At 71.8% G+C, this 54,794-nt stretch carries 59 protein-coding genes and 1 pseudogene (1 of these 60 only partly in view); 27 read left to right on the forward strand and 33 right to left on the reverse strand.

The annotated features are described in order from the left end of the window. Nucleotides 1–52 precede the first annotated feature (52 nt). Entirely contained in the window at nt 53–997 is a 945-nt protein-coding gene (locus tag E9998_RS22370; RefSeq protein ID WP_136531920.1) for an aldo/keto reductase, read from the reverse strand. Between the two features lie 223 nt (nt 998–1,220). Then, nucleotides 1,221–1,709, reverse strand: a complete 489-nt coding sequence (locus E9998_RS22375) for a hypothetical protein (RefSeq protein WP_136531921.1) — start codon at nt 1,707–1,709, stop codon at nt 1,221–1,223. 219 nt (nt 1,710–1,928) lie between these two features. Between E9998_RS22375 and E9998_RS22380 the strand changes: the two genes are divergently transcribed. Further along, complete coding sequence (locus E9998_RS22380; RefSeq protein WP_136531922.1) at nt 1,929–2,555, forward strand: hypothetical protein; 627 nt, start codon at nt 1,929–1,931, stop codon at nt 2,553–2,555. 32 nt (nt 2,556–2,587) lie between these two features. On the opposite strand, the gene E9998_RS22385 is transcribed toward E9998_RS22380, so the two are convergent. Beyond that, the gene (locus tag E9998_RS22385) at nt 2,588–4,540 is read right to left on the reverse strand and encodes a caspase, EACC1-associated type (RefSeq protein ID WP_136531923.1); all 1,953 of its coding nucleotides are present in this window, start codon (nt 4,538–4,540) and stop codon (nt 2,588–2,590) included. 221 nt (nt 4,541–4,761) lie between these two features. Beyond that, the gene (locus E9998_RS22390) at nt 4,762–5,436 is read right to left on the reverse strand and encodes a TetR/AcrR family transcriptional regulator C-terminal domain-containing protein (protein WP_136531924.1); all 675 of its coding nucleotides are present in this window, start codon (nt 5,434–5,436) and stop codon (nt 4,762–4,764) included. 114 nt (nt 5,437–5,550) lie between these two features. On the opposite strand from E9998_RS22390, the gene E9998_RS22395 reads away from it, so the two are divergent. Further along, nucleotides 5,551–6,276 carry an NAD(P)-dependent oxidoreductase gene (locus tag E9998_RS22395; protein ID WP_136531925.1) on the forward strand — a complete coding sequence of 242 codons (726 nt, stop codon included), beginning with the start codon at nt 5,551–5,553 and terminating at the stop codon, nt 6,274–6,276. A gap of 34 nt (nt 6,277–6,310) precedes the next feature. Here the strand turns inward: E9998_RS22395 and E9998_RS22400 are convergent, their stop codons facing one another. Together E9998_RS22400 and E9998_RS22405 are read right to left on the reverse strand one after the other, a co-directional pair. Continuing rightward, nucleotides 6,311–6,721 (reverse strand): Imm1 family immunity protein, encoded by a 411-nt coding sequence (locus E9998_RS22400; RefSeq protein WP_136531926.1) that lies wholly within the window; start codon nt 6,719–6,721, stop codon nt 6,311–6,313. 10 nt (nt 6,722–6,731) lie between these two features. Continuing rightward, nucleotides 6,732–7,466: a DddA-like double-stranded DNA deaminase toxin gene (locus E9998_RS22405; protein ID WP_136531927.1), complete on the reverse strand. Its 735-nt coding sequence runs from the start codon at nt 7,464–7,466 to the stop codon at nt 6,732–6,734. Nucleotides 7,467–7,619: 153 nt separating this feature from the next. Between E9998_RS22405 and E9998_RS22410 the strand changes: the two genes are divergently transcribed. Together E9998_RS22410 and E9998_RS25750 are read left to right on the forward strand one after the other, a co-directional pair. Beyond that, on the forward strand, nt 7,620–8,261 hold the full coding sequence (locus E9998_RS22410) for a class I SAM-dependent DNA methyltransferase (RefSeq protein WP_136531928.1): 642 nt from the start codon (nt 7,620–7,622) through the stop codon (nt 8,259–8,261). Between the two features lie 99 nt (nt 8,262–8,360). Beyond that, a complete protein-coding gene (locus tag E9998_RS25750) occupies nt 8,361–8,519 on the forward strand; it encodes a hypothetical protein (RefSeq protein ID WP_192907135.1) in 159 nt (52 codons plus the stop codon). A 51-nt stretch (nt 8,520–8,570) separates the two neighbouring features. On the opposite strand, the gene E9998_RS22415 is transcribed toward E9998_RS25750, so the two are convergent. The 3 genes from E9998_RS22415 to E9998_RS22425 form a co-directional block, all read right to left on the reverse strand. Then, nucleotides 8,571–9,011 carry a hypothetical protein gene (locus tag E9998_RS22415; RefSeq protein WP_136531929.1) on the reverse strand — a complete coding sequence of 147 codons (441 nt, stop codon included), beginning with the start codon at nt 9,009–9,011 and terminating at the stop codon, nt 8,571–8,573. A gap of 132 nt (nt 9,012–9,143) precedes the next feature. Next, nucleotides 9,144–9,548 carry a protease inhibitor I42 family protein gene (locus tag E9998_RS22420; RefSeq protein WP_136531930.1) on the reverse strand — a complete coding sequence of 135 codons (405 nt, stop codon included), beginning with the start codon at nt 9,546–9,548 and terminating at the stop codon, nt 9,144–9,146. A 48-nt stretch (nt 9,549–9,596) separates the two neighbouring features. Beyond that, entirely contained in the window at nt 9,597–10,223 is a 627-nt protein-coding gene (locus tag E9998_RS22425; RefSeq protein ID WP_192907136.1) for a DUF4333 domain-containing protein, read from the reverse strand. Nucleotides 10,224–10,723: 500 nt separating this feature from the next. On the opposite strand from E9998_RS22425, the gene E9998_RS22430 reads away from it, so the two are divergent. From E9998_RS22430 to E9998_RS22445, 4 genes are all read left to right on the forward strand, one after another. Then, the gene (locus tag E9998_RS22430; protein WP_204745602.1) at nt 10,724–11,455 is read left to right on the forward strand and encodes a phosphotransferase; all 732 of its coding nucleotides are present in this window, start codon (nt 10,724–10,726) and stop codon (nt 11,453–11,455) included. Nucleotides 11,456–11,691: 236 nt separating this feature from the next. Beyond that, on the forward strand, nt 11,692–12,243 hold the full coding sequence (locus tag E9998_RS22435; protein ID WP_204745603.1) for a GNAT family N-acetyltransferase: 552 nt from the start codon (nt 11,692–11,694) through the stop codon (nt 12,241–12,243). Nucleotides 12,244–12,415: 172 nt separating this feature from the next. Beyond that, complete coding sequence (locus E9998_RS22440) at nt 12,416–13,303, forward strand: purine-cytosine permease family protein (protein ID WP_136531931.1); 888 nt, start codon at nt 12,416–12,418, stop codon at nt 13,301–13,303. A 113-nt stretch (nt 13,304–13,416) separates the two neighbouring features. Further along, entirely contained in the window at nt 13,417–13,974 is a 558-nt protein-coding gene (locus E9998_RS22445; protein WP_136531932.1) for an NUDIX domain-containing protein, read from the forward strand. Nucleotides 13,975–13,997: 23 nt separating this feature from the next. Here the strand turns inward: E9998_RS22445 and E9998_RS22450 are convergent, their stop codons facing one another. From E9998_RS22450 to E9998_RS22465, 4 genes are read right to left on the reverse strand one after another with little or no spacing between them, the layout of a single operon-like run. Further along, the gene (locus E9998_RS22450; RefSeq protein ID WP_136531933.1) at nt 13,998–14,306 is read right to left on the reverse strand and encodes a hypothetical protein; all 309 of its coding nucleotides are present in this window, start codon (nt 14,304–14,306) and stop codon (nt 13,998–14,000) included. Between the two features lie 54 nt (nt 14,307–14,360). Next, complete coding sequence (locus E9998_RS22455) at nt 14,361–15,956, reverse strand: ATP-binding cassette domain-containing protein (protein WP_136531934.1); 1,596 nt, start codon at nt 15,954–15,956, stop codon at nt 14,361–14,363. 40 nt (nt 15,957–15,996) lie between these two features. Then, nucleotides 15,997–16,539, reverse strand: coding sequence for a hypothetical protein (locus E9998_RS22460; RefSeq protein WP_136531935.1), 543 nt, complete (start codon nt 16,537–16,539; stop codon nt 15,997–15,999). A gap of 36 nt (nt 16,540–16,575) precedes the next feature. Then, nucleotides 16,576–17,013 (reverse strand): hypothetical protein, encoded by a 438-nt coding sequence (locus E9998_RS22465; protein WP_136531936.1) that lies wholly within the window; start codon nt 17,011–17,013, stop codon nt 16,576–16,578. 90 nt (nt 17,014–17,103) lie between these two features. Between E9998_RS22465 and E9998_RS22470 the strand changes: the two genes are divergently transcribed. Continuing rightward, complete coding sequence (locus E9998_RS22470; RefSeq protein WP_136531937.1) at nt 17,104–17,517, forward strand: MerR family transcriptional regulator; 414 nt, start codon at nt 17,104–17,106, stop codon at nt 17,515–17,517. Nucleotides 17,518–17,526: 9 nt separating this feature from the next. Here E9998_RS22470 and E9998_RS22475 read toward each other — a convergent pair whose 3' ends face one another. After that, nucleotides 17,527–18,474 (reverse strand): NADP-dependent oxidoreductase, encoded by a 948-nt coding sequence (locus E9998_RS22475; protein WP_136531938.1) that lies wholly within the window; start codon nt 18,472–18,474, stop codon nt 17,527–17,529. Between the two features lie 1,250 nt (nt 18,475–19,724). On the opposite strand from E9998_RS22475, the gene E9998_RS22480 reads away from it, so the two are divergent. Together E9998_RS22480 and E9998_RS22485 are read left to right on the forward strand one after the other, a co-directional pair. Next, nucleotides 19,725–20,726 carry a hypothetical protein gene (locus E9998_RS22480; RefSeq protein WP_136531939.1) on the forward strand — a complete coding sequence of 334 codons (1,002 nt, stop codon included), beginning with the start codon at nt 19,725–19,727 and terminating at the stop codon, nt 20,724–20,726. 376 nt (nt 20,727–21,102) lie between these two features. After that, nucleotides 21,103–21,720 (forward strand): cellulose binding domain-containing protein, encoded by a 618-nt coding sequence (locus tag E9998_RS22485; protein WP_136531940.1) that lies wholly within the window; start codon nt 21,103–21,105, stop codon nt 21,718–21,720. Nucleotides 21,721–21,731: 11 nt separating this feature from the next. Here E9998_RS22485 and E9998_RS22490 read toward each other — a convergent pair whose 3' ends face one another. The 9 genes from E9998_RS22490 to E9998_RS22530 form a co-directional block, all read right to left on the reverse strand. Next, nucleotides 21,732–22,208: an OsmC family protein gene (locus tag E9998_RS22490; RefSeq protein ID WP_136531941.1), complete on the reverse strand. Its 477-nt coding sequence runs from the start codon at nt 22,206–22,208 to the stop codon at nt 21,732–21,734. Nucleotides 22,209–22,431: 223 nt separating this feature from the next. Next, on the reverse strand, nt 22,432–23,517 hold the full coding sequence (locus E9998_RS22495; protein ID WP_136531942.1) for an IS110 family RNA-guided transposase: 1,086 nt from the start codon (nt 23,515–23,517) through the stop codon (nt 22,432–22,434). Between the two features lie 266 nt (nt 23,518–23,783). Beyond that, a complete protein-coding gene (locus E9998_RS22500; RefSeq protein WP_136531943.1) occupies nt 23,784–24,929 on the reverse strand; it encodes a winged helix DNA-binding domain-containing protein in 1,146 nt (381 codons plus the stop codon). Nucleotides 24,930–24,997: 68 nt separating this feature from the next. Next, the gene (locus tag E9998_RS22505) at nt 24,998–25,855 is read right to left on the reverse strand and encodes an NAD(P)H-binding protein (RefSeq protein ID WP_136531944.1); all 858 of its coding nucleotides are present in this window, start codon (nt 25,853–25,855) and stop codon (nt 24,998–25,000) included. Nucleotides 25,856–26,005: 150 nt separating this feature from the next. Then, nucleotides 26,006–26,440 carry an SRPBCC family protein gene (locus E9998_RS22510; RefSeq protein ID WP_136531945.1) on the reverse strand — a complete coding sequence of 145 codons (435 nt, stop codon included), beginning with the start codon at nt 26,438–26,440 and terminating at the stop codon, nt 26,006–26,008. 99 nt (nt 26,441–26,539) lie between these two features. Next, nucleotides 26,540–27,145, reverse strand: coding sequence for a response regulator transcription factor (locus E9998_RS22515; RefSeq protein WP_136531946.1), 606 nt, complete (start codon nt 27,143–27,145; stop codon nt 26,540–26,542). Nucleotides 27,146–27,173: 28 nt separating this feature from the next. After that, a complete protein-coding gene (locus E9998_RS22520) occupies nt 27,174–28,310 on the reverse strand; it encodes a sensor histidine kinase (RefSeq protein WP_136531947.1) in 1,137 nt (378 codons plus the stop codon). Nucleotides 28,311–28,333: 23 nt separating this feature from the next. After that, nucleotides 28,334–29,074, reverse strand: coding sequence for an ABC transporter permease (locus E9998_RS22525; RefSeq protein WP_136531948.1), 741 nt, complete (start codon nt 29,072–29,074; stop codon nt 28,334–28,336). After that, on the reverse strand, nt 29,071–30,000 hold the full coding sequence (locus E9998_RS22530) for an ABC transporter ATP-binding protein (RefSeq protein ID WP_136531949.1): 930 nt from the start codon (nt 29,998–30,000) through the stop codon (nt 29,071–29,073). The genes E9998_RS22525 and E9998_RS22530 overlap by 4 nt, the downstream gene beginning before the upstream one ends. Before the next feature lie 131 nt (nt 30,001–30,131). Between E9998_RS22530 and E9998_RS22535 the strand changes: the two genes are divergently transcribed. Continuing rightward, nucleotides 30,132–30,572 carry a hypothetical protein gene (locus E9998_RS22535; RefSeq protein ID WP_136531950.1) on the forward strand — a complete coding sequence of 147 codons (441 nt, stop codon included), beginning with the start codon at nt 30,132–30,134 and terminating at the stop codon, nt 30,570–30,572. 58 nt (nt 30,573–30,630) lie between these two features. Beyond that, nucleotides 30,631–30,963 (forward strand): effector-associated constant component EACC1, encoded by a 333-nt coding sequence (locus E9998_RS22540; protein ID WP_136531951.1) that lies wholly within the window; start codon nt 30,631–30,633, stop codon nt 30,961–30,963. Nucleotides 30,964–31,181: 218 nt separating this feature from the next. On the opposite strand, the gene E9998_RS22545 is transcribed toward E9998_RS22540, so the two are convergent. Next, nucleotides 31,182–31,754, reverse strand: coding sequence for a TetR/AcrR family transcriptional regulator (locus E9998_RS22545; RefSeq protein WP_136531952.1), 573 nt, complete (start codon nt 31,752–31,754; stop codon nt 31,182–31,184). 95 nt (nt 31,755–31,849) lie between these two features. Here E9998_RS22545 and E9998_RS22550 point away from each other — a divergent pair, with 95 nt between their 5' ends. Next, nucleotides 31,850–32,689 (forward strand): SDR family NAD(P)-dependent oxidoreductase, encoded by an 840-nt coding sequence (locus E9998_RS22550; protein ID WP_158299944.1) that lies wholly within the window; start codon nt 31,850–31,852, stop codon nt 32,687–32,689. 42 nt (nt 32,690–32,731) lie between these two features. On the opposite strand, the gene E9998_RS22555 is transcribed toward E9998_RS22550, so the two are convergent. Then, on the reverse strand, nt 32,732–33,349 hold the full coding sequence (locus tag E9998_RS22555) for a DUF4279 domain-containing protein (protein ID WP_158299945.1): 618 nt from the start codon (nt 33,347–33,349) through the stop codon (nt 32,732–32,734). A 156-nt stretch (nt 33,350–33,505) separates the two neighbouring features. On the opposite strand from E9998_RS22555, the pseudogene E9998_RS22560 reads away from it, so the two are divergent. Next, nucleotides 33,506–34,081: pseudogene (locus E9998_RS22560) on the forward strand (pyridoxamine 5'-phosphate oxidase family protein); the annotation flags it as partial. 76 nt (nt 34,082–34,157) lie between these two features. Here the strand turns inward: E9998_RS22560 and E9998_RS22565 are convergent. Continuing rightward, on the reverse strand, nt 34,158–35,279 hold the full coding sequence (locus E9998_RS22565) for an FAD-dependent monooxygenase (RefSeq protein ID WP_136531956.1): 1,122 nt from the start codon (nt 35,277–35,279) through the stop codon (nt 34,158–34,160). A 173-nt stretch (nt 35,280–35,452) separates the two neighbouring features. On the opposite strand from E9998_RS22565, the gene E9998_RS22570 reads away from it, so the two are divergent. From E9998_RS22570 to E9998_RS22590, 5 genes are all read left to right on the forward strand, one after another. After that, complete coding sequence (locus E9998_RS22570; protein WP_136531957.1) at nt 35,453–36,406, forward strand: GntR family transcriptional regulator; 954 nt, start codon at nt 35,453–35,455, stop codon at nt 36,404–36,406. A gap of 45 nt (nt 36,407–36,451) precedes the next feature. Next, complete coding sequence (locus E9998_RS22575; RefSeq protein ID WP_136531958.1) at nt 36,452–36,643, forward strand: hypothetical protein; 192 nt, start codon at nt 36,452–36,454, stop codon at nt 36,641–36,643. An 85-nt stretch (nt 36,644–36,728) separates the two neighbouring features. After that, nucleotides 36,729–37,034: a DUF4190 domain-containing protein gene (locus E9998_RS22580; RefSeq protein WP_136531959.1), complete on the forward strand. Its 306-nt coding sequence runs from the start codon at nt 36,729–36,731 to the stop codon at nt 37,032–37,034. A 105-nt stretch (nt 37,035–37,139) separates the two neighbouring features. After that, nucleotides 37,140–38,366, forward strand: coding sequence for a trypsin-like serine peptidase (locus tag E9998_RS22585; RefSeq protein WP_158299946.1), 1,227 nt, complete (start codon nt 37,140–37,142; stop codon nt 38,364–38,366). A 112-nt stretch (nt 38,367–38,478) separates the two neighbouring features. Further along, nucleotides 38,479–39,480: a hypothetical protein gene (locus tag E9998_RS22590; protein WP_136531961.1), complete on the forward strand. Its 1,002-nt coding sequence runs from the start codon at nt 38,479–38,481 to the stop codon at nt 39,478–39,480. A gap of 11 nt (nt 39,481–39,491) precedes the next feature. Here the strand turns inward: E9998_RS22590 and E9998_RS22595 are convergent, their stop codons facing one another. Then, complete coding sequence (locus E9998_RS22595; RefSeq protein ID WP_136532004.1) at nt 39,492–39,998, reverse strand: MarR family winged helix-turn-helix transcriptional regulator; 507 nt, start codon at nt 39,996–39,998, stop codon at nt 39,492–39,494. Between the two features lie 151 nt (nt 39,999–40,149). On the opposite strand from E9998_RS22595, the gene E9998_RS22600 reads away from it, so the two are divergent. After that, complete coding sequence (locus tag E9998_RS22600; RefSeq protein WP_136531962.1) at nt 40,150–41,082, forward strand: NADP-dependent oxidoreductase; 933 nt, start codon at nt 40,150–40,152, stop codon at nt 41,080–41,082. A 386-nt stretch (nt 41,083–41,468) separates the two neighbouring features. Here the strand turns inward: E9998_RS22600 and proC are convergent, their stop codons facing one another. From proC to E9998_RS22615, 3 genes are all read right to left on the reverse strand, one after another. Next, on the reverse strand, nt 41,469–42,467 hold the full coding sequence (gene proC, locus E9998_RS22605; protein WP_158299947.1) for a pyrroline-5-carboxylate reductase: 999 nt from the start codon (nt 42,465–42,467) through the stop codon (nt 41,469–41,471). Between the two features lie 183 nt (nt 42,468–42,650). Then, nucleotides 42,651–43,145: a DUF1990 domain-containing protein gene (locus tag E9998_RS22610; RefSeq protein ID WP_136531964.1), complete on the reverse strand. Its 495-nt coding sequence runs from the start codon at nt 43,143–43,145 to the stop codon at nt 42,651–42,653. A 2-nt stretch (nt 43,146–43,147) separates the two neighbouring features. Beyond that, entirely contained in the window at nt 43,148–43,681 is a 534-nt protein-coding gene (locus tag E9998_RS22615) for a GNAT family N-acetyltransferase (protein ID WP_136531965.1), read from the reverse strand. Nucleotides 43,682–43,830: 149 nt separating this feature from the next. Here E9998_RS22615 and E9998_RS22620 point away from each other — a divergent pair, with 149 nt between their 5' ends. The 3 genes from E9998_RS22620 (at nt 43,831) to E9998_RS22630 (ending at nt 47,696) form a co-directional block, all read left to right on the forward strand. Then, the gene (locus E9998_RS22620) at nt 43,831–45,885 is read left to right on the forward strand and encodes a VWA domain-containing protein (protein WP_136531966.1); all 2,055 of its coding nucleotides are present in this window, start codon (nt 43,831–43,833) and stop codon (nt 45,883–45,885) included. Further along, complete coding sequence (locus E9998_RS22625) at nt 45,878–47,257, forward strand: extracellular solute-binding protein (protein ID WP_136531967.1); 1,380 nt, start codon at nt 45,878–45,880, stop codon at nt 47,255–47,257. The genes E9998_RS22620 and E9998_RS22625 overlap by 8 nt, the downstream gene beginning before the upstream one ends. A gap of 88 nt (nt 47,258–47,345) precedes the next feature. After that, nucleotides 47,346–47,696 (forward strand): DUF7878 domain-containing protein, encoded by a 351-nt coding sequence (locus E9998_RS22630; protein ID WP_136531968.1) that lies wholly within the window; start codon nt 47,346–47,348, stop codon nt 47,694–47,696. Nucleotides 47,697–47,893: 197 nt separating this feature from the next. Here E9998_RS22630 and E9998_RS22635 read toward each other — a convergent pair whose 3' ends face one another. Both E9998_RS22635 and E9998_RS22640 read right to left on the reverse strand, forming a co-directional pair. Then, entirely contained in the window at nt 47,894–48,409 is a 516-nt protein-coding gene (locus tag E9998_RS22635; protein ID WP_136531969.1) for a GNAT family N-acetyltransferase, read from the reverse strand. Between the two features lie 41 nt (nt 48,410–48,450). Next, on the reverse strand, nt 48,451–49,437 hold the full coding sequence (locus E9998_RS22640; RefSeq protein ID WP_136531970.1) for a hypothetical protein: 987 nt from the start codon (nt 49,435–49,437) through the stop codon (nt 48,451–48,453). 217 nt (nt 49,438–49,654) lie between these two features. Here E9998_RS22640 and E9998_RS22645 point away from each other — a divergent pair, with 217 nt between their 5' ends. The 3 genes from E9998_RS22645 to E9998_RS22655 all read left to right on the forward strand — a co-directional run bounded on the left by E9998_RS22645 (nt 49,655) and on the right by E9998_RS22655 (nt 54,309). Next, entirely contained in the window at nt 49,655–50,719 is a 1,065-nt protein-coding gene (locus E9998_RS22645; RefSeq protein WP_204745604.1) for a sensor histidine kinase, read from the forward strand. Continuing rightward, nucleotides 50,716–51,378, forward strand: coding sequence for a response regulator transcription factor (locus E9998_RS22650; RefSeq protein ID WP_136531971.1), 663 nt, complete (start codon nt 50,716–50,718; stop codon nt 51,376–51,378). Before E9998_RS22645 ends, E9998_RS22650 begins: the two co-directional genes overlap by 4 nt. 81 nt (nt 51,379–51,459) lie before the next feature. Beyond that, nucleotides 51,460–54,309 carry a hypothetical protein gene (locus tag E9998_RS22655; protein WP_136531972.1) on the forward strand — a complete coding sequence of 950 codons (2,850 nt, stop codon included), beginning with the start codon at nt 51,460–51,462 and terminating at the stop codon, nt 54,307–54,309. Nucleotides 54,310–54,414: 105 nt separating this feature from the next. Here E9998_RS22655 and E9998_RS22660 read toward each other — a convergent pair whose 3' ends face one another. After that, nucleotides 54,415–54,794, reverse strand: the 3' portion of a protein-coding gene (locus E9998_RS22660) for a glycoside hydrolase family 43 protein (RefSeq protein WP_136531973.1). The gene runs 1,045 nt beyond the window's last position; 380 of the gene's 1,425 nt are visible here — the last part of the coding sequence; its start codon lies off the right edge, out of view; it ends in the stop codon at nt 54,415–54,417.

Raw genomic sequence — 54,794 nt, forward strand, 5'->3', positions numbered from 1 at the left:
CACAAGCTAAGGGCCCGCGATCCGGGCGGATCGCGGGCCCCTCGGTGGTCCGTCAGGCGCCGATGAAGTCCGACAGCGCCGTGAGCTCGTCGGCCTCGTCGGCGGTGAGTTCGATGTCGGCCGAGGCCAGGAGCGGGGCGAGCTGGTCGGCCACGCGGGCGCCGGCGATCGGCGCGGCGATGCCGGGCCGGCTGCGGGCCCAGGCCAGCGCGATCGAGGCGGGCGCGACGCCGCGGCCGCGCGCGATCTGGTCGAGCTTCTCCACGATGGCGAGCCCGGAGGGGTTCAGGTGCCGGGAGGCCGAGCCGCCGCGCACGCTCTGCGCGAGGTCGGCCTCGGTGCGGTACTTGCCGGTGAGGAAGCCGCTGGCCAGCACGTGGTAGGGGAACCCGCTGAGGCCTTCGGCGACGGCGATGTCGCGCAGGCCCGGCTCGAAGGAGCCGCGGCTGACGAGACTGTACTTCGGTTGGAGCGCGACGGGACGCGCGGCGCCGGTGCGCTCGGTGATGTCGAGCCATTCGCGCAGCCGCTCGGGGCTGTAGTTCGAGACGCCGATGTGGCGGATCTTGCCTTCGGTGACCAGGTCGTTGAAGGCGCCGACGGTCTCTTCGAGCGGGGTCTCGGCGTCGTCGAAGTGCGCGTAGTACAGGTCGATGGCCTCGACCCCGAGCCGCTTGAGCGAGGCGTCGGCGGCCGCGCGCACGTTCGGGCCCGACAGGCCCTTGAACTCGGGGTGCTGGGAGACCTTCGTGGCGACGAGCACGCCCGCACTGCGGTTCTTGGCGAGCCAGGTGCCGATGACGGTCTCGGACTCCCCGCCGGAGTTGCCCTCGGCCCAGGCCGAGTACGAGTCGGCGGTGTCGACCAGGTTCCCGCCCGCCGCGGCGAACGCGTCGAGCACGGCGTGCGCCTCGTTCTCGGGGGTGTTCCAGCCGAACGTGTTGGTGCCCAAGACGAGCGGATAGATCTCGATGCCTGTTCCGCCGAGCGCTGCCATGTGGTCCTCCGTGTGGTCGAAATCGTCCCGGAACGCCGTACCCACGGTCGTCCGACGGCAATCCTGCCACGCGCCCCCGATCACCGCTCGTATTCGTGAACGATCGTCCCACTTGCGGCCATACGTGCCCACCTGCGAGGACGGCCCGATCCGTCGACCGGCGGGCCGGGCCACCGCCCGGCTCCGATTCCGACTCCGATTCCGACTCCGGCGTCGGTTCCGGTCAGGAGTAGCCGAAGAACCGCTCGTACCAGTCCGGGCGCTCGGCGCGCAACACGCTCGGACCGTCGTAGTCGGTGTTCAGGAGCTCTTCGGGCACGGCCGTGTAGCCCAGGTCGTCCAAGGCGCGCACCACGCGGGCGAAGTCCCCGAGGTCGAGCACGCCTTCGGCGTGTGCGTCCTCGGCGCCGAAGTACGCGGCGGGGTTGTCGGCGGAGACCAGCGCCACGGGCCAGAACGCGCTCACGCTGACCACGAGTCTGGTGCCGCGGGCGGTGGCCGCCGCAGGCACTTGGACGCGGCCGAACTCGCTCGTTTCCACCATGTCGGTCATGGTCTCGCAAGTGGTCGCGAAGTCCGCTTCGAGTCGCGCCGTCAGCAGGCGGTGGCGCGCTTCGGCTGCGGCCAGGTCGAAACCGAGGGGCCGTTCGAAGCGGTCGGGGTCGTCGAGGGCTCGGAGGGTCACGAGCAGCTCGGGGTCGCTGCGGAACACGTCGCTATCGTAGACGCGGCCGTGCGAGCTGAATCGGGGGCGGCCCGCGGCCGTATCCTGGGGCGACCCGACCCCACCCGCCGCCACCGCCGCCGCCACCGTTCCCACTCCCGCCCCGTCCCGCCACCGCCACCGCCACCGCCACCGCCACCGCCACCGCCACCGACGTCAATCCCACTCCCGCCCCGCCCCGCCCCGCCCCGCCCTGAGGAGAATCACGTGCCCCCTCTGCCCTGGCTCATCGAAGGGCCGCGCTCGCAGCGGCTGTTCATCGTCTGCCCTGACGCGCCGGTCGCCCAGCGGGCGGCGCTGGCCGCGCGGCTCGATGACGCGCTCGCGGGGTTCGCGGAGGCGCCCGCGGGCTGGTTCCTGTCCGTCGAGCGGCTGGGCCACTGGCGGCTCGTGATCTGGATGGCGGTCGCGATGGTCGCCATGCCGTTCGCGACCGGAAACGTCGTCAACGGCGTGGCGGCGGGCGCGATCCTCGGGCTCATCGCGGGCGGCGTGTTCACCGGCCTGTCGACGTACGCGGCGAAGGCGCAAGCGCGGCGTCGCGCCGGGCGGGACGCGGAGGCCACGATCGAGGCGCTCAAGCCCTCGGTCCGCCCGATCCCGGGCGGCCTGGAGTGGGGCGAGGCGGTCATCGCCGACGACCCGTCCGCCGAGTACGAGGTCCACGGTCTCCTGTGGAGGATGACCTTCTACGGCACCCCCGAGGGCGAGGAGGCCGCGAACGCGATGTTCCAGCGCTGGAAGCAGGTCGACCCGAAGGCCGCCGCCGAGATGGAGGCCGAAGAGGCCGCCGAGGAGGCGGAGCTGCGCCGCCTGGAGCGCGGCGACTCCTGAGCGGACTCCGGCCGCGCTAAGCCGTCCCCGCCTCAGCGCTCGCGGCGTCCCCGGTCGGGGTCCAGGCGGCCCGCCGCGAGTTCCTTTGCGACCGAGGCGAGTGCGAGGGCGCGGGCGCGGAGGTCGGGGATCGATCGGGCGAGGCGGATGGCGCCTTCGAGGTCGGTGCCGGTCATGCCGCCCGCGATGCTGGCGAGCGCCGTCTGGTACACGGACATGGCCCTGGCGCGCGCGTCCGGGTCGCGGATCTCGGCGACGGTCCCCATATAGGTGCGGTAGAGCTTCCGGGCGCTGTCGGACTGGTAGCGGGCGAACGCCGGGATGACCTCGGCGGCGGCGCGCACCTTCGCCTCGGGGTCGGCGATGCCGTCGACGGCCGCCTGGGCGTCCTTGAACAGGTTGTAGACGCGCGGGTAGACCACTTCGAGCCGCTCCCCGGGCCGGAGCGGGCGGTCGGCCTCGGGCAGGGCCCCGGCGACGCGGGCGAGCGCGGCGGGTTTGAAGGGGCTGGGGTCGCCGTGCTGGGCGACGGTCATGGCCTCGGAGGGGAAGCGCCTGGCGACGATGGCGAGCTGGTCGGCGCCGGCCACGATCGAGGAGAAGTCGAGGAAGATCGCGTCGGCGAGGCCCGCCGCCTGACCGGGCCGGGTGAACGCGATCGCTTGCAGCACTTGAGTCTGGGTGTCGAGCGGCAGGTAGGGGTCGGCGAGGTAGAGCGCTTCGGCCTCCTTGGCGAGCGCGCCGGACTTGTCGAGGTCGACGGCGGCGAAGACGCGGGAGGCGGCGGCGAGGGCTTCGGCGCGGCGGCGGGTCGGCTCGCCGTCGGCGTCGCGGCCGATGCGCACGAGGTGGTCGACCAGGCGCATGGCCCTTTCGCCGTCGTGCGCGAGGAGGACGCCGGCGACGGCCGCCATCGCGACGCTGGAAGGGCGCCCGTGTCCGTCGTGGAAGTGCCGTTCGACGTCGGCCGCGAGCGCTTCGGCCAGGTCGTCGTCATTGCCCGCGAGGGCGGCGGACATGGCGGCCAGGGGCAGCGCGTTGGCGTCGGGGCTGCCGCACCGGGCGAGGCCGTCGCGCACGGTCTGGGTCTGCTCGGGGTCGGCGGCCACGACGAGCGGGGCGACCGGCCCGTAGGCGCCGAGGTCGGAGGCGATCTTGAGGGTCTGGTCGAGCAGGCGGGCGATGTGGGCGGCGCGGGCGCCGTCGCGGTCGTCGGGCTCCTCGGCGGTGTCGACGGCGGGCGGCCGCGCGGGGGCGACGGAGCGGTTGAGGGTGAGCGGGAAGTCCGCGGCGGTGGCGGTGTTGCACTGGTTGGGGAGCGGCAGGCCCTTCTCGCGCAGGCGCGCCTCCAGCAGCGGGTACAGGTCGGCGAAGGTGAGTTCGGTTCTGCCGCTTGGGATGCCCTCGTGCAGGAGGTCCCGGAGGGTGCCGGTGAAGGAGGTGCAGGCGCCGTTGTCCGCGGGGGTGTGCGCGGTCCGGTTCGCCGAGGTCGCGGTGAGGGTGTAGACGCCTTTGACTTCGAGGGGGCCGACCTGGTTGCCCGAGAGCGACTCGATGGCGCGCCCGGCGAAGCAGCAGTCGAGGATCGCGATCTTGACGCGGGCGGGGCTGGCGGTGAAGGCCTCGGCAACGTGCTCCCAAGCGAGGCCGGTGATCCGGGGCTCGTCCGGCCGCGTGCCGCGCACGGTCAGGCACAGCGACCCGTTGTGAGCGATGACGCCGTGGCCGACGTAGTAGAGCAGCAGCACCCCGGTGGTGCGCCTGGCGGTCTCCTTGAACCGCAACGCCAGGTCGATCCACAGGGGAGGGTCCTGGACGGTCTCGACGCGGTTGCGCGGCCAGCGCCCCAGCCCGGGGTCGGTGAGCAGGGCGTCCATGGCCTTGAGGCTGTTGAGGGCGGGCTGGATCGGAGGGAGGTCGACATGGTCGTAGCTGGAGACGCCGACGAGGAACGCCTGGGAGTGCGGCGGGAGCGGGGAGGTCATCGCGGGCCCGCGGTCGGCCGACCGGCGCGGGGGCGCGCGGGTGCGGGGCGGCCTGCGCCGCCGGGTCGTCGGTTGGTCGCTGCCAAGACCGGGCTCCTGGGGTGGTGCGAACGGCCGCCGCCCGACTGGGGCGCTGCGGCGCGGTTCGAGGTCCTCCAGGATATGCCAGCGGGCCAACCGGGTCGGGGCCTCGCGTGCGGGGTTCACGCGGACGGAGGCGGTCAGCGCCAGTCGGTGCGGCGGCGGGCGAGGCCGTCGAGGATGAGGTCGAGGCCGACCTCGAACTCCTCGCCGTAGTCGTAGCCGGGTTTGAGGGCGAGTTCGGTGAACATCTCGGCGAGGTGCGGCAGGTGGGCGTCGGCCATGGACTGCATGATGCCTTCGGCGACGCCTTCGAGGTCGTCGACGGTCTCGAAGGGGAGGCTGCGTTCTTGGAGGGCGAAGCCGTAGACGTAGGCGTCGATGAGGGCGAAGGCGTGGGCGGCGCCGGCGACGGTGAAGCCGCCGCCGCGCAGGCATCCGATGACGGCGTCGTGGTGGCGGAGGGTGGCGGGCCCGGGTTGAGCGCGGGAGTCCATGAGGGCGCTGGCCCAGGGGTGGCGGCGCAGGGCCTCGCGCAGGGAGCGGGCGCGGTCGCGCATGGCGGGGTGCCAGTCGGCGCCGTCGGCGGGGAGTTCGATCTCGGCAAAGACGAGGTCGGTCATGCCGTCGGTGAGGGCTTCCTTGTTGCGGAAGTGGTGGTAGAGGGCCATGGCCTTGACGCCGAGGCGGTCGGCGAGGTTGCGCATGGAGGGGACGCCGGCGCCGGACCGGTCGGCCATGTCGACGGCCGCGCCGAGCACCGCGGCCTTGGTCAGGGGGGTGCGGCGGGGTGTCGGGTCGGGCTCGGTGGTCACGCGGTCCTCCGGATCTGTCGTTCTGGACCTGTGTACCGTACACTGTAAAGAACTACCGTACAGTGTAAAGGTAGCGGCGGCGCTCAGCCGCCCGATCGAGCAGAGGAGCTGGTCATGGAACCGACAGCGAACGAGCGGCCCGGAGCGGGCAGGAGGGTGTGCGTCGTCGGCGCCTCCGGCAAGCTCGGCAGGTACATGGTCGGGCACCTGCTCGACCGCGGCTTCGAGGTCGTGGGCGTCTGCCGCGAGCAGAGCGTCCACAAACTCGACGACTACGCCGACCGGATCACGGTGATCGGCGCCCAGACCGACGACCGCGCCGCCGTCGAACGGGCCGTCGAGGGCTGCGACGCCGTCCTCACCGTGCTCGTGCCCTGGAGCATGGGCCACTACGCCTCCGGCACCGCCCAGGCCGTGCTCGACTACGCGCGCCCCGGCGCGCGCCTGGTCTTCTCCTGCGGCTGGCACATCACCCGCGACGGGAAGGACGTCTACTCCTGGCACCTGCGGCTGCTCGTCGCGACCCTCGCGCGCCTGGCGAAAGTCATCCGCGTGGTCGACCTCAACGACCAGATCGAGGCGTGCCGCCGCATCTTCGCCTCCGACACCAGCTGGACCGTCGTGCGCGGCAGCGACCTCGAAGAGGGCCCCAGCGAGGGCCTGCCGGTGTGGAGCCGCCGCGTCGGCGACCCGGTCCTGGCGAGCAACCGCACCCGCCGCATCGACTACGCGCTCTTCATGGTCGCCGCGATCGACGACGAGGAGCTGGTCCGCGAGGCCCCCGCGATCAACGGCCGCCTCACCGAATCCGCGCTCGCCCACGCCGCCGCGAAGGCCTGACCCCTGCGCCCGGACCGCCTCGGGCGGTCCGGCCTCAGGCCTCCTGCCAGTCCACCGAGGACGGACGCTCGCCGTCCGTCTCCAGGAACTGCGCCACCGCCGACCGCACCGCGTCCACGGTGACCTCCGAATCCCTCGGGTAGGCGCACCCGCTCCCGTAGTAGCAGTACACGACCTCGTCGTAGGTGCTGGTGCGCCCCTTGGAGAACCACCGCCCCTCCCCCGAGAGGAACTGGAGGCTCCCCACTCCCCGTTCGGGATCGAGCCCCACCGACAGCTCCACCACCGGGTCCTCGGACTCGCGCTCGGCTATGTACAGGTTGGCCATGCTGAACTCGTACGGCTGGACCAGGAGGTCGTCGATGATCCCGCCCAGCTCGGCGGCGGTCGCGGCCAGCAGCGGGGTCTCCGCGTGCCCCGGCCGGAAATAGGCTCGGACGCTCACAGCCGCCTCCTCATCGTCTCGTCCCGGTGTAGCGCTTCGACCGCGTCGAACCGTCCCCGCCGGGCCAGTGGACCGTCAGGACCGAACCCGGTTGCAGGTACCGCGCCAGCAGCCCGTCGCAGCCGATGCGACCCTCGCACGGCCCGCCCGGGTTGTTGATGACGATATCGGCGCGTTTCACTCTGTGGTCGCTCATCGCCAGCGCGGCCTTGAGTTCGGCGTGTGATTCCGACCAGAACCCCTGCGGGGATCGAACGGGGCCCGTGTGCTCCCACATGTGTTCGCGTATCCGCGGCGTCGTCGCGTCCTCCCCGCTCGCGAACCGCGTGCGGGTCCCGTCGGGGTAGCGCATCTCGCCGTGCGTGCGCGGCGTCGAGCCCCGCTTACGCTCGAAGACCGGCAGCGAGGCGAGGACGGGGCGGGCGTCGAACGGCGGAGGCGTGTTCCGCGCCGCCAGCAGCGAACCGCCGCCCGAGACACGAGTTAAGGCCTCGCCGACGCCCTGCGCCTGCTGGCGGAGTTCGTCCAGGAGGTCCTTGAGCCGCAACGCCATCGCGGCGGCCTCGGATTCGAGCCGCCCGCCCACGGCCCGCACGCGCGCGGCCGCGGCGTCGGCGTCGAGGCTGTCGATGGCGCTCGCCAGCTCGTCGCCGTTGGACTTCGCGGCGCCGATCGCGGTGATGACCGACTCCGCGGAGGCGGCGGCGCTCCCGACGGCGGCGCTGAACTCGTCGACCGAGGACATGGGCACTCCCTCATGGATGCGGCTCTCCCGAGTATCACGGCGGGGCCAGGTCCGGTCCGTCGGGATGCCGACACTTCCCGGTCTCAACTGCACGATTGACCTGCGATTCTGCGTACAGGAGTGGCAATTGGACCGGGTGTAGGGTCAAGGGTCATGGGTGAACACGAGCACATGAGCGCGACTCGCGACGGCTACGATGCGGCGGCCGAGGAGTACGCCGAACTGTTCCGCCACTCGCTGCGCGACTACCCCTTGGACCGCGCCGCCATCGCGGTCTTCGCCGAGCTGGCCGCCGGACCGCTCCCGGTCCTCGACGCGGGCTGCGGCCCCGGCTACGTCACCGCCCACCTGCGCGACCTGGGCCTGGACGCCCGCGGCGTCGACCTCTCGGCCGAGATGGTCGCTCTGGCGCGGCGCTTCCACGCGGACATGGATTTCCGGATCGGGGACCTCGCGGCGCTCGACGCCGCGGACGCGAGCCTCGGCGGCGTCCTCTCGCGTTCCTCGATCATCCACACCCCGCCCGAGCACCTGCCCGCGGTCTTCACCGAGTTCCACCGGGTCCTCGCCCCCGGCGGCGTGCTCCTGCTGTGCTTCCAGGCGCACGAGGACACTTCCCAGCTGGCCTGGCCCTTCGACCACAAGGTGGCCCTGGCCTACCGCCTCTCGGTCGGCCGCGTCGCCGGTCTCCTGCGCGAGGCCGGCCTCACCGAGGTCGCCCGCCAGATCGCGGCCCCCGAGGAGGACCCGATCCGCGGCTTCCACTACGCGAACCTGTTGTTCCGCAAGTCTTAACGCTGGACTTCGAGCTGGCGGAACCGCCACTGGGACCACCATTCGGCCCGTTCGGGCCGAATGCGACTTCTCGGGCGGGGGACGACGTACGCTCAAGACATGTGGAAAATCCTCGGTATCCTCATCCTCGTCTGGCTGGCGTTCTCGGTCCTGGGCTTCGTGATCAAGGGCCTGCTGTGGCTGGCGGTCATCGGGATCATCCTGTTCCTCGCCACGGCGGTCTACGGCATCTTCAAGGAGCGCTCGGACCGGTCCTGACCGGGCCGCGCGCCGACCCGGTCCCTGCCCGTGCGGCGACCGGGCGCCGGCCTATGCCGAGGCGCCCGCGCCCACGTCGGCGGCCGCCGCCAGGAGCTTGCGCCAGCGCGGGGCGTTGGGGTGGGCGGGGTTCCCCTGCAAGGCCATCGCGACCTTGGCGACGAGGTCGTCGAGCTGCGGGCCGAGGTCCTCGAACTGCGGGGCCGCGATCTCGACGCGCGTCGTGCGGAAGCCTGAAAGGATCTGCCGGGCCTTCTCCGTGACGTTCACGATCGTGTGCGGGAATCCGCCCGCGCGGTTCTGCGCCTCGATGTATCCGTGGTCGGCCAGTCGTTTAGCGGAGAAGGCGATCTCGCGCGCTTCGAGGTCGATCTGGAAGTGCTGGGCCAAGGACTCGGCATTGAACGGCCCTTTGTCGTCGTAAAGAGCTGCGATGCGCTGCAACATGGGCAGATCGACGTCATCCCAAAGGGACGGATTCAATTCGAGCATCCACCAGTTCTACCCCTTGATGACGGTTTCCGCATCATCCGATCAGCCGCGATCCGAGCAGACGCGGCCATGCCGCATGGTCCGCTCGGCCAGCCGACTCGGTAGGCATTCGCGGTGGGCTTCGGGCCGTTGCTATCCGGTGACGGTGACGGCGAGTTCGACCGGTTCGGGCGGCGGGCCGTCGCTCGCGTCGCCCGTGCATTCGGCCAGGGAGGTCCTGAAGCAGTACTGGAACACCAGGGTCGTCTCGCCCGCTTCGAGGGCCTCGAAGTCCCAGGAGAGCTCGCCGCTGCATCCGTCGCAGTCGTCGTCGCCGTCGGTGCGCTTGTCCCCCTCGGCGATCACGCCGGTGTCGGCGCCCGAGACGAGGTACCAGTTGTCGCCGACCGAGGCGTTGACGGTGCCGAGGTCGACGCGGAGTGTCTCGCCGACGGCGACCGTCGCGGTCTCGGCGTCGAGCGCCACGGTCTCGTCGGCGCCCGAGCATCCGGCGAGCACCAGGAGCAGCAGGGCGGGGATCGGGGCGAGGGCGCGCATGGTGGCGACGATAACCGCGCGCCGCCACCGCGCGCCCGTTCGGTCCCGTTACTTGGGAGTGTCGGCGACCTGCACGTCGAAGTTGAACTGCTCGCCGTCGATCTCGGTGACGCTGAGGGTCACCTCGTAGACCTCGCCGCCTTCGGTGAGCTCGCAGTAGGTCGTGCGGCCTTCGTAGATGGTGATGTTGACTTCCCCGCAGTCGATCTCGGGACGGGCGCCGACCTGCTCTTCGAGGGCGTCCTCGGCCGCGTCGGCGAGCGCGGTGGCCTCGATTTCGAGCTGGGCGGCGCTGTCGTCGGCCGCCTCGGAGGTCTCTTCGGCGGCGCTGGTCTCGGCGCCGCCCTTGGGCTCGGAGGCGACCTGGACGGCGATGTCCCACTGGTCGCCGTCGACGCCGGTGAAGGTGACGGTCGTGTCGTACTCGGTACCCGTGTCGGGGTCGGTGAGCACGCAGTCGACTTCCTTGTCCTGCTTGGCGATGATCGAGTCGTCGCCGCAGTCGACCTCCGGGCGCGAGCCGAGTTCGCCTTCGAGCGCGTCCGCGGCGGCCTCGGCGAGCTTCTCACCCGAGACGGTCGGGCCGACCTCGGCGGTGCACGCGGCCAGCCCGAGCGCGGCGAAGGCCAGGGGAACGATGGTCAGGGGGACGATTGCCGACTTGTGATTGGGCACGAGTTTGCCTCTCGTTCGATGGGAATTACCTGCGATGGGTGTTGCCTGCTTGAGCACGGCGCGAACGCCTTGCGAGCGTGGGGCGGCGCGTGATGGTCCAGGGTGGCGCGGGGTGGCGCGGGGTGGCAGCCGAGTGCGGCGGTGCCGGGAAGCGCCCACCCGTCTCGGTGCCCCGCCGGGGGCCGCTTGCATGGTGCCGCTCGCATGGTCCTGCACGATACACGGGTGCCGCAACGAGAGGCCTGCGCGCGAAAGTCCGGTATGGCGTGCGCCGAGATGCGCTTCCGACTCCACACGCCGAGCATCGGTCGATAGCCTGGACTCATGCCCCGCTCCCCGCTCCCCGCTCCCCGCTCCCCCCTCCCCGCCCCCCCCCCCCCGCCCCCCCCCCCCCCCCCCCCCCCGCCCCCCCCCCCCCGCCCCCCGCCCCCCGCCCCCCGCTCCCCGCTCCCCGCTCCCCGCTCCCCGCTCCCCGCTCCCCGACAACCTACGATCGTGCGGTGCAGCAGGAAGAGCAACCCTTGTCGGGCGGCAACATGGACCCGGTCACCAAACTCGGCGATACAGTCCGCCGCGTCAGCGGCCCCTGGACCGAGGCCGTGCACGACCTGCTCGACCTCTACGCGTCCGCCGCGATCCCCGAAACACCCCGCGCGATGGGCCTCGACACGCACAACCGCGAGATACTCACCTTCATCGAAGGCGAGACCCTCGACGCCGCCCCGCCCGAGACCCGCTGGGCCCCCTCGACACTCCGCGCCGCCGCCGCCCTCCTCCGCCGGCTCCACGACGCGAGCGCGCCACTCGCGCAAACCCCACGCGTCTGGCGGACCGCAACCCACGAACCCGCCGAGGTCGTCTGCCACAACGACTTCGCGCCTTACAACCTCATCGTGCGCGATGGCCGCCTCGTCGGCGTGATCGACTTCGACATGGCCTCCCCCGGATCACGCCTCTGGGACCTCGCCTACCTCGCCTACCGCCTGACCCCGTACGCCGAAGACGCAGCCGGCTTCGACCCCGACCGCTTCGGCTCCCGGGAACACCGCCTCCGCGAACTCATCGCCGCCTACGGAGCCGACTTCACTCCCCCCGAGGTCCGCGCAGCCGCCGCCCTACGCCTCGACGACCTCGCCGCCTTCACCGACCAACGCGCCGCCGACACCGGCCGCCACGACTTCACCCGCCACGCCGCCATGTACCGCCGCGACGCCACCCGCCTCCGAGCCTGACCACACCCCCGGGCCCGCCCGAATCGATCACGACCCGCCCTCCTCCACCGAACCTGAGGCGCTGAACGCCGAACCCGTGATGCCCTGGGTCGCTCGCGAAAGCCACGGCCCTGGGCGGGAGCCGATCGCCGCAGGAATCTGTCGCCCGGCCCGGACCGACTGAGGTCCCGCTCGCCTCGGGGCCGGACTCCCACTGCGACAGCCGGACCTGTCATTCCAGGCTCTAAGGTGTCCGGGTGGATCTGACCCGGAGCACTCCCCTGCACCTGCGCCCTTGGCGGACCGGCGACTTCGGTGCGGTCCTTGAGGCTCTCGCCTCGCCGGACATGGACCGCCAGTTTCCCTCGGGTGAGACCGCGGAGGCGCGCGCGGAGCAATGGCTCGGATGGGCGACCGGCCTGATCGCTCGACCGGCGGGGTTCGCGTTCGCGGTCTGCGCCGATGATGATGAGCCGCTTGCGAACTTGGCGGCCACCGCCATCGATCGGCACGACGTCGGTTGGGTGTCCTACTGGACCACCTGCCGGGCCCGCGGGCTCGGGATCGCCGCAGACGCGCTCGCGGCGCTCGTGCCGTGGCTCCACGACGAGGCGGGCGTCTGGCGCCTGGAGCTGGGCCACCGGCTCAACAACCCTGCGTCCGGGCGGATCGCCGAGCGCGCGGGGTTCCTCCGCGAGGGCGTCGAGCGCGCCAAGCTCAAGTACGAGGGACGGCGCTACGACACCGCCCGCTGGGCCCGACTCGCCGACGACCCGCGCCCAAAGGCGCGCCGAACCGTCGAGTTGTAACGGTCTGCCATCCGCCACGACAGCATCCGCCGCTGCTTTGGTTGCTGCCCAACGCCTCTAAACATCGATTCCGATATATATTGCTATCGCCCTCTGAACCATCGCGAGCACCGCCGGATCGCCGGCCCCCTCGACCAGTCCACCGCGCGCACCGGCGTTCTAGATTGGCTGCATGAGCGAAGGACAGGAGCGGCACGGGCAGTGGTGGGAGTCCGGCCCGGTGTTCTCGACCACCGATCGCGGCTCGAAGATCACGACGATCGCGCCGGGCAAGCGGGCCGGCCGGTTCACGACCGGACTGACCATAGGAACGGTGTTCACTGCGCTCGTGTGGACGGGGCTGGCGTTCCTGGGCTATCCGAGGATCTTCAGGGCGGTCCACACCGCACCGGCGATCGAGGAGATGGCGGCGACCTGGTGGTGGCTCGTCCTGGCCGTGCTGGCGGTGCTGTTCATGCTGCTGGCGAACCTGGGGCTCTACGGGGCGGTCGAGGAGCGCTTCGGGCAGCAGTCGGCCGGGTTCACGGTGTGCGTCGCAGCCGCGGGATTCGGATGCTTCGTGGGCGGGGCGCTCCATCTACGGCTGCTCGCTTCCGCGATCGCGGCAATGCCGCCCTCCACACCGAGCTGGGACCGGCCGGACGGCGTGGTCCTGTTGCTGTTCACCGGGAGTGGCCTGTTCGGATTCCTCGGGGCGGGGCTCGCCGCGCCGTTCGTCCTCCTCAGAGCAAGCCGTCGGCAGCGGACGATCCTGCGCCTGCGCGAGTCCGCGCACAGATACCCCGGCCAGGTGGTCGCGACGGACTTCCGGAAGCAGTGGATCGCGGGCCGGCCGCAGTTCAAGGTCGTGATCGAGTACGAGACGCCGCACCTGCGCGGCAGATTCGACACGGCGATGGCCACGCAGTCGGACCGGGTGCCGCTCCCGGGCTTCCCGGTCCTGGTCTCGGTCGGAGACGCGAGTGAGACCCTGGTCGAACCCGACCCGGACCGCCCGGGCGCCTTCGACCCCGACAACAGCCGGTACCAGCAGTCGTCAGGAGGAGGCGGAGGGGCCTGACCGAACGGCCGTGCAGCGCCCACCGCGGTTCACGGGCGCACCGGTTCTTCCGGCGCGCGACGCGGTCCCGATTCGATCGACCCTCGCGGAGAGTGCAGGGATAGGATGTCGGGATGTCTGCTTCGGAGCCTCCCCGTCCCCGGACCCCGTCGGACCCTTCCGCGCAGGCCCCGGCGGACGCAGCGCCGACCGGACCCGGCACCGCTCCCCCGCGGCACCCCCGCTTCGACCGCATCGCCGTCACCGGCACCGCCGCCTGCGCGCTCATCACCGATCCCGGAGGCCGGGTCCTCCTGGTCAAGCCCGTTTCGCGCGACGAGTGGGGCTTCGTCGGCGGGTGGGTCGACCGGGGCGAGACGCCGCACGAGGGCTGCGCCCGGGAGATCAAGGAAGAGATCGGCCTCGACCTGCAGGTGGGCGCCCTCCTCGTGCTCGACTGGATCCCCGGGGGCCGGGTCGTGGCCGACCCGCTCACGTTCTACGTCTTCGACGGCGGCGTCGTGGAGCACCCCGACTCAATCCACCTGCGCGAGAACGAGATCGAGGACTTCGGGTTCTTCCCGCCCGACCGGGCCCGGGAGCGCTCCGGCGAGTTCAACCGCGAACGGGTGGGTCTGGCCCTGGAGGCGCGCCGGACCGGCCGGACCGTCTACCAGCCCCATCGGCGCTGATCCGCAGCGCCCCGATCGGCGCGCTACCGCCCGGTGAGGCGGCAGCGGCTCGCCAGCCAAATGGTGAGGTCCCTGGCGATCGCGTTCCGATCGGTACCGGTCTCCAGCTCGTGGACGCCTAGCTCGGCGTGTGCGCGCTCGACCGCGAACACATTATCGTCCATAAGAGACACCGTTGCGTGCCAGGCAGGTTGCGAGCCGGGCGGCGCAATCGTCAGGAACCTGTTGTCGATCGGGTTCAGGTCCTCCAACAGCATGTAGAGGGCGTCCTCGGACGGGTCGTCGATATGGTCGCCGTCCTCGGTGTCGACACGGTAGTAATCCGCGGCCATCACGGCCCTCCTCCCAGGTGAAGAGGTCAAGACTCCCACACGCCCGCGGCCGGATCAGCGCACGTCCCAGACCGGTTCGGCCGACTCGACCACTTCCCCGTCGTTCTGGAAGACCACGTACCGGTCGAAGCCGCGCGCGAACCAGCGGTCGTGCGTGACCGCGATGACCGTGCCCTCGAACGACCGCAGGCCCTGTTCGAGCGCCTCGGCACTCTCCAAGTCGAGGTTGTCGGTCGGCTCGTCCAACAGCAGGCAGGTCGCACCGGAGAGTTCGAGCAGCAGCACCATGAACCGCGCCTGCTGCCCGCCCGAGAGCGTCTTGAACTCCTGCTCCGCCTGGCCCATCAACTCATACCGGTTGAGCGCGTTCATGGCCCGCGATCGGTCGAGCGACGGGCGGTCCTCGTCGCCGTCCCACAAAATCGCCAGCAGGGTGCAGGCGTCGAACTCGGGATGCTCGTGCGTCTGCGAGAAGTGGCCCGGCAGTACCCGCGCCCCGAGTCGCGCGATGCCGCTGTGCCGCACCGGGTCCAACGATCGCCCGGGGAGGCCGCTCTCGGGGTCGGAGCCGCCGCGGGCGAGCAGGCGCAGGAAGTGGCTCTTGCCGGTCCCGTTAGCGCCCAGGACGGCGACGCGGTCGCCGTACCAGACCTCCAGGTCGAACGGGAACGTCAGGTCCTCCAGCTCGAGCTGCTCGCACACCACCGCTCGCCGGCCGGTGCGCCCGCCGCCGAGGTTCATGCGGATGTTCTGGCCCACATGGGGAACGGGCGGCGGCCCGGCCTCCTCGAACTTCCGGAGCCGGGCCTTCGCCGCGGGGATGCGAGTGGCCATCTCGGCGAGCTTCTCGTGCTCCTCGTCCCAGCGTTTGCGCAGCTCCGCAAGGCGCTCATGGCGTGCGAGGCGCGCTTCGTGCCAGGACTCGAAGCCGCCGCCGTGCGTCCAGGTCGTGCCCGATTCCAGGGTCACAATGGACTCGGCGGCGTTCGCGAGGACCTCGCGGTCATGCGAGACGAACAGGATCGTCTTGGGCGACTCGCGGATCGCCCGCTCGAGGTCGCGCTTGGCCGGGACGTCGAGGAAGTTGTCCGGCTCGTCGAGCACCAGCACCTCGTCGCGGCCCCGCAGCAGCAGTTCGAGGGCGAAGCGCTTCTGCTCCCCGCCCGACAACGTCCTGAGAGGACGGTCCTTCGACTCCTCCCAGGGGAGGCCGAGGATCGCGACCGAGACGGTGTCGCACAGGACGTCGAACTCGTACCCGCCCAGCTCACCCCAGTCGGCCAGCGCCTGGGCGTACGCGAGCTGGGTGGCGTCGCGGTCGTCCAGGCGGGTCTCGGCGGCGCTCGTGCGCTCGGCCGCGGCCCGCAACTGGGGCGAGGCGAGCGCCAGCGCGAGGGCCCGGAGCGGAAGCCGCCCCTCCCTCATGCCGACGAGCTGGCGCATGACGCCGAGGCCGCCGCCGTGCGAGACGCTGCCGGTGGCGGGTTCGAGGACGCCGGTGAGAATGTTGAGCAGGGTGGTCTTGCCTGCGCCGTTGGCGCCGATGAGGGCGACTTTGGCGCCTTCGCCGACGCGGAAGGAGACGTCGGCGAAGAGCGTGGTCCCATCCGTGAGGACATGGCCGACTCCGGAGAGATCCACAAAACCCATGCGGCGAGTCTGGTGGGCGCGGTCCCAGGCGTCAACGGGATTACGGCGAGGAGGGCGTGCCGATGTCTTGGGTGCCGTTGCCGCCCTTAGCCTCAGGCTCGGAATCGGAGTCCGGCCCGCGCTCCGGCTCGGCATTGTCCCCGCGTTCGGATTCGGCTTCGGGACCGGTCTTCTTGTCGGTCCCGGCCGCACGGCGTCGGCTCCACCACCTGATCCAGACCGCGAAGGCGATCATGGCGGCGCCGAGGAACAGCATGGCGCGAGGCTGGTCGTCGGACGTGGAGGCACGGCCCGTGATGGGGCCGTAGAGGATCTCGACCTCGTCGCCGATCTCGTAGTCGCCTTCGATCCTGGTCGCGACGGTGTCGCCGTCGTCTTCGGTGAACTCGACGTCCGCGTAGGGTTCCTGACCGCAGAAGTTCCCGACGCAGCGCAGCGAGGTCCCGTAGCCTGTGACCTGAGCTTCGTGGCGGTCGCCGACCGCCAGCAGGTCGATCCCCCACAGCAGCACGAAACCCGCGACCCCCAACCAGGCCGCGGCGATCGCGCCGAAGAGCACCTTGCCGATCAGAGGCAGCCACATGTCCGCACTCCTCTCGACCGACGGGCGGACCCCACGTTAGCAGCGGGCGGCAACCCTGCCGCGGCGCCGAAGCCACGGCACGAGCTGCACCGCGCCCCAGCACGCTTCGACGATGAGGAAGGGCCACAACAGTTCCGGCCCGCCGTGGGCCAGCGCGTACGCCATCCAGGTGGTGAAGAGGACGCGGGCGGCACCGTCGTAGAGGCCGTGGACACGTTCGGTGCGCAGCAGTCGCAGGAGGGACCAGACCACGACGACCGAGCCCATCAGGTTCGCGTAGAGCACCTGGGCCACCTCCATCTCAGGGAAGGCGCCGAGGCCGAGCGCGTCGCCCGCGTTGAGGGCGGCGTGCACGAGCGCGTAGGTCCACGGCGTGGCGAACCCGGCGGTGACGGCGAGGTCGTACCAGGCCGAGGCGCGGACCAGGCGGAGGTACGGTTCGCGTTGCGCGGCGGTCGGTTCGGGGTTGGACACTGGGTTGCTCCGTTCGTCGCGGCGGGCGGGAACGGCTACCGTAAACCGTGGAGTGCGCTCCAAGTTCAAGTCGAGAGGGCGGATGCTGCGGTGCGGATCGGCGAGTTGTCGGAGCGATCGGGTCTGAGCAGGGACGCGATCAGGTTCTACGAGCGGATCGGGCTGGTCGGTTCGCACCGCTCGCCTAACGGGTACCGCGACTTCCCGGAGTCGGCGCTGCCGTGGCTCCACTATGTGCGGACGGCGCAGCGGCTCGGGTTCTCACTTGCGGAGATCGCCGATCACGCTGCGGACCTTCGTGACTCAGACGACGCGGCGGCGGCGCTTTCGGCGTTGTTCGCCGAGAAGGTCGCGATCGTGGACGCCCGCATGGCCGAACTCGCGGCGCTCAGGTCCGAGTTGGTCGAGCGTGCGGGCACCGGGTGCCCGCTCAGGCCCGATGCGCCGGGCACCGCGAGGGCAGTGGCGGACTCGCCGCCGAAGCCGGTGCTGCCGCTGCGGTGAGCGTTCCGGTCAGGGGGCGACGGTGAGCACGGTCTTGCCGCGCGCCTTGCCTTCTTTCAAGCGGCCCAAGGCGAGTGCGGCGTCTTCGAGCGGGACCTTGTAGTCGATGCGGACCCGCAGGCTGCCCCGCTCGACCGACTCGGCGAGCGAGGCGAGCGTCGCGGGGTTGGCGTTCGCGTACAGGTTGGCGCCGCGCAGGCCGTGGACGGCGAGGAGTTCGGCGTCGACGGCGCCGTTGGAGGAGACGATGACGCCGTTGGGCCGCAGCAGCGAAGCGATCGCCTCGATCCGCTCAGGCCCGGAGATGAGGTCCACAATGGCGTCGATGCCGCCGGGGTGGGCTACCCGGACCTGGTCGGCGGTGTCGCCCTCGGTGAAGTCGACGGTCTCGGCCGCGCCGAGTTCACGCAGGTAAGCGGCGGTGCCCGGGTCGGTGGTCGCGATGACCCGGACGCCCTGAGCGGCCGCGATCTGCACGGCGGCCTGCCCGACGCCGCCCGACGCGCCGTTGACGAGGAGTGTCTGACCGGGCCCGGTGCCGGTGCCCTCCACGAAGTCGTGAGCGGCCGAACCGGCGGTCGGCAGTGCCGCGGCGAGGTCGAAGGGGATGGCGTCGGGGAGCCGGGCGAGCTTGGCGGCCTTCGTGACGGCGAACTCGGCGTAGGAGCCGCGGCCGTGCTGCACGTCCATGAACTGGCCGAAGACCCGATCGCCGGGCTCGAAACGCTCGACCCCGTCGCCGACGAGCTCCACCGTCCCCGCCGCATCAGAGCCCAGGATCAGCGGGAACGCGTGCCCGACCGAGCCGCGCATGGCGCCCTCCACGACCTTCCAGTCGAACGGATTGACCCCCGCGGCGGCCACCCGCACCAGAACCTCCCCGGGACCGGGCTCGGGGACGTCCAGCTCGACGAGCTCGGGCTCGGTGTCGAAAGCGGTGGCGACGACTGCACGCATCGGTGTCCCTTCGGTTGTGGCCCTTACCGTCGCTCTCGCTGCCCGGCAGGACCGGCCGGTCCCCAGCCGAATCTACACCCGCAGATGCGGGGCCGAGGCCGATCGGACACGGGCGCACGGGCGGTCCGGAAACGGGCGCACGCATGAACCGGCCGTTGCCGCCCAGCCCGCTCCTCGGGCTGCCGACTGCGATCACATCTCGGTGAGGACGAGGAGGCCTCACCGCCGATCCGCCGAACGCTCGGCCCGGGGCCGAATGCCGTTTGGCGACATAACCCGACACCGACGCACTTCCGAGCGGACGACCTTCAGCGCTGCACTCCTCACCTGACCCCGGCCCAGGGCCGCGGCCACCCGGCCGCAAGACCGGACGCCATCACCACCTCGGGCCACCAACCACGGCCTCGGCACGCAGCGCCCGACCCCGACCCCGACCCCGACCCCGACCCCGACCCCGCGAGCGTAGGGCGCGAAGCCGCAACACTGGGCACCGCGACTCCATCGAACAGTCAATCCCGCTCCCAGCGCGCAGCGACCGACTTGCCCGAGGCCGAAGGACGCGAGGCTTGCACCCCACCAGACGGTTCATCCCGACTCCGGCTCTCGGCGCCCAAGCCTCGCGTTGTCCCGAAGGCCGCACGACCAGTTGCCACCCCCGAGCCGCCGACCCCGACCCCAGCGCTCGAAACCTGACCCCGGCCCGGAGCCGAAAGCTGCGGGAGCGCGTGGTTGCAAGGTCGCAAGACCGGATACCACCCGCCATCGGGCGACAAAACCCGCTTCCAGCACGCAGCACCTGGCCCCGGCCCCGGCCCCGGCCCCGGCCCCGGCCCCGGAGCATGGCCCGCAAGGCCGCAAAGCCGCAAAGCCGACGCCCGCGGAGCGGCCGACCCCGGCCCGGCACTCGCCCGAGGCCGAATTCCACGCCCGCAAGACCAGGCCCCGCTACCCCGCTGACCAGTCGACCTCGACTCCGATGCACGGCAGCGGATCCCGGCACGGGTCGAAGGCCGCGAGGCCGCAAAAGTTCAAAGGTGCAACCACCCTCCACCACTCCACCACTCCACCACTCCACCACGGCCCAACCCTGGCCCAGGCACTCGGCACCTGAGCCCGGCGCGGGCCGAAAGCCGCAAGGCCGAACGCCGCCGCTTCGCTGAGCGGTCGAGCGGCCCCGGGGGCCGGCCCTCGGCGCCCTGCACGGCGCGAGGGCCGTCGGGGCGGGTGCGCGTGCTCCTTACTCTGGTCGCATGGGCAACACGCAGGACGACCAGGAGCACAGGTGGCAGGCGGGCCCGCAGGCTTCGCGGGGCGCTCGCTGGTTCTCGGAGTTCGCCGCCGCCGCGCACCGGCAGAGTGCGCGGTACGGCAGGGAAGAGACCGCCGAGGAGGCCGAGCAGCGCAAGCGCGAGGACTGGTGGGAGCTCGGCCCGGTGTTCTCCACGACCGACCGGGGCGCTCGGATCACCTCGCTGGACCCGAGCCGGGAGCCGGGGCGGTTCTCGGGCCGGCTCGTCGCGTTCACGGTCGGGGGCGCGCTGGCGTGGACCGCGTTCTCGTACCTGGGCTTCGCGGAGCTGCCGGACGTGGGCGCGACGCAGCCGGGGCTGCACGATCGTGCGCGGACGTGGTGGTGGGTCGTGCTGATAGTGCTGGCGCTCAAGGCGTCAGGGCTCGCCACTTGGAGGCTCCGCGGCGAGGCGCAGCGCCAGTTCAGACAGCAGTCGGTCGTGAAGGGGCTCGCGCTCGTGGTCGCCTCGTTCGGGATCACCGCGGGCGCGGCGCTGCATTTCGCGGCGTACGCGTCGGCGCTCGGCGACGGGGAGGCCAACGTGGAGCCGCCCGCGATCATGCTGTTCCTCGCGGTGCCGTTCGCCTCGGTGCTCGCGGTCCGGGCGCCGTGGGTGCCGTTCGCGCTGTGGCGGGTGCAGCGGCGCCAGCGTCGGATTCAGCAGCTTCGCGGCACAGGGCGGCGCTTCGACGGCGAGGTCGCGTCGCTGCGGTTCACGGAGAGCTGGGCGGGCGGCAAGCCTCGCTTCGAGGTGCTGATCCGCTACGAGCACGCCGGGGTGCGGCGCGACTTCTCGACGGCGATGGTGACGGACGCCGACCGGGTGCCGCTCCCGGGGTTCCCGGTGCGCATCATGGTCGACGAGCGCTCCGCGACCCTCGTCGAACCCGACGGGGACCGGCCGGGCTACGACTTCGAGTCGAACTGGGCGAAGTACGTGCAGCCTTCGGGCGACGGCTGAGGGCGGGAGGCCGGTCGCGGCCGGGCGCCCACGGCCGGTGGCGACAGGGCCGGTCGCACCTGGCCGGGTCGCGAGGAACGGTGACAACGCGCTGAGCGGGCCGGACGGCGACCGATCCGGCGCACGGGCCCGCGGCCCGACCGGTCGAATCAGATCGATATGTGTCGATGTTCGAGCAGGTGGCGGGCCCGTTCCCGACAAGTCGCCGGCCCCACTCGCCGCTTGCGCTTCCAGGCCACTGGGATCGGTGGCGAGGGCTTTCCCGAGGCCCTGGCGGGGCTTGTACGCTACACCGTGGACACGAGGCCCCCTCATCGCCTTCGTCGCCCGGACGTGTCCGCCCCTGCTTCATCCGTCCCGTTCGGAGGAGATCGCCATGCGCCCTTGGATGGAACGCGCGACGCTGCGCGGGCGAATCCACGGCCGTCTGCTCCTGGTGCTCATCGTGATCGCCGCGCTCGCGTGCATCGCCGCCGTACTCCAGTTCAGCGTGCTGCGCGACGGCGACGACACCGACCGCACCAACATCGGCGCCGACGCGCCCTCCGCGCCTGACTTCAGCGCCGCTCCCGACACCTCCGTCGAGAGCACCTCGGCCACGCCCTCACCCGACGTCGAAACCAGCTCCTCCTCGCCCGAGCCCGAGCCGACCAAGTCGGCCTCGGCGGCCGAGCCGACCGAGGCGGCGCCGCCCGCCTCGCAGTGCAGCGCGTCGCTCGCGCTCGACAACGAGTGGGGCGACTCGGTCGCCGTCACGGTCACCGTCGCCAACACCGGGACCGAGCCGATCGACGGGTGGGAGGTCGAACTCGCCGTCGAGCACCTGTCGGTGGCCTCCACCTGGGGGCTCGACCACGTCGAGGGCGACCGGTACGGCGACGTCTGGCTCAACGGCGCGGTCGAACCCGGTTCGAGCGTCGAGCCGAGCTTCACCGCCGACGTCGAGGGCGAGTACGACCTGCCGGAGACGGTGCCCTGCACGCCCGTCGAGTGACCGGAAGCGGCTTACTCTCCGATGTGGACCGTCGGCTCGTGGCGGACCGGGAAGTTCACCGAGTTCGCGATGAAGCAGCCCTTGTTCGCCTCGTGGTGGAGCTCGAGGGCGCGTTCGCGGTGCTCGGGGTCGGCGATCGTGACCGCCGGGGCGAGCACGACCTCCGAGAAGCGCCCGCTGTAGCCGGCGGACTCGGTCATGGTGCCGGTCGCGGCGTCCTCGTAGGCGGTCACCACGATCCTCTCGCGCGAACACAGCGAGAGGTAGGTGAGCATGTGGCACTCGGAGAGGGAGGCCACGAGGAGGTCTTCGGGGTTCCAGCGCTCGGCCTGGCCGCGGAAGGCGGGGTCGGCGCTGCCGAGGAGGAGCGGCTTGCCCGGCGCGGTGATGTCGTGGTCGCGGCCGTAGGAGAGGTACTTGGCGGTGCCCTCGCCCCGGTTCCCGGTCCAGCGGACGGTGACCTCGTAGTGGTGTTCGCGACCGCTCACGGCGCGCTCCTTCCGTTCGGTGGGGGACAAGCGTATCCGAAGCCCGACCGGGCTGCCCGGCTCTGTAACCTGCGGTCGTGCCGGGCACTCGCGTCCACTCCCGCCTTCGAGTGAACCTTTGCCGGAGCATGTCGCCGAGGCCCGTTTCTTGTCGGACCCGGGGGAAAGGATCGCGGCAGGGTTCCTTCCCCTCTCGGGAGGGTGGGGGATGCTCCTATGGATGTCAAGTCGTGGATTGAAGGTTTTCTGTCGGGGTTGTGGTCTTGCTGAGGACGGTGAAGATTTCGCGGGCGATGTAGCGCTTGAGGCAGCGGATGATGTCTTTCTTGGACAGGCCTTCTTTGGTGCGTTTCTCCATGTAGGCGCGGGTGCGTGGGTCCCAGCGGAGTCGGGTGATGGCGATGCGGTGGATCGCGGCGTTGGCTTGCCGGTCGCCGCCGCGGTTGAGGCGGTGGCGGTGGGTTTGCCCCGAGGAGGCCGGGAGCGGGGCGATGCCGCAGAGCATGGCGAAAGCGGCTTCGTTTCGGATCCGGTTGGTGTTCTGGCCGGCGGTAACCAGTAGCTGGCCGGCGACTTCGGTCCCGACGCCGTTGAGGGCGAGCAGGTCGGGGTTGATCGAGGCGACCAGCGGGGCGAGGTCGGTGTCGAGGTCGGTGATCTCGGTGTCCAGGTTTCGGACGCGGCGGGCGAGGGCTCGCAGGGCGGCCCGGGTTGCGGTGGCTGGTTCAACTAGGCGGGCCGGGTCGGGCCGGAAGGCCGCGCAGGTGGTGACCAGATCGGGGTTCGAGCTGGTGCGCAGCGAGGCGCGCAGTGGTTCGGGCGCGCTGATGATGAGGGCTTTCATCTGGCGGAGCGTGTCGGTGCGCTGCCGGACCGCGCTTCGGCGGGCCACTCGCAGCGCCCGGAGTGCTTCGACTGCGCCGGTGCGTTGTTTCGGGGTCCCGGTGCGGTGCCCGGCCTGGGCGGCGCGGGCGGCGGCCTCGGCATCGACCGGATCTGATTTTCCCTGCCAGCGGCGCATTTTGCGATCGGGCCGATCGATCTCGACCACCTTGATCGCTTCGGCTTGGAGGTGGCGGGTGAGCCCGGCGCCGTAGACGCCGGTGCCCTCGACGCCGACCAGGGCCAGGGACCCGAACGAGGTCAGCCAGGTCAGGAGTTTCCGGTAGCCGGTAGTGGTGGCCTTGAACTGCTTGGCGCCCAGCAATCGCCCGGAGGTGTCGATGGCGGCGGCGGTATGGGTGTCGCGGTGGGTGTCGACCCCGCCGGTGATCTCGATGATGGGTGGGGTTTGTGGGATGGTGGACATGTGCCGTCCTTCGCGTTCGAACTGACAGGGGCGGTGCCTCGCCGGTGAGATGCGATCGGACAGAACAGTGATGGGGCCTCTGGCCAGGCTCGTATCAAGTCACGAACGCCATCGCCGGTGGGGCGAAGGTGAGCGCTGCGGCCGAGCCGACAAATCCCGTCCAAGGCCCGAAGCCAGTTAGTGATCGAGTCAGACCCAACCGACAGCGCTCACCGTTCCATCATCACTGTTAGGGATGGCAGGGGGCCGGGCGACTTTTTCCGGGCTCAGCGCTTCGCGAGGAGCACCGTCTGCGCCTCCGGGAGCTTCGCCCACCAGTGGTGGTGGCGCTTGTAGGCGAGCGGTTCGCGGTCGGCCAGGAGCGACCGGAGGCCCTCGGCCTCGGCGTCGAGGGCGGCCCACACCTCGTCGGGCAGCGGGTGGAACGCCGTCGCCTCAATGCCCGATTCGACCGGCCGCCAGAGCCCGGCGGCGTGGCCGTCGACCAGGAGCATCGGGAGCACGTCGCCGTTGTTGCGGATGAAGGTGGCGCGGTAGTCGGGCGGGAGCGTGCGGCTGCGGTCGTGGTAGGCGAGGAACACGTTGTCCCACATGGCCATCAGGCGCGGCGGCGCCGGAGTCTCGGGGTCGGGCAGCGGCGCGCCCGGCAGGTCGTACAGGGTCTCCCCGGCGGGTCCTTCGTGGACGTCGAGGCGGTCGCCGAGGGCGAGGATCGCGCGCTTGGCCCTGCCGCGCTGGACCATCGCGAACTGGGCGACGTCGGCGGGCGAGGCCGGCCCGAAACCGGCCAGGTAGCGCAGGACGAGGGTCTGGAGCGCGGCGTCGGCGGCCGCGTCGTCGCCGAGGGTCGGCAGGTCCGGGGCGGCGATGTAGTCGACCTTCTCGTTGAAGCCCCAGGGCCCGCCGGTGCGGGCGCGCAGCAGCGGGGCGTACTGGCGGATGCCCGGCCACGCCGCCTTCGCGGTCTCGGCGCCGAGCCGCTCGGCGAGCCAGTCCTCGCATTCGCGGGCGGTGCGGCTCTCGACGGCGGCGAACGAGAGGATCTCGACCGACAGCTTCGCCGCTTCGGCGGCGGACACCCCGGCCCCGGCGATGCGCCCGCCGAGCTTCGCCGCGTACAGGGACGGCTCGGTGGCCTCCCGATAGGGGCGGTAGTCCGCGGCGGCCACGGTGTGGAGGGTCATGCGGACCGGGTTGCCGCGCACCGCGGCCCCGGACGCGTACGCGGCGTCGAGCTCGGCGCGGTCGAAGCCCGCGACCCGGTTCCACAGTCCTATGTAGGGCGACACCGGCGCCTGCGACTGGAACGCGACGGCCGCCGCGATCGCCGAGACGGCGTCGGTGTCCGCGCGGGCGAGCAGGGACTGCCTGGCGAGGGTCGCACGGTTGAGGCCGCGGGCGCTGAGCTGCATCCCCCGAGGCTATCCGCCCCCGCCGACAACTCTCGTGGAGGCGAAACCGGCGCGGCTCCCATCCGGCCTCACTCGCCGCTGTGTACGCGATGCCCTTCCAAGTACCGCTCGAAGCTCGCCGGGGGCGTTCCCGTCAGGCGTTCGACGTCGCCCGGGGCGGCCGCGAAGCGGCCGTCTCGGACCGCGCCGAACATGGTCGCGTACGCCTCGACCAACCAACCGGGTTCGCCCTCGGAGAGGAGGCGGGCGCGGTAGTCGGCGTCGGTGACCGGCGCGAACCGCAGCGGCCGACCGGTCGCGCGCGCCGCCGCCGCGGCGATCCGCTCCCCCGTCAGCGCCTCCGGGCCCGTCAGTCGCACCACGCCTTCGGCGCCCGCCAGCGCGGCCGCGGCGATGCCCCGGCCGACGTCCTCGCGGGCGACGAGCGACACGGCGCCCTCGCCGAGCGGCAGGTCGAGGACGCCGGAGGCGAGTGCGGCGCCGAGCCACGTGTCCGCGAAGAAGTCGGCGAACACGGAGGTGCGGGCCTTGCAGTGGGGGATGCCGGAGGCGTCGAGGAGCGTCTCGGTCGCCTGGTGGCCGGGCGCGTAGTAGAAGCGCGTGCCGGGCTCGATGTCGAGGATGCTCGTGTACACGAGGTGCCCGACGCCGGCCTCTGCTGCGGCGCCGATGACGTTGCGGTGGTGGCGTTCCATCGTTTCGGCGAGGCCGTCGCTGGAGACCATGACGAGGGTGTCGAGGCCGCGCATGGCCTCGCGGAGGGTGTCGGGGCCGTCGTAGTCGGCGCGGCGGGCGCTCAGGCCGGGTGCGGCGGGGACCGCGTCGGGCCTGCGGGCGAGGGCGACGACGTCGCGGCGGCCGCGGGCGAGGAGGTGTCGGACGGCGGCGGAGCCCACGCCGCCGGTCGTTCCGGTGATGCCGATCATCGCGTCTCCGTTCGGTAGGTGGCCCGGCCATTATCGGGGACGGGCGGGGCCGGTGTGACGCGAGAGGGGTTCGGTGTGCGCGGCGCCCGTGCGGTCGGAGACGCGTCGGGGCCGGACCCTGCCGGTCCGGCCCCGACGCCTCCGCGGCGATCAGAGTTTCGCCACGTAGGCGGCGCAGGAGTCGAGCAGCATCTGGCTGCCCTGCTTCGCCATGTCGTGCTCTTCCTGCGTCGCGCAGTTCTGCGAGATCGTGAAGCGGGTCCGGTCGTCGCCGAGGTCCTCGACGTCGAGCCGCATGACCTCTTCGCCGCCGTCGGGCGTGTCCATGCCCATGACGAGCGTCCGCGGCGCGTCCACCTCGATGTACCGGCCGGTGATCGGGAACTCGGTCCCGTCGGGGGTGACGACGGTGGAGGTGTAGCGGCCCCCGGGCGTGACGTCGAGTTCGACCGACCCGGGCTTGGAGTAGCTCCACGCCTCGTAGTCGTCCCGCTCGGTCCAGGCCTGCCAGACGGCGGCGACGGGGACGTCGACCTCGGCGGTCAGCGAGTAGGGGAATCCGGTCGAGTTCGCGTTCGTGGTCATGTCGGTGCTCCTTGGATCGGTGTCAACTGGTTGTACCCATGAAGACGCCGCACCATCCGCCGAATCATCGCTTCGGGCGCGATATTTTCCGAGCCGCTTTCACAGCCAGCCGCGCTCGTCGGCGATTCGGGCCGCCTCGGCGCGGTTGCGGGCGCCGAGTTTGCCTATGGCCGTGGACAAGTGGTTGCGCACGGTCCCTTCGGTGAGGTGCAGGGCGGCGGCCATGTCCGCGACGGTGCCGCCGTCGAGGGCCAGGCGCAGCGCCTCCCGTTCGCGCCCGGTCAGGGGCCCTTCGCCCGTGGCCAGCGACTCGGCCGCGAGCGCGGGGTCCACCACGCGCAGGCCGCCGTGGACACGGCGGACGGCCTCCACGAGCTGTTCGGGGGGCGCGTCCTTGACGACGAAGCCGACGGCTCCGGCGGTCATGGCTCGGGCAAGATAACCGGGCCGCCCGAAGGTCGTGCAGATGACGATGCGGCAGCCGGGGCGGGCCCGGTGCAGGTCGGCGGCCACTTGGAGGCCGTCGCGGCCGGGCATCTGGACGTCGAGGAGCGCCACGTCGGGCGCGGTCCGGGCCGCGGCGGGGAGCACCTCGTCGCCGGAGCCGACCTGGGCGACCACTTCGATGTCGGGTTCGAGCCCGAGGACGGTGGCGAGGGCGCCGCGGACCATCGCCTGGTCGTCGGCGAGCAGGACCTTGATCACGGTGCCTCCGGTGGTGCGGGAGCGCGGGTCATGCGACCTCGGCTCGGACGGTGAACCCGCCGCCGGGCGCGGGCCCGGCGTCGAGGGTGCCTCCGGCGGCGGCGAGGCGTTCGGCGAGGCCGCGCAGGCCGGTGCCGGCGCCGCGGGCCCCGCCGCGGCCGTCGTCGGTGACGGTGATCCAGTCCGGTCCGAGCCGGATCGTCACGGTCGCGGCCTGGGAGTGGCGGATGGCGTTGGTGACGGCCTCGCGCACCACGTACCCGAACACGGCGTGGAGGGCGGGGGCGACGTCGTCGACGGCGCGGGGCAGGTCGGCGTCGATGTCGGCGGCGCGCAGGGCCGCCCTGGCACCGGCGAGTTCGCCTGCGAGCGTGACGGTCCGGTACTCCGAGACGGTGGCGCGCACGTCGGCGAGCGCCGAGCGCGACAGGGCCTCGACGTCGCGGATCTCCTCGATCGCGCGGGCCTCCCCGCGGCCGGTCTCCAGGAGGCGCCGGGCCGCGCCGGCCTTGACGGTGATCGTGGTGAGGCTGTGCCCGAGGATGTCGTGCAGGTCGCGGGCGAGGCGCTCGCGTTCGGCGTCGACGGCGAGCGCGGCGATGGTCGCGTTGGCGCGGCGCAGGCTGCGGACGGTGCGGATGAGCCTGACCATGAAGAACAGTGCGACCGTGATGCCGAACATGGCCCACAGGTCGCTGTAGGCGATCGTGGTGGTCTCGCCGATGAGGTCGAGCGCCCCGAGGGCCTCCAAAACGCCGAGGGCGAGGAGCGTGCCGCCGTCGAGGACGATCATCCAGGCGCGCGGCAGGCCCATCGCGATCGGGATCATGGCGTACAGCAGGCCGTACACGCCGCCGGTGTCGAGGACCGCGAACAGGGTCCAGCCGAGGGCGAGGATCACGGCGCCGAAGGCCACGCGGCGGCGCAGGTCGGGCACCGACACCGCCCACGGGAACGCGAGGTAGCAGGCCGCGTAGGCGGCGACGACCGCGACGGTCGCCCAGGAGCCGCGGCCGACGGCGTCGACCGTCACCGGAATGGCGAAGGGCGCGAGGACGCCGAGTCCGAGGAGGACCCAGCGCCTGCTCGCGCGGCCGACGAACGGGCCGGTGGAATGGTCGTCCCACCAGCCCTCACCGGGTTCGTTCGCCGACTGGAGCGCCACCGTCCGCCTCTCGTTCCGCCCGGTCAGGCCCGGGCCGAGTCCTTACGGTACCGCCCGATCACGAGGGCACCCAGTGCGAGCGCCCAGGCCGCGAGCACCGCGGCGGTGAGGCCGAGGCCGCGCGAGAGGTCGCCGGTCACGGCGCCGCGGCCGAGCTGCGTGAGCCAGTAGCTCGGCAGGACCGGCGAGAGGTGCTGCATCCAGGTCGGCATCGCGTCCACCGGGATCCACATGCCGCCGAGGAAGCCCATGACCAGCGACAGGCCCATGCTCAACGGCTGGAGCGTGTCGGGGCGGGCGAGCTGGCCGATGAGCAGGCCCAGGAGGATGAACGGGACCGCACCGAGCCAGGTGCCCAACAGGATGCGCGTCCACTGGGCCCCGTCGAGGCTGACGCCGTTGGCGAGGACGGCGATCACCGGGACCGCGACGAGCACCGGCACACCCAGGAGCAGGCCGGTCACGCCCTTGCCGAGCATGTAGGAGCGCCCGGTGAGCGGGGTCAGGCGCAGCTGCCGCTGCCAGCCGGCGGCCCGTTCGGTCGCCAGGCGCCCGCCGTTGGACATCGCGGCGAAGAACACCCCGAACGCGAGCATGTTCACCATGATCACGGCGGTCGCGGTGTCCTTGCCGGGGTCGTCGTCGGCGACGAACACGTTCGTCTGGATGAGGAAGAGGAACACCGGGAACGCGAAGGCGAAGATGAGGAACCGCGAGTTGCGCAGGGCCCGGCGGATCTCGATGCGGGTGTAGGTGAGGTTCATCGGGCGGGCTCCGGTTCGTCGTCGCGGGTCTGGTCGGTGAGGGTGAGGAAGGCCGATTCGAGTCCGGCGGCGGCGATCTCGATGTCGCGGGCGGCCGGGAAGCGCGCGAGGAGGGCGCGGAGGGTCGCGTCGGAGTCGGCGCTGGCGAGTTCGGCGCGGCCCTCGCGCAGGTCGCAGCCGGTGACGTGCGGGAGGGCGCGCAGGTCGGCCTCGGCGGCGCCGGGAACGGCGGCGCGGATGGTGCGCCCGCCGGCGGCGGCCCTGACCTCGGCGACGGTGCCGTCCGCGGCGATGCGGCCGCCGGTCATGAGGACGACGCGGTCGGCGTACTCCTCGGCCTCTTCGAGGTAGTGGGTGGCGAAAAGGACGGTGCGGCCCGCGGCCGTGTCCTCGTACATGGCCTTCCAGAAGTCGCGGCGGGTCGCGGGGTCCATGGCGGCGGTGGGTTCGTCGAGGACGAGGAGGGCCGGGTCGGAGACGAGCGCGATCGCGAAGCGGACGCGCTGGGCCTGGCCGCCGGAGAGGCGGTTGGCGCGGCGGGCGGCGAGGTCCTGGGCGCCGGCGCGCTGGAGGGCGCGCTCGACCGGGAGGGGGTGCCTGTGGAGGGAGGCGACCAGGCGCACGGTCTCGGCGACGGTGAGGTCGTCGAGGAGGGTGCCGTTCTGGAGCATCGCGCCGATGCGGCCTTCACGCACGGCCTCGGCGGGGGTGCGGCCGAAGACGCGGGCCGTCCCGGCGTCGGGAGCGGACAGTCCGAGGATCATGTCGATGGTGGTGGACTTCCCGGCGCCGTTGGGGCCCAGGAGGGCCACGACCTCGCCAGGCCGGATCTCCAGGTCGACGCCATCGACGGCGGTGACCGCGCCGTAGCGCTTCCGCAGGCCGCTCAAGGCGACCGCCGCGGCGGTGGGGTTCGTTTCGCTCATGGTCCAAGCGTGGCCGCCGCGGGGCCTGGGCGCCCAGGCCGCGCGTCACGACCTGTCCCTGACGAATGTCACGGGTCGGGCCGTTGCGGTCGTCTGCCACCATGGAGGCGTTCCCTCGATCGGAGACGACCATGGCCGCACCCCCCGCGAGCCGGTACGGCCCGCCCGTCCTGCCCGCCGCGCCGACCCGGCCGCGCGAGATCGGTCTCGTCCGCGGCCTGCTCATGGCGACGATGGCGCTGTGCCTGGTCGGCGCTGGCGCCTCGATCTACTCGCTGACGCGCGAGGTCACCGCTCCGGGCGTCATCGTCACTGCCGCGACGGTGTACTTCGCGGTGCAGAGCGCCGCGGCCCCGGCGCCGCTCGCGCGCGGATCGCGGTGGGCGTGGGTGTGGACGTTCGCCTCCACGCTCATGGGCATGGCCAGCGGCATCCCGGTGATCGCGACCGGCCTCGACTGGTTCGCGATGCGTCCGTATGTGCTCGCGATTGGTCTGGTGTGGACGGTCCTGTACGCGTGGCTGCTCGGTGCGCTGTCGACCCGGCCGGTGCGCGCCTGGGTCTTCGCGTGAATCGCGGGACCCGAAAAGTGGCGCGGCCCTGGGAGAATACGAGACCGGAGGTGTGGCGATGGACGCCGAGATCACGGTGCACGGCACGGACGACGCCCGCGGCGAGCTCGCCTCGCTGCTCGACTGGCTGACCCGCGAGGACGACATGAGCGCCCGCTTCGCGCCCGCCGCGATCGGGCCCGGCGAGCTCGGCGCCGTCCAGGAACTCCTCATCGCCGCGATCGCCGCGGGCGGCCTCGACGCCCTCGGCCGCACCGTCGCGGTCTGGCTGCGCAGCCGCAGGCCCGAGATCGAGGTGACCATCGTGGACGCCGACGGATCGAGCATCACCGTCACCGCCAAGGGCACCGCCGCGAAGTCGATCACCGACGGGCCCGACCGGGAGGCGTGAGCCGCGCCGACCGGCCGACACGCGGCACCGCGGCGGGAGCCGCCGACACGGTGCCGCTGGTGAGGCGGGAGCCTTGAGCGCAGGCCCGCGCCCGCCTTCGCCTCGCACAGCGATTCCGGATCGGACCGGTTGACGCAGAGGCCGTTCCGAACCTCAGGGCCCGGATGCCGTGCGCACCACCGTCTTGCGGACCGATCGGCCGCGCTGCTGTCGCGCCGTCATCCTTTCGCGCGCTCCAGGGCCTCGACCATCGCGCCCGACAGGGCCCGGACGCGTTCGGGGTCGGCCTCCGAGAGGACCGGGGAGCCGACGACCGAGCGCATGACGCCCATGCCCAGCAGCAGCGCGCCGACCAGTTCGGCGCGCAGGTCGGCGTCCTCGCCGTCGAAGCGGCCCGCGAGGTCGGCGAGGTAGCGGCCGCAGACCTCCTCGCGCAGGCGCTCGCGCACCTCCGGGCGACCGGCCGACCGCAGCATCACCAGCAGCGGATGCTCGCCGCTCGCGGCACGGTCGTCGAGCACGACTTCGCGCACGAGCGCGTCGGCGAGCGCCGCGGGCCCGGCGTCGTCCCCGGCGCTGATCCCTTCCGGGACATCGGCTTGCACGGCCTCGGCGAAGAGGTCCTTCTTGGAGCCGAAGTAGCGGAAGATGAGCGTCGCGTCGACCCCGGCGTCGGCGGCGATGTCGCGCACGCTCGCGCCGTCGAAGCCGTGCTCGGCGAAGCGGCGGCGGGCGGCGTCGAGGAGGGCGGTGCGGGTCGCGGCGCGGTCGCGGCGTTTGGGCGCGTTCATCAAGTCAGCATAAGTCATCGATTGTTGACTTATGACGCGACCCCTGCTAACGTTTGTCATCGATCGATGACTTGATGACGAGAGGCGGCACGAGCGTGCGCACCTACCTGATCACCGGCGGCACCGACGGCATGGGCCGCGGCCTCGGCCTGCACTTCCTGGAGCGCGGCGACCGCGTCGTGGCCGTCGCCAGCGGCGAGGCGAAGGGCCGGGCCTTCCTCGAAGCGGCCCAACGCATCGGCGCAGCCGAGCGCGCCCGCTTCCTGCGGGCCGACTTGAGCACCGTCGCGGGCATGGAGGCGGTCGCGGCCGAGGCGGAGGCGACGCTCGACCGCATCGACGGCCTCGTCTTCGCCACCCAGCGGTTCCAGCAGCGGCGCACCCTCACCGACGACGGCCTGGAGTACACGTTCGCGCTCTCCTACCTGAGCCGCTTCGTGATCGGCCACGCACTCGCCGACCGCCTCGCCGAGGCGCCCGCCCCGGTGATCTTCAACCTCGGCGCCCCCGGCGGCTTCCCCGGCCGGATCTTCTGGGACGACCCGCATTTCGAGCGCGAGCCCTACAAGGGCATGAAGGCCGCCACCCAGGCCTCCCGCGCCATCGACCTCCTCGGCACCGACTTCCCACGCCGCCACCCCGACTCGCGTGTCAGGTATGTCCTCTACAACCCGATGTTCGTCAAGACCGGCATGGCCGCACCACTCCCCCAACCCAAACGGGCCCTCACCGAGGCCATGGCCTTTCTCTTCGCCCAACGCGTGCCCAAAGCGGTGGCCCCGATGACCCGCCTCATCGACACCCCGCCGAACGAGCCCGTGAGCGCCTTCAGGAGAAGGAAACGCCTGAACATGGCGAGCGCGGACTTCAACCCCGAGTCGGCGGCAAGGCTCCACGACCTGACGATGGAGCTGCTGAACCGGGTGCCCCGCTGAATGAAAGGGGGCGGAACCGCGACTGTTCCGCCCCGAGCGCGTTCATCTGAGGTACTGGTCGACATCGACGGAGGCGTCGATCTCGGCCAGGAAGTGAACGACGTCGGTCTCCAGGCAGAACCCCGGTCCGTGCGGATCCGATTCCGACATGATGTGCACTAGGTCCAGTGTGAGCTCACACCCTGCTTCCCGCAGGGCGATGAAGGAATCCCGCATAGGAAGCACCCGCTTGAAAAGGCGATCGATGACCTCCTCCAGCGGCACTTCGCTCTCTGCGTACTCACGGATCTGCCACGAGTGCTCCTTCGCGGGAATCTGAACCTTCGCCGCCGCTCGAATCGAGCCCTTGGCGCGGGTGGCGTCCGGCTCGACACCCGCGATCTCGGTCATCGCTTCGACCGAAACCGTATGGCTCCGTGCCACCAATATCGCCCTGCGCGGAATGTTGTCTCTGATCATGGTCAGATATTCCTGGAAGGCCGGGCGATCTGTCGACTGGTTTCGGTTGCGGCGGCGCTCGCGTCGACTCCGTTGGACCGGAACGGCTTCCGCGCCGCCGACGGGGCGGTAGCACTGACGCTCGATCTCGCGCTTTGCGTTGGCGCCCTGCTCCAGGATCAACCGGGCCGCCGCGAGCCGGCGCTCACGCCGGTCCTGCACGCACCTGCGCCCCAACGGCAAGGAACCCTCAGTTTCCGCATGATGTGGAACGCGGTTCGAGATGCCGTGTGGTGGAGCGCAACAGAGTTGCGAGGCCAGGCGGCGAGGCATAGGGTCGAACTCGGATTCCATTTGGTGAGAGCGGGGTTTCGGGATATGGGACAGACGTATGAGTCGATCGAGGGGCGGCTGCGGGCGTTCATCGAGGCGCAGCCGGTGTACTTCGTGGCGTCGGCGCCGCTGGCGGGGGACGGGCATGTCAACCTGTCCCCGAAGGGGCACAAGGGTTCGCTTCAGGTGCTCGACGAGCGCACCGTGGCCTACCTCGACTTCGGCGGCTCCCATGCCGAGACCCACGCGCACCTTCGCGAGAACGGGCGGATCACGATCATGTGGTGCGCGTTCGAAGGGCCGCCGAAGATCGTGCGCGTGCACGGGACCGGGGAGGCCGTCTATCGCGACGATCCGCGTTTCGCGGAGCTCATCCCCCGGTTCGCGGAGGCGGACGGGCCCGGGGTGCGGGCCGTGATCGTGGTGCGGGCCAAGCTGATCAGTGACACCTGCGGGTACGCGGTGCCGTTCATGGACTTCCGGGAGGAGCGGCCGCTGCTGCGGGAGTTCCTGGGCCGCAAGAGCGACGAGGAGTTCGCGGCCTACTGCGACGCGAAGCCGCACAACCCGGTGAGCATCGACGGGCTCCCGGCGATGCCGCTGCCGCTGCCTCCCAGGACCGCGTTAAGGGCCGCGCCCGGAGGCGCGGCCCTTGGCCGCCGCAGCGGCCGCGTCGCGGATCACCGAGGAGTGGACCTCAGTCGATCACGGCGTCGAGGTCGATCGCGCCTTTGACCGCGTCGGTGCGGGTCGTGCGCTCCTCCGGCGACGTCGTCTCGGGACTGAGCAGGGCGAGCTCCTGGTTCGCCTCCACGAACGGGCGCATCCGCCGCTCGTAGCGCCCGAAGGCCAGCGCGTGGTCGCCGGTGCGCCCCAGTTCGAGCGCGAGCACGTACGCGCCGACGATCGCGAGGCTGGTGCCCTGGCCCGAGAGCGGTGCGGCGCAGTGGGCGGCGTCGCCGAGGAGGGCGGTGCGCCCCTTCGACCAGGCGTCCATCTTGATCTGCGCCATGGAGTCGAAGTAGAAGTCCTCGGCGGTCTTCATGCGCTCCAGGAACTCCGGGACCTTCCAGCCGAAGCCGGAGAGGTGTTCGGCGACGAGGCGCTTCTGGGCTTCGACGTCCTTGTAGTCGTAGTCGATGCGGTCGGACGCAAAGCCGAGGAAGATCCGCAGCTCCTTGTTGTCGCGCACGGTCATGACCGCGCCGCCGTTCGCGCCGTCGTTGATCCAGGTCTGCCAGCGGTCCATGCCCAGGTAGTTGTCCTGGCTGAACACCGAGAGGTAGGTGCCGAGGTGGTGGAGATAGTCGGCTTCGGGGCCGAAGGCGAGGCGGCGGGTGTTGGAGTGGAGGCCGTCGGCGCCGACGACGAGGTCGAAGCGGCGCGGGGCGGCCTGCTCGAAGGCGACGGTGACGCCCTCGGCGTCCTCCTCGATCGCGGTGATCGAGTCGCCGTACAGGTGCTCGACGCCGTCGAGCTTCGCGTGGACGAGGTCCACGAGGTCTTCGCGGAGGATCTCGATGTCCTCGGAGTCGAGTGCGCCGGAGGAGAGCGCGAACTCTTCGGAGCGCATGAACTCGTTGCCGTCGGCGTCGAGCATGTTCATGCCCTTGGACTCGTTGCGGAGGGCGCGGGCGGCGTCTTCGAGTCCCATGCGGCGCAGGACGGTGAGGGCGGCGCCGCGCACGTCCACGGCTTGGCCGCCGCGGCGCAGGGCCGGGGCGCGTTCGAGGACGACGGGGGTGTGGCCCTGCTCGCGGAGCCAGTAGGCGAGGGCGGTGCCGGCGACGCTGGAGCCGGAGACGAGGATGTCGCTCATCGGGGTTTCCTCTCGGTGGGTGGTGCTGCGGCGGTGTGCCGCTTGACTGGCACAACCCTAGAAAATACGGCTATGACCTGCAAATACGTTGCCGAACTGCCCTAGGACAGGCGGGGGTGCACAGGGGTCGCGGGGCTAGGATCTGTCGTAGTACAGAGCGAGGGAGGGCCGTCGTGGCCGAACCGGGAGGCTCGCCGGGCGAGCCGCCGTATCTGCGTATCGCGGCCGAGTTGACCAGGCGCATCAGCGAGCGGGAGCTGCTGCCGGGCGACAAGGTGCCGTCGACGCGGCAGGTCGCCCAGGAATTCGCTGTGGCGATCGCCACAGCGACGAAGGCGTTGGACGTGCTGCGAGCGGAGGGCCTGGTCGTGACCCGTCCGCGCTCGGGCACCGTGGTGGCGCCGCGGCGCGGCATCGCGAAGCCGACGGCGTCCCTGGAGCTCACGCGCGAGCGGGTGCTCGAAGAGGCCGTCGCCATCGCCGACACCGAAGGGCTGGAGGCGGTCTCGATGCGCGCCGTGGCGGCGCGGTGCGGTGTGGCGCCGATGTCGTTGTACCGCTTCGTGGAGAGCAGGGAAGAGCTCGTCACCGCCATGTGCGACAGCGCCTACGAGCGGTTGACCTACGAGGGCGACGCCGAGGACGGTCCGTGGCGCGCGCGCATCGAGGCGATCGCCGCGGGGCTGTGGCGCGTGCACCGGGCGCACCCGTGGCTCGGCCAGGTCCATCCGCTCACGCGGCCGTTGCCGTTGCCGAACCTCATGCGCCTGGGGGACCGCATCTTGGGCGCGCTCGAACCCCTCGGTCTGCCGCCGGTCCTCCAGTTCGACCTGCACGTGCTCCTGTACAGCCACGTGGTGGGCCTCGCGGCGAACTTCGAGGCCGAGGACGAGGCGATGTCCGAGACCGGCATCTCCCATGAGGAGTGGACCGACCTCCGGTACACGCCGGCCGTCGACGCGAACGTGTTCGAGCGGCTCCCGCACTTCGCGAAGCTCTTCGGGTACTTCGGAAGCCTTCAGAACGGCTACGACATGGACCTCGACCACCTGTTCAGGCTGGGCCTGGGTCTGCTGCTGGACGGTGTGGAGGCGCTCGCGGCGAGGCACCGGGAGGACGGGGCCTAAAACCAGAATCGGCACGGTCGACGTTCAGCGCTCGCACCCGTACAGGTGAGGACCGCGGCCGTCATCGGCGGCGACATGCCGAAGGTCCCCGCTGGCACCGCGGCCGCACCGTCCTGGTCGGCGACGCCGTCCACGCCCCGTCCAACAGCTCGGGGCATCACGACCGTCATGCGCCCGGAGCAGACCCTCGGCCCCGTCCAGCGCCACCGCGTCGACTGGGAGGCGAAGGCCCTCTGAGCACCGGCCGATCGGCCCGAAACGCCGCCCGGGCGCCGAACGGGCCCTTACACTGCGCTCAATTCCGTCTCAAGTGGAGGGCATCATGACGCAGGATTACGGGCAGCCCGGAGCACCGGTCAGGATGCCCAGAGAGATGAACGGGCTCGCCATCGCCTCGTTCGTGGTCTCCCTCGTCGGGCTGTGCGGCCCGCTCGGCATCCTCGGCCTCATCTTCGGCTACGTCGCCAAGGGCCAGATCAAAGCCCGCGACAACGCCGGAAGCGGGCTCGCGACCGCCGGGATCGTCCTCGGGTGGATCTCCCTGATCGGCCTCATCGCCATCGTCCTGGCGCTCATCCTCGGCGGCTGGGCGAGCTGGGAGGACTGGAAGGACGAGAACTACAACTAGCGCGAGCCATTTCCGGCAGGCCGGTGCGGAACGCGATCCGCGCCGGCCCCGCCGTATTTCCCCGAACCGCCGCGCCGCGACCCCCGGCCCCCTATCTTCGTGCACGTGAGAGCACAAGAGACAGTCGAAGCGGCCGTGCCGCTCCCCCGCCGCGTCCTCGCCCGCGCCGCCGCCGGCGCCTTCGCGATCGCCGCGGCCCTGACGCCCGCCACCGCCGCACTCGGCGCCGACCAGGAACGCGCGGAACCGGACGTCAGCGGCCCCGGCTACAGCGCCAACCAGATCGCGGCGATCGAGTCCGTCGGCGCGGCCCTCGAACCGGGCTCCGAGCGGGCCCTGACGCACCAGGACGCGGCGTTCATCAAGGCCCGCTTCGACCGCGTCGCCCTCGGCGCCGGCGACGCGCTCATCGTCGCCGCCGCCAACGGGACCGAGACCCGCCGCTACGGCGCGGGCGACGTGGTCGACGGCGCCCTCCGGGCCCTCTCGGTCGAAGGCGACACCGCCGTCATCGAACTGCGCGACGACCCCGCCGACGGCATCACCCCCACCGCCCGCCTCGCCTCCTACGCCCGCGGCCTCAACGAGGCCGAACTCGACTCGCGGCCCGCCGCGGCCCAGCCCTCCCCCGAGAGCGTCTGCGGCAGGGACGACTCCGAGCACGCCGCCTGCTACAAGGAGACCGACCCCGAGGCCTACGACGCCTCCCGCTCGGTCGCGCGCCTCATCATCGACGACCAGTTCTACTGCACCGCCTGGCTCGCCGAGGGCGGCAACCGGCTCCTCACCAACAACCACTGCTTCGACACCGACGAACTCGCCAAGGCCACCGAGGTCCAGTTCGGATACGAGTGCCTCGAATGCACCGGCGGCGACACCGCCACCCCCATCAAGGTGACCGGCGACGACGTCCTCGCCACCGACTACACCTACGACTTCACCCTGTTCACCGTCGCCGACTACGACGCGATCGCCCACCTCCCCCACCTGCCCATCGACACCGGCCAGGCCGCGACCGGCGAGAAGGTCTTCATCGCCGGTCACCCCGGCGGCAGGCCGCTGCGCATCGCCGCCGTCACCGACGAGAGCGGCCGGGCACGCCCGGCCGCGGCCCAGTGCCGCGTCAGCGACAACACCTGGAACGGGCGCGGCTGGCGCACCGACCTCGCCTACCTGTGCGACACCGAGGGCGGCTCCTCGGGCTCGCCGGTCGTCAGCCGCGAGACCGGCGCCGTCGTCGGCCTCCACCACCTGGGCGGATGCCCCAACAGCGCCGTGCGCATGGACCTCGTCTACCCGATGATCTCCCCATACCTCAAGTACGACTTCTAGACCGGACGCGAAGGGGCGGCGGGTTCCCCCGCCGCCCCTTCGCGTCCGCCCCGAACGCCTCCGCGCCGCGTCCGCCCACTTTAGGCTGGATCGGAGACTACTGGAGGCACCCGTGGACGAGACGCCCGCAGACGCGCCCGAGACCGCCGCGGCCCGACGGCACGGCGTCGGACGCCTCGTGCGGTGGATCGTGGCCCTGCTCGCGTGCGTCCTCGCCGCCGTCGCCGTCACCGGCGCCGTCGCCGCCTACTACGCCCGGCTCGAACTGCTCGACACCGACCGTTTCACCGAGCGCACCGAGGTCATCGCCGCCGACGAACAGGTCCAGAACGACGTCGCCGACCTCCTCTCCGCCCGGATCATCGCCGCGATCGACATCGAGCAGGTCGCCGAGGACGCCGCCGGCTGGGCCGGCGGCGAGGACCCGCCCGCCGCGGTCCGCGACCTCATCGCCTCGGCCGCCGAGAGCCTGCGCGGCTACATCGAGAACGAGGTCGCCGACTTCGTCTCCAGCGACGCCTTCCTCGACCTCTGGGACGCGGCCGTGCGCGAGGCCCACGCCTCCCTCGTCTCGGCCCTGCGCGGCGAGAACGCCGGCGCCGTGCTCGCCGACGGGAACACGCTCTCGCTCGACCTCGGACGGGTCGTGGCCGTCATCAAGGAGCGACTGGTCGACGCCGACTTCGCGCTGGCCGAGGACATTCCCGCAGTCGAGGCGCAGTACGTGCTGGTCGACTCCGAGCAGGTGCCGCAGTTGCAGCGCGACACCGAGCGACTGGAGTGGGCGGCGACGTGGCTGCCGTGGATCGCGGTGGGGCTGTTGATCGTCGCGTTCGTGCTCGCGCCGCGCCGGTGGGTCGCCGCGCTCGTGGTCGGGGCCCTCGGTGCGGTCCTGGCGGTCGCGGCCCTGTGGGGGCTGGCCGAGGGCCGGACGCTGTTCGTCTCGCGGGCGCGGGACGCGGCCTTCGCGCCGCTGACGTACGACGCGTTCACCGACGACCTCCAGTGGACGTACGGGCTCATGCTCGTGGTGGCGGTCCTGCTGGCGGCCTTGGCGGTGCTCATGCTCATCGTGCGCCGCCGCTCGAGCGCGACCGAGCCCGCCGAGGCTTGACCTCCCGGCCGTCAGATCCCGGCGGCGCGCCTTCGCCTGCGCGGCCCCGCCGAGCGGGGCGGCTCGGACCGGATGTGGTCGCGGACCTGGGACATGATGCGGCCCAAGCGGTTGAGGTCGGCCTCGTCCACGGCGTCGTAGAGGAGCTTGCGGGTGACCTCGATGTGGCCGGGCAGGACCCGCCCGACGATCTCGCGGCCCTTCGGCGTGATGGCGACGAGCGTGGCCCGCTCGTCCTCGGGGCTCGGCCCGCGGGTGACGAGCCCGGCCTTCTCCAGGAGTCCGGCCTGGTAGGTGAGGCCGCTGCGGCTGTAGACGACGCCGTCGGCGAGCTGGGTCATGGTCAGGCCGGTGGAGGAGCCGTTGAGGGTCATCAGCAGTTCGAACTGCACGGCGGAGATCCCGCCTTCGGCGCGGAGCTGCTGGTCCACCTGGTGTTGCAGAAGCGCCACGGCCTCGGTCAGCGCGAAATAGGCCTCCAGCTGCCCGGGGTCGGGCAGGCGCAGGTCGCCGATCATGAAGTCGTCGGTGCTCACCACCCCATCCTATCCGCTTCGAATTCGAAGCAATGTGGGAATCGTCACGAATCCTTGTGCTTCGAATTCGCAGCGATCTACAGTTGCCATCAAGAGCTTCGAATTCGAAGCAAGAAGATCGAAGGAGCACCTCATGAAGGCCATGCGCTTCCACTCCCACGGCGGCACCGAAGTCCTCGCCCTCGAGACGGCCGAGGAACCGACGGCGGGCCCCGGCCACGTCGTCATCAAGGTCGCCGGCACCTCGTTCAACCTCCTCGACGCCGCCATCCGCGCCGGCTTCATGCGCGACATCATGCCCGTCGCGCTCCCCCACACCCCCGGCATCGACGTCGCCGGGACCATCACCGCGATCGGCGAGGGCGTGACCGGCTGGCGGACCGGAGACCCGGTCATCGCGTTCCTCCCACCGACCGCCCCCGGCGCCGCGGCCGAGTACGTCGCGGCCCCGGCCGCGGTCCTCACCGCCGCACCCGCCACCGTGCCGCTCGCCGACGCCGCCGCACTCCCGACCGTCGGGCTCACCGCCCGCCAAGCGCTGTTCGAACACCTCGAACTGCGAGCGGGCCAGCGTCTCCTCATCAACGGCGCGGGCGGCGGCGTCGGCGGCTACGCCGTCCAACTCGCGAAGAAGGTCGGCGCCGACGTCACCGCCACCGCGAGCCCGCGCAGCGCCGAACGGGTGCACTCCTACGGCGCGGACCGCGTCCTCGACTACACCGCCGAACCGGTGATCGACGCGCTCGCCGGCGAACGCTTCGACGCGGTCCTCCAGCTCGTGCGATCGAGCCCCGAGGAGACGGCCGAACTCTCCACCCTCACCGCCGACCACGGCGTCTTCACCAGCACCGCCACACCCGGCCCGGCCGACATCGGCCGCGGCGTGCGCATCGAGCAGGTCGAGGTCCGCAACGACGCCGCCCGCCTCGCCGACCTCGTCGCCCTGGTCGACGCCGGAGACCTCCAGATCGACGTCGCCGAACGCCTCCCACTCGCCGACCTGGCCGCCGTCCACGACCGAGCCCTCACGAACCGCCTCCTCGGAAAGACGGTGCTCATGATCTGAAAACCAACCGGCGCAACCGCACCGATCACGGAATCGGACCGCAGCCGGCCGGTCCGAAGCCCAGGAATAGGAGCCGAAACGATGCGCCCGACGCGGTAGGCCACGCGGTCTACGGAGCCTAGGACACTGGCGGCCACCACCAGGTCTAGGAGGTCGGCCCCGGGACGCCGGGCGCCGACACCGGAAGTGGACTCGCGACGCCAAGCGGTTATTCCCGGCCCTTGAACGGCGCTCGGTTCAACCCAGGCGAGCGTTGATGCGAACGCGACGAACGAAAGTGAAGGGCACGTCGTAGCCACGCTGACCACAGCGGTGCTATCCGATGGGCGGTGAGGGGTGGGGTGGGAGGGGTGGGGGCGGGGGGGGGGGAGGGCCCCAAGGCCGGTTCAGAAGTGGTCGGAGTCGATGTCACCTGGTTCGGAACCCCCAGAGTCCGCGGCGCCAAGGGAGCCCGCGGAGCCCTTGGCACCCGCAGAGCCCCCTGAACTCTCTGAACCCGCCGAGCCCGCCGAGCCCGCCGAGCCCGGAGAATCCGGCGAAACCGCGGAGCGCTCATGGTGGTCAGGACCGGCGGGAGTATCAGGTTCGGGTCGGTCGTCGCCTGAGAGGGCGTGGCCTCGGGCGGTGGCGGCTTGGACCGCGGCTTTGACGGTTCCGGAGGCGTGGCCGGCGCGGAGGACGTCGAGGGCGGCACGAGTGGTGCCGCCGGGGGTGGCGATCCGTTCCAGGATCGCGGCGGGGGCCTCGTCGGAGGACTGGAGGTGGAGGCACGCGCCGAGGAGCATCTGGTCGACAAGGACGCGGGCGGCCTCGGGCTCCATGCCGCCGTCGACGGCGGCGGTGGTCAGGGCGTCGGCGAGTGAGAACAGGAAGGCCGGGCCCGAGCCGGCGACGGCCGTTACGAGGTCCATGAGGGACTCGTCGACCGTGACGGTGACGCCGACCCGGTCGAAGAGGTCTTCGAGCTCGGTGAGGTCGGTGCCCTCGGGGGCGCACAGGGCGGTCGCGGCCTGGCGCGCACGGGCGGCGATGTTGGTCATGGCGCGGGCGACATGGACGCCCTTCGGGACGGAGGAGGCGAGCGTCGAGAGGGGAACCCCGGCGGCGAGGGAGACGACCGTGGCGTCGGGTTCGAGGTCGGGGCCGATCGCCTTGAGCAGGGGCGCGACGGCGACGGGCGGGACCGACAGGAGCACGAGGTCGGCTTCGGTGACCGCGCTGCGGTTGTCGGTGCTGACCTCCACGCCGTAGCGGTCGGCCAGCGCGGCGGCGCGCTGTTCGGGGAGGGCGGTGGCCCATATCTGGGAGATGGGCAGGCCCGAGTCGAGCAGTCCGGCGAGGACGGCCTCGCCGAGGTGTCCGACGCCGAGCATTGCGATGTCCATGGTGCGACCTCCGATTCGGCTCTTCAGTCGAAATCTACGCATTGGGGCACGCCGCCACCGGACTTCGGCGAAGACGACCGGGTCGGCGGGGGGAGTTTCCGTGGGGGGGGGTCGGTGCTCCTCGTGGGTGACGAGGGGGTGGCCGGTGTGCGGGGGCGCCATCGCCGGGGGTGTGCGCGGTTGTCACTTCGGCGGGAATGCCGCTTTCATTTCGGTGGTGAATCGGTTGGTGGCTCGGGTTTGGAGGAGGCGGGTCATGGGGGGGGCGAGGCGGCTGAGGGTCGTGCCGGGGGTGGAGAAGGAGCGGAGGATGAGGCGGGTGCGGTGCTCGCTGATGGTTTCGAGGAGGAATGCGGCTTCGCCGCGTTCGGGGTGGCCGGGTAGGGAGCCGTAGCCGAAGCCTGCGCGTTCGGGGGTCTGGTCGGCCCAGGTGACCTGGCAGGGGATGGTGAGGAGTCGGGCGAAGCGGAGGGTGACTTTGACGCCGGGTGCGGCGCGTGGGGCGGTGGGGGTGGGGTGGAGGCCGCAGCGTTGGTGGAGGCCCCAGGTCATGAGGAGTTCGGCGGCGTCGGCGAGTGGTGCGGCGATGACGGCTTCGCGGCGGAGGTGGCGGTAGCCGTCGGGCATGGGGATGTCGCGGGAGGCGCCGATTTCGGGGTAGTTGACGTCGAATTGCAAGGTCAGTCCTTCGGGAGTGCTTGGTACAGGAGGTGGTCTTGCCAGGTGCCGGCGATCTTGAGGTAGGAGGGGGCGAGGCCGATGAGGGTGAAGCCGTTGCGTTCGAGGACTTTCTGGGAGGCGTGGTTGTGGACGAGGGTTTCGGCTTGGACGCGTTGGAGTTCGAGTTCGCCGAAGGCGATGTCTTTGACGAGGCGGACTGCTTCGGTGGCGACGCCGCGGCCGGTGTCGGTGCGCGCGACCCAGTAGCCGATGGAGCAGGAGCGGAAGTAGGGCCCTTGGACGAGTGAGTTGATGAGGATGCCGCCGACGATGCGGGCGTGGTCGGTGATGACGTAGGAGCGTCCGGTGCCGGCGGCGGTGCGTTCGAGGGCGGCTTTGATGGAGGCGAGGGCGCTCTCGTCGGTGTGGGCGTCGTCGCCGCGCGCGGGTTCCCAGGGGGCGAGGTGGTCGCGGCTGTCGCGGCGTATGGCGGCGATGGTGGGGGCGTCGTCGGTGGTGATGGGTCGGAGGGCGATGTTCGGTTGTGCGCGCATGCCTTGATCCTGCCTCGGGTGGGGCGGGGTTTGTCGCCGGCCCTGCGGCGGACCCTGCGGTTTGCTGTGATCGGGCATACTGTTGTGCATCCTTTCCGGATGCCGATCCCCTTGGCAGCACAGTAGAGCGATACTGCGACGGAGCCACCGTGCCCGATGATGTGAACGGTCAGAACGAGAACGATGCCGCCGTGGGCGGCGAGGATGTTTCCGGTGCGGCCGGGGGCCAGAGCAAGAGCGGCATGGACGAGGCCGACGTGACCCGCGTCGTGGGGGCGGCGTTGCGGCGTCTGGCGCCGGCGATCACGGGGATCGGTGTGCTGCTGTTGTGTCTGGAGCTGCTGATCGATGCGGCCGCGCAGCCGTGGCGGACGGTGTTGATCGTCGTGGGGATTCTGCTGGCGGCGGGTTCGTGGCTGGTGGATCTGTTGCGTGGGGGTGGGGGGCGGCGTCGTTCGATGCTCGCGGTGCTCGTCGGTGTCAGTGTGTTCTTCCTGGTGCTGGGGTATGTGTTGCGTCCGATCGCGACGCGGTTGAACGAGCGTCTGCTGGTGGACTGCGACGATCCGGTGGAGTTGTCGGTGCTGCTGCCGGTGGACGGTTCGGCGGGTTTCCAGGAGGCGATCGCGGCGTTCAACGACCGGTACACGGACGATCATCGCTGCCGGAAGGCGAATGTGACGGCGTACAGCGCGTCGTGGCCGGAGGTGGAGCGGGCGATGGGCCTGGGCTGGGAGCCGGTGGCGGAAGGTGCCGAGGGCGACTTCCAGCCGTTGCGGGACGTGGGCATCCGCCCGCACCTGTGGATCGCGGAGTCGCAGACGCAGGTGGATCTGGCGGCGGCGGCCTTGGACGGCTCCGAGGTCAAGTACGAGGTGTTCGCGCCGGACGACGCGGAGCCGGTCGGGGTGACGCCGCTGGTGCTGGCGGTGCCGGACACGGTGCTCGACGGGGGTTTCAACGAGGGCGAGCCGGTCGCGAAGCGGTCGCTGCCGGAGCTGGTGACCGAGCTCGGGGACGTGTACGGGACGCCGGTGCTCAGGTCCGATCCGGCCGTGACGCATTCGGGGCTGCTGTTCCTGCGCGCGCTCTACGGGCAGGACGCCGATCCGGGCGGGGAGGGCGCCAGGTTGGAGAACCGGCTCGCGGACGCGGCGGCGGCGACGGGGATCGCCTTGTCCCCCTCTGACACGGAGCTGTTGTGCGATCTGGTGACGGCCCAGGGCCCGAACCCGACCGCGGCGGTGCTGACGACCGAGGCGGCCTTGGCGCGGTACAACACCGGGAATTCGCTGGGCGACGAGTGCGCGCTCACCGACAGTCCGCGTTCGGGGCTGGTGCCGGTGTACGGCACGGGGTTGGGAGCGCTCGACTACCAGGCGGTGAGCCTGGACTGGAAGGACGACGCGTGGGCGGGGCGGCGCGCGGCCGTCGCCGACGACCTGCGGACGTGGCTCGCGGGCGAGGACTCCCGTTGGAGCCCGACCGACATGGGCGTGCGCGACGGCCGCTACGAGGGCGGGGGACTCGCTGGGGACGTGGGGTTCGAGAAGTCGTTCCCGGCGGAGGCCGATCCGATCAGCGCCGGGGAGTTCCGTGACCTGCGGGAGGTGTACGGCGAGAACCGGGTGCCGACGGACGTGCTGCTCGCGATCGACCGCTCGGCGACGATGGACGAGGCGGGCGGCGGGGGCGAGAGCCGGTTCGAGTTGGCCGCTGAGGGTGCGGCGGCGGCCCTGGGGTACTTGGGCGCCGAGGACCGCGTGGGGTTGTGGACGTTCCCGGCGGACGGCGCCGACTCGCACGTCGAGGTGCTCGCGATGAGCGCCGACCCGGGCGATGACGCGGCGGACGGGCTCTTCGACACGGCGGTGAGCCACGGCGTCGACCTGCATCAGACGGTGGTCGACGGGATCGCCGAGCTGGAGTCGGCCCACGAGGGGAACCGGCTCTCCGCGATGGTGGTCCTCACCGACGGGGCCGACCTCGACACGTCCGCGACCACGGTCGCCGAGGTGCATGAGCGGCTCGCCGACTCCCAGGTGTCGCTGTACCTGATCGCGGTGGGCGAAGCCTCCTGCCGGTCGGCGACGTTCGACGAACTCGCCGGGGACGCCCGCGTCACCTGCCTCGAAGCCGAGGAGGAGCAGATCACGATGACCTTCGACAACCTGTTCAACCAGTTGTGGGGCGGCCGTGGCTGAGCGCGGCGGGAAGCGGCAGTTCGCCCGGCGGACCCTGCTCGAGGCGGCCGGGGCCTTCACCGCGGCCGGGCTCGTCGGCGGCGCCTACTACCTCGGGTCCCACAGGCCCGCACGGGACTGGGAGGACCTCGGCGACGACCGGCTGCAAGTCCTCACCCACCGCGACGACACTGCGAACGGCCAGCGCCGGCTCCTGATCGACCAGTGGAACGCGTGGCATCCCGAGCACCAGGCGCAGATGGTGGAGCTTCCGGCGATCGCCGACCTCCAGTACAGTGCGATCCACGCGGCGCTCCAGTCCGAGAGCGGCGAGGCGGACGTGGTGGACCTCGACATTCCGTGGATCGCCGATTTCGCGGCGGCGGGGCGTCTGGAGCCGTTCGATGACATCGACACCGAGGGGTTCTTGGAGCGGCCGTTGGCGACCGGGCGGGTCGGCGGGCGGCTGTTCGCGTTGCCGTTCAACACGAACGTGGGGATGCTGTACTACCGGGCGGGCGAGCGCTCCGACTATGCGGAGGGCGTCCTGAGCGTCACCGAGGCGAAGTCCATTGAGGACTGGAGCGGGCTGCGGTATGCGGTGGAGCGGATGCTGGAGGCGAACGCGGACTTCGAGGGCGGCATCGCGATGCAGTTGGCCTCCTATGAGGGGTTCACGGTGAACGTGTGGGAGTACCTGCTGGCGAACGGCGCCGATGTGGCGGAGGGGGACGGCAGGATCGACTTCGGTGCCCGTTCGGAGGCGGTGGGGCTGCTTGAGGAGCTGGCCGTGGACCTCCACGAGGAGGTCGGCGATGGCGCTCATGTGATCCTTCAGGATTCGTTGCAGTACAACGAGGACGAGTCGATGGCGGCGTTCCAGCAGGGGCGGGTGCCGTTCCTGCGGCACTGGCCGCAGGCGGTCCGGACGCTGCGGTCGTGCGATCTGGACTTCGCGGTGGGTGTGGTGCCGATGCCGGGCGGGGTGCTCGGCGGCGGGAGTCTCGCGGTGAGCGCGCATTCGCGGTACAAGCACGTGTCGCGGTCGCTGGTGGAGTTCTTGACGGGGCCCACGAGTCAGCAGCTGTTGTTCGAGCGCGGCGGCTTCGCCGCGACGCGGCCCGAGCCGTACTTCGACGCGATCGCCCAGATCGCGAACGGCGTGGCGGCTGCGGACCCGTGCGAGTCGGCGGACGGCCCGCGCGCCGAGGCCGACGAGCTGTACGACGCCTTGACCGGCGACGGCGGCCCGGGCCGGCGCCCTGCCGTCGAGCGGTACACCCAGTTCAGCCGGGCCTTCCGCGACCGGTTGCATCCGGAGCTGGCGAGCAACGCGGCCCCGGAGTTCGATGGCCTCCAACGGCATTTGGACGACGCGATCGACGGCAAGTAGGGGGCTGACGATGCGGTTCGCATGTCGAAATTTCGGGCTGTCGGATCTGCCGCGGCGAGGCGTGGTCCCGCCGGATGCCCCTCTGGAGGTGCTGCTCCTCGACATCGAGGCCGAGCTCTCCATTTGCGAGCGGGCTCGGGTGGTGTGGACCGAACAGGGGTTTCCGGTAGCCGAGCTGGCGTACCACTTGGCGCTCTGGTCGCAGAGGCCTGCTGGCCGTGAGGACTTCGAGCTCGACTCGATGCAGGCGGAAGTGGGATTGATCCGCATCGTGTGCTCCGAGGACGGTTGGCGGGTCGGTTCCGCACTCACGCCGGACTTCTGGACCTCGCCGGTCGCCTGGGAGGACCTGGTGGCCGCGATCCAGGACTTCAATCGTGCTGTGCGTGAAGGGGTCGCCGCGATGGGCATCGCGCCCGCCTTCATCCCTGAGCTCTGACAGCGTCCCGGCCCCGGTCGGGTTCGGCAACGCGTGGGCCGGGTTCCGCGCGCATCGGTCCGTTCGCGTGTCGGGCGGCGGCGGTGGTCTGCGGGCACCTCGCGGCCGTGCGGGTGGGCCGGGCGGCCGGTCGGTCGGGGCGCGATGGTGATGGCCGTGGCCCGGTACGGCGCTTCGGGATCGGGTGGTCGGTTCGGTCAGGGGCGGAGGTCGCGGAGGTACCAGTCGAGGAGGGTGCCGTCGGGTTCGCTGCGTTGTTGGCCGAAGGCGAATCCGGCTCTGGTGGCGACGGCTGCGGAGCGGGTGTTGGCGGGTTCGCAGCGGATGACGGCTTCGGCGCAGCCGAGGCCGCGGGCGTAGCGGCAGGCGAGGAGGACCGCGCGGGTGGCGAGGCCTTTGCCGCGCCAGGGCGGGTAGAGGCCGTAGGCGAGGTTGGTCTGGCCGGGTGCGAGGTAGGACTGTCCGACTTGGACGTCGACGGTGCCGGCGAGGACCGTTTCGGGGCCGATGCGGATGCCGAAGTTGTGGAAGGGGCCGCCGCGGTCCCACCACAGTGCGCACCGTTCGAGGTAGGTGCGGACCTGGGCGGGCGTGGAGCGGCCGCCGGCGAGCCAGCGGGCGAGTTCGGCGTCCTGCCCGGCGAGGTGGGCGGCGAAGTCGCCCGGGCCCAGCGGGGCGATCGTGACCGTGCCGTCGGTCAGCGGTGCTTCCATGGCGTCAGCCTGGCGTACGGCGGGCCTGTGCGCAATGCGAATCAGCGGTTTCGGCGCAGGGCCCACCAGCCGAGGGCGGCGACGCAGGTGACGGCGATCGTGTTGTGGGCGTACTTGGCGGCCGTGGCGACCTCGCCGAGCGGTTCGGTGAGGAAGCCCATCGCGGCCCAGGTCAGGAGTGCCCCGGTGGCGAGGGCGATCGGTTGGCGCCGGCCCCAGGACTCGGAGCGGGACCAGTGGACGGACAGGGCGGTGCAGACGATCACGAGTGCGGCCGTGAAGGCGACGCCGGTCCACGTGTAGGACCAGCCGAAGGCGCCCGCCGCGACCATCGCGACGAGGACGAGGGCCCACACGGGCGGGATGTGGCGCGGCACGGGTTCGGTGCGCCTGCGGCCGAGGGTGAAGGCGAGGACGGCGAGCGTCGCGGCGACGCCCACAGCGCCCGCGATCTGCACCCAGGAGGCGTGGTCGGATTCGGTCTGCAAGTGGGAGCCGAGGATGAGCGCGGCCGCGGCGAGGTACAGGACGGCGGTGGTGATGAGACCGGGGAGGCGCAGCCACGGGCGGTCGGCGAGGCGCGGGTGGAGTCCTTCGGCGAGGACGATCGGGGCGGTGAAGCTCGCGACGGCGTGCCCGCCCACGAAGGAGAGGGTCGTGGCGGCGGCGATCCCGAGGGGCGCGATCCAGGTCGGTCCGATCATGCCCTCCCAGTAGTCGATGTCGCGGTAGCCGGTGGAGAACAGCGACTGGTCCCAGATCCCGGCCTGGACGATCCCGAACGCCGCCGCCAGCGCGAGGACGCCGCCCCAGCCGAGGCCTGCGCGTCGGGCGGCCTCGCGGATGAGGACTGCGGGGGCGCCGTAGAGGGGCGCGAGGATGAGCAGGCCGCCTGCGAGCGCGAGCGGGTTCCCGGTGCTCGAATCGTAGGCGGTGAGGTATTCGGCGGCGACGGGTGCGAGGACCGCGAGGGTGAGGACGGCGGCCAGGCGTCGGTGCAGGGGGGCGGCGGGTGCGGTGGTCTCCATGCCTTCGACGCTATGGGGCCGTGGCGGTCCGGCGCATCGGTCGACGGTCCCGACCGGTGCGACCACGGGATGGCGCCGGAGAGGCGGGGCCGCGACCTCTGGATTGCACAGGTCGACTTCGGTATCGGATCGGGTCCGCCGGTGGGTGTGCGGGGTACGGGGCGGATAGGTTCGGCGGGTGGATGCGGGTGTGCGGCGCGGGGCGCGCGGGTGGGCGGTGGACACGGTCCTGTTCGCGGTCGGGGTGGTGTGCTGGCTGCTGCTGTCGTGGGACCGGATGGAGCAGGGGCTGCCGTCGCCGGCGTGGCTGTTCGAGGCCGACCGGGCCGCGGGGCTCGTGGGGTTGGGCCTGTTGTGGTTGCGGCGGCGGTGGCCGGTGCAGGCGGCGGTCGCGGCGGTGGCGGCTTCGGCGTTCGCGGAGACGATCGCGTTCCCGATGCTGGTGTTGATGTTCACGGTGGTGGTGCATCGGCGTGCGCGCACGATCGTGCTGCTGTATGCGGAGGCGATGGCGGCGACGGTGGTCTATGCGTTCGTGCGCCCTGACGAGCTGGGGGTGGGCGGCGGGCTCGCGTTCGCCGTGGTGCTGTACGGGGCGGTCGCCGGCTGGGGGCTGTTCGTACGCTACCGGCTCCAGTTGAAGGCCCGTGCGGCGCAGCAGGAACGGGCCGAGCGGGAGGGGGCGCGAAGGCGGGCGCGGGACGAGTTGGCGCGGGAGCTGCACGACCTGCTCGGGCACCGCCTGTCGCTGCTGAGCCTGCACGCGGGGGCGATGGAGTACCGGCCCGACGCCCCGGCCGGGGAGCTGGCGGCGGCGGCCGGGGTGGTCCGGGAGCAGTCGCATCTGGCGATGCGCGACCTGCGGGAGGTCATCGCGGTCCTGCGGGCCCCGATCGGGGAGCTGCCGCAGCCGACGATGGCGGATCTGCGGGCGCTGGTGGAGGAGGCCCGGCCCGGTTCGCGGATCGACCTGGTCGAGGAGGTCGAGGGCGAGGCGCCGGAGCGGTCGGGTCGCACCGCCTACCGGATCGTGCAGGAGGCGCTCACGAACGCGCGCAGGCACGCCGCGGGCGCGCCCGTGCGCGTCGCCGTGTCGGGCGGGCCTGGCGAGGGGCTGAGCGTGGAGGTCGAGAACGGTCCCGGCCGCGCCTCGGGGCCCGGGACGGGGCACGGGCTGGTCGGGATCGAGGAGCGGACCGCGCTCGCGGGCGGGCGCCTGCGGTACGGACCCACCGAAGCGGGCGGATGGCTGGTGCAGGCGTGGCTACCCTGGACGACATGACCGAACCGGTGCGAGTGCTCGTGGTGGACGACGACCCGCTGGTGCGGGCCGGGCTGCGGATGATCCTCGGCGGCGCCGGGGACGTCGAGGTGGTCGGCGAGGCCGGGTCGGGCACGGAGGTGCCCGCGCTGGCGGCGACGCTGCGCCCCGACGTGGTGCTCATGGACCTCCACATGCCCGGCGTCGACGGCCTGACCGCGACCGAGCGCCTCCGGGCCGCCCCGGGGGCGCCGGAGGTGCTGGTGCTCACCGCGTTCGAGGCCGACGGGCATGTGCGGCGGGCGCTGCGGGCCGGCGCGGGCGGGTTCCTGCTCAAGGACACGCCGCCGGCCGAGATCGTCGCGGCGGTGCGCAGGGTGGCCGCCGGGGAGCCGGTGCTGTCGCCGGAGGTGACGCGGCGCCTCATCGGCCTGGCGATCGAGGCCGGCCCCGGGGACCGGCGCGGCCGGGCCCGCGAACGCCTGGGGGCGTTGAACACCCGCGAGACCGAAGTGGCCGTCGAGGTCGGCCGGGGCGGCGCGAACGCCGACATCGCCGCAGCCCTGCACCTGAGCGTCCCGACGGTCAAGACGCACGTCTCCGCGGCCCTGTCGAAACTCGGGTTGAACAACCGGGTCCAGTTGGCGCTCTTGGTGAACGACGCGGGGCTCCTCGACTGACGCAGGGTCGCGCGGCCCCGCGGCCGTGCACATGGCACACTGCGGAGACCCTCGCCCACCTCTCCGACAGTTGGATGAAGCATGACCGAAACGGACGAACTGCGCCGGCGCCTCCAGCGCGCCAACCGAGAACTCCGCGGCGAGGCCCGTTCGGCCGCGATCGAGGGCCTCATCGAGGAGATCGACGAGCAGAGCGAGCCGGCCCTGCTCGTCTCCGCGCTCCAGGACCTCGTCTCCAGCTACGAGTTCTCGGCCGACCCGACCCGGCTCATCGTCCCGTTCGCGCGCGCCCTCGCCCTCTACGACGCCGCCCCCGAGGACTTCGGCCCCGCCGCCGTGCACCGCGTCTACTGGCAGCACAAGTGGGTCGTCTACAAGCTCCTCGACCACCCCGACGTGCCGCTCGCGTCGATCGAGGAATGGCTGGGGCAGATGCGGGAGCGCTACGCCGAGGCCGGGCACTCCCTCCACCCGGTCCACGAGGCCGAGTACTGGGTGGCCCGCCACATCGGCGACGAGGACCGCGCCGAACGCGCCGCCGCCGCCGTCGCGGCCACCGAACCCGACCGCATGAGCGACTGCGAGGCCTGCCGGTGCGCGAACGCCGGCCAGATCGCCGCGAACGCCGGGGAATTCGAACGCGCCCTCGACCTGTGGGAACCGGTCCTCGGAGGACGCCTGCGCTGCAACCACCAGCCGCACGGCACCCTCGCCGAATCGGTGCTGCCCCTGGCCGCCCTCGGCAGGCTCGACCAGGCCCGCGCCAACCACCTGCGCGGCTACCAGCTCGCCCGCGGCAAAGACGACATGGTCGAATTCGTCGCCGAGCACCTGCGGTTCTGCGCCATCACCGGCAACGAGCCGCGCGCCCTGGAGATCCTCGCCGCGAGCACCCGCGCCTTCGACCTCGGCCTCTCCCCCGACGTGCGCCGCAGCGTCCTCGAAGCCGTCCAGGTCCTGTGCGACGCGCTCCTGCGCCGCGGCATGGACGACACCGAAGTCCCCGGGCCCGAGAACCGCACCTGGACCGCCGCCGCACTCCGCGAGCACGCCGACGCCGATCGCCGCGCCCTCTGCGAACGCTACGACGCGCGCAACGGCACCGACGCCCAGACCCGCCTGTCCGCCGAACGCGTCGAACCGCCGATCCAGTACCCGCGTGTCCCCTTGGGGCTCAAGACACTCCCCGAGGCGCCCACAGTGGTCGAAGCGGCGCCGGAGCCGACCGGGGACGACGCGCTCGCCGCCGCGCTCGACGCCGCCAGGACCGCCAGCGCGGCCTTCGCCGACGACGAGAACGACCGGTGGGCCCTCGTCGACCGCCTCGCCACCGCGCTCGGCGCCGAACTCGACGCTGCCGACGAGGCCGAAGTCCTCCTCTCCCGCATCGACGGCGCCGACGGGCCCGCCTCCGCCCTCGACCTCTCCGCAACGGCCAGAGAACGCTTCGAGGCCGCGGGCCTGCACGGGCGCTCGCTCACCAACCGCGCCGCGGTCCTCATGTGGCGCTTCAGCACCGACCCCGAAGCCGTACCCGAGGCCGCCCGGGAGGTCATCGCCGACGCCGCCGCCATGGAGGACGACCCGGTCCACGCCCTGCGCGCGAACGCGCTCGCCCACGTCGCGCTCCTCGCCCACTGCCAGGTCACCGGGACCGAACCGGACGCCGACCTGCGCAAAGCGGTCGCCGCGGCCGACGACGCGCTGGCCGAGCGCCCCGGCGAGCGCCGCCACACCCACGCCCGGTTCGCCCTCGCGAACGCGCTTGCGGCCTTCGCGACCGAACCCGAGGCGCGCACCGAGGCGCTGCGGCGCCGCTTCGACCTCGCCGTCGCCGGCGACCACCCGCTGGAGACCGTCGCCGCCGCCGTCGACCACAGCAGCGACCTCAACGGGCACGGACGCTACGAGGAGGCCGTCGCCGCGGCCGAGACCGGGCTCGCCGCCCTCGTCCCCGGCGTCCCGCCGTTCCCCGTCGCCGCACTGCACCTGAGCATCACCGAATGCTCGCTCAACCTCGGCGACCGTGCCAAGGCAGAGGCCCACGGCGTCCAGGCCGCCTTCCACTACGACCTCGCCGGGGAGCCCGGCTGCGCGGCCGTCTCGCGCCACCTCCTGGCCAAGGCCGTGCTCGCGGAGGGGCGGCACGCCGAGGCCGTCGCCTACGGGGAGTCGGCACTGGCGGACCTGCCGTCGATGCCCGCGGAGGAGCACTGGCGGCTCGTGGACGCGCGGGTCGTGCTCGCCGAAGCCCTCGGCGCCCTAGGCGAGGCGCGGGCGGGGGTCGAGCACGCCCTGGAGGCGTTGCGGCTCATGGACGACGGCCAGGCGCACCCGAGCGCGATCTGCTATGCCCAGACCGCGCACCTCGCCGGCACGCTGCTCGCCCGCCTCGGCGAACGCGACGAGGCCCGCCTCGCCTACCGCCGCGCCGAGACGGCCTGGCGGGAACTCGGCGCACTGCCCGCCGCGGCGAACTCCGTACGCGCGGCACTGTGGACCGACCTGGCCGACGAGGAGGGCCGCGAATCCGCGACGGCCGGGATGACCGACCTCGCCGAAGAGCTGCGCGCCGACTGGGCGAACGGCGACTACCCCGAACGCTACCGCGCCGAATGCCGGATCGAACTGGTGCGCACCCTCATGCAGCACGGGAGCGTCCTCGCCCCCGACACGGAGGCGACCCTCCCGCACCGGCGCCGCCTCGCCGAGGAGGCCCACGCGGTCGTCCTCGACGGCGAACCCCTGCCGCAGTTCGACGCCCAGGTAACCAGCCGCATCATGGCCTGCCTCCAGGAGGCGGGCGAACCCGACGCCGACTGGGAGGCCGCCGGCGCCGCCGTCCTCGAACGGCTCGACCCCGACACCGACGCCAAACTGCGGCAGTCGATCGAACGGCAACTGGAGCGGATGCGCGACGCCGAGAAATGAGCGCGGCCAGGGCAGGTCGACGCGCGCTTGCGCGGGCGAGAGGTTCGGCCTGAAACGCGACCGCCCGTCCGCGATCGCGGACGGGCGGTCACGGGACCGATGGTCCTAAGTGGTGACCCTGAAGGTCGCGTCGGACCGGTCGGTGGCGGTGCTGATCGGGTCGAGCCGCAGGTTGTAGGCGTAGTGCCTGATGTAGCGGGTCGGGTTGTTGTAGGACTGGAACGAGCTCCAGGAGCCGTCGGCGAGGCCTGCGGTCCGTGTGAAGGTGGCGTCGGCCGCGAACTGGGCGGAGCCGTCGTTGGCGACCAGGGCGAAGTCGTAGTTCGAGTGGCGCAGGAAGTGGCCGGGGTAGTTCACCGACTCGATCGAGACGGCGCCGGAGGAGGCCAGGCCGGGCGCGAGGCGGAACTGGGCGTCCTGCGCGGGCGAGACGCCCGAGTCGATGCGCACGTCCATGTTGTAGTGGCGCACGTAGCGGTCCTGGA

Source organism: Glycomyces paridis (assembly GCF_004912155.1).
Classification (GTDB): Bacteria; Actinomycetota; Actinomycetes; order Mycobacteriales; family Micromonosporaceae; genus Glycomyces; species Glycomyces paridis.

What these genes read in the sequence shown, in the direction of transcription:
- E9998_RS22415 (WP_136531929.1), bottom strand. Translation starts at nt 9,011, where the DNA reads ATGCTCGAATTGAATCCGTCCCTTTGGGATGACGTCGATCTGCCCATG.
- E9998_RS22420 (WP_136531930.1), bottom strand. Translation starts at nt 9,548, where the DNA reads ATGCGCGCCCTCGCCCCGATCCCCGCCCTGCTGCTCCTGGTGCTCGCC.
- E9998_RS22600 (WP_136531962.1), top strand. Translation starts at nt 40,150, where the DNA reads ATGAAGGCCATGCGCTTCCACTCCCACGGCGGCACCGAAGTCCTCGCC.
- E9998_RS22385 (WP_136531923.1), bottom strand. Translation starts at nt 4,540, where the DNA reads ATGACCTCCCCGCTCCCGCCGCACTCCCAGGCGTTCCTCGTCGGCGTC.
- E9998_RS22500 (WP_136531943.1), bottom strand. Translation starts at nt 24,929, where the DNA reads ATGCAGCTCAGCGCCCGCGGCCTCAACCGTGCGACCCTCGCCAGGCAG.
- E9998_RS22540 (WP_136531951.1), top strand. Translation starts at nt 30,631, where the DNA reads ATGGACGCCGAGATCACGGTGCACGGCACGGACGACGCCCGCGGCGAG.
- E9998_RS25750 (WP_192907135.1), top strand. Translation starts at nt 8,361, where the DNA reads ATGTGGAAAATCCTCGGTATCCTCATCCTCGTCTGGCTGGCGTTCTCG.
- E9998_RS22450 (WP_136531933.1), bottom strand. Translation starts at nt 14,306, where the DNA reads ATGGCCGCGGATTACTACCGTGTCGACACCGAGGACGGCGACCATATC.
- E9998_RS22485 (WP_136531940.1), top strand. Translation starts at nt 21,103, where the DNA reads ATGCGCCCTTGGATGGAACGCGCGACGCTGCGCGGGCGAATCCACGGC.
- E9998_RS22505 (WP_136531944.1), bottom strand. Translation starts at nt 25,855, where the DNA reads ATGATCGGCATCACCGGAACGACCGGCGGCGTGGGCTCCGCCGCCGTC.
- E9998_RS22565 (WP_136531956.1), bottom strand. Translation starts at nt 35,279, where the DNA reads ATGAGCGACATCCTCGTCTCCGGCTCCAGCGTCGCCGGCACCGCCCTC.
- E9998_RS22410 (WP_136531928.1), top strand. Translation starts at nt 7,620, where the DNA reads ATGGGTGAACACGAGCACATGAGCGCGACTCGCGACGGCTACGATGCG.
- E9998_RS22475 (WP_136531938.1), bottom strand. Translation starts at nt 18,474, where the DNA reads ATGCGTGCAGTCGTCGCCACCGCTTTCGACACCGAGCCCGAGCTCGTC.
- E9998_RS22640 (WP_136531970.1), bottom strand. Translation starts at nt 49,437, where the DNA reads ATGGAGACCACCGCACCCGCCGCCCCCCTGCACCGACGCCTGGCCGCC.
- E9998_RS22530 (WP_136531949.1), bottom strand. Translation starts at nt 30,000, where the DNA reads ATGAGCGAAACGAACCCCACCGCCGCGGCGGTCGCCTTGAGCGGCCTG.
- E9998_RS22445 (WP_136531932.1), top strand. Translation starts at nt 13,417, where the DNA reads ATGTCTGCTTCGGAGCCTCCCCGTCCCCGGACCCCGTCGGACCCTTCC.
- proC (WP_158299947.1), bottom strand. Translation starts at nt 42,467, where the DNA reads ATGGACATCGCAATGCTCGGCGTCGGACACCTCGGCGAGGCCGTCCTC.
- E9998_RS22440 (WP_136531931.1), top strand. Translation starts at nt 12,416, where the DNA reads ATGAGCGAAGGACAGGAGCGGCACGGGCAGTGGTGGGAGTCCGGCCCG.
- E9998_RS22455 (WP_136531934.1), bottom strand. Translation starts at nt 15,956, where the DNA reads ATGGGTTTTGTGGATCTCTCCGGAGTCGGCCATGTCCTCACGGATGGG.
- E9998_RS22595 (WP_136532004.1), bottom strand. Translation starts at nt 39,998, where the DNA reads ATGATCGGCGACCTGCGCCTGCCCGACCCCGGGCAGCTGGAGGCCTAT.
- E9998_RS22460 (WP_136531935.1), bottom strand. Translation starts at nt 16,539, where the DNA reads ATGTGGCTGCCTCTGATCGGCAAGGTGCTCTTCGGCGCGATCGCCGCG.
- E9998_RS22545 (WP_136531952.1), bottom strand. Translation starts at nt 31,754, where the DNA reads ATGAACGCGCCCAAACGCCGCGACCGCGCCGCGACCCGCACCGCCCTC.
- E9998_RS22480 (WP_136531939.1), top strand. Translation starts at nt 19,725, where the DNA reads ATGGGCAACACGCAGGACGACCAGGAGCACAGGTGGCAGGCGGGCCCG.
- E9998_RS22535 (WP_136531950.1), top strand. Translation starts at nt 30,132, where the DNA reads ATGGCCGCACCCCCCGCGAGCCGGTACGGCCCGCCCGTCCTGCCCGCC.
- E9998_RS22655 (WP_136531972.1), top strand. Translation starts at nt 51,460, where the DNA reads ATGACCGAAACGGACGAACTGCGCCGGCGCCTCCAGCGCGCCAACCGA.
- E9998_RS22525 (WP_136531948.1), bottom strand. Translation starts at nt 29,074, where the DNA reads ATGAACCTCACCTACACCCGCATCGAGATCCGCCGGGCCCTGCGCAAC.
- E9998_RS22510 (WP_136531945.1), bottom strand. Translation starts at nt 26,440, where the DNA reads ATGACCACGAACGCGAACTCGACCGGATTCCCCTACTCGCTGACCGCC.
- E9998_RS22650 (WP_136531971.1), top strand. Translation starts at nt 50,716, where the DNA reads ATGACCGAACCGGTGCGAGTGCTCGTGGTGGACGACGACCCGCTGGTG.
- E9998_RS22370 (WP_136531920.1), bottom strand. Translation starts at nt 997, where the DNA reads ATGGCAGCGCTCGGCGGAACAGGCATCGAGATCTATCCGCTCGTCTTG.
- E9998_RS22580 (WP_136531959.1), top strand. Translation starts at nt 36,729, where the DNA reads ATGACGCAGGATTACGGGCAGCCCGGAGCACCGGTCAGGATGCCCAGA.
- E9998_RS22495 (WP_136531942.1), bottom strand. Translation starts at nt 23,517, where the DNA reads ATGTCCACCATCCCACAAACCCCACCCATCATCGAGATCACCGGCGGG.
- E9998_RS22635 (WP_136531969.1), bottom strand. Translation starts at nt 48,409, where the DNA reads ATGGAAGCACCGCTGACCGACGGCACGGTCACGATCGCCCCGCTGGGC.
- E9998_RS22395 (WP_136531925.1), top strand. Translation starts at nt 5,551, where the DNA reads ATGGAACCGACAGCGAACGAGCGGCCCGGAGCGGGCAGGAGGGTGTGC.
- E9998_RS22615 (WP_136531965.1), bottom strand. Translation starts at nt 43,681, where the DNA reads ATGCGCGCACAACCGAACATCGCCCTCCGACCCATCACCACCGACGAC.
- E9998_RS22405 (WP_136531927.1), bottom strand. Translation starts at nt 7,466, where the DNA reads ATGTCCTCGGTCGACGAGTTCAGCGCCGCCGTCGGGAGCGCCGCCGCC.